54 protein-coding genes, 1 tRNA gene and 1 other RNA gene (1 of these 56 running past the window's edge) are annotated in these 56,589 nt (G+C 59.3%); 24 read left to right on the top strand and 32 right to left on the bottom strand.

The genetic code is table 11. The features are described 5' to 3' along the window. Window positions 1–24: 24 nt before the first annotated feature. Window positions 25–480: a PRC-barrel domain-containing protein gene (locus tag FB593_RS14820; protein WP_003513045.1), complete on the top strand. Its 456-nt coding sequence runs from the start codon at window positions 25–27 to the stop codon at window positions 478–480. Window positions 481–637: 157 nt separating this feature from the next. After that, window positions 638–1,249, top strand: coding sequence for a DUF922 domain-containing Zn-dependent protease (locus FB593_RS14815; RefSeq protein ID WP_026330788.1), 612 nt, complete (start codon window positions 638–640; stop codon window positions 1,247–1,249). 19 nt (window positions 1,250–1,268) lie between these two features. On the opposite strand, the gene FB593_RS14810 is transcribed toward FB593_RS14815, so the two are convergent. Continuing rightward, on the bottom strand, window positions 1,269–1,871 hold the full coding sequence (locus tag FB593_RS14810; protein ID WP_013636453.1) for a J domain-containing protein: 603 nt from the start codon (window positions 1,869–1,871) through the stop codon (window positions 1,269–1,271). Between the two features lie 317 nt (window positions 1,872–2,188). Between FB593_RS14810 and FB593_RS14805 the strand changes: the two genes are divergently transcribed. Next, window positions 2,189–2,542, top strand: coding sequence for a nuclear transport factor 2 family protein (locus FB593_RS14805; protein ID WP_025593977.1), 354 nt, complete (start codon window positions 2,189–2,191; stop codon window positions 2,540–2,542). Window positions 2,543–2,598: 56 nt separating this feature from the next. Here FB593_RS14805 and FB593_RS14800 read toward each other — a convergent pair. Then, window positions 2,599–2,674, bottom strand: a tRNA-Thr gene (locus FB593_RS14800). A 207-nt stretch (window positions 2,675–2,881) separates the two neighbouring features. Here FB593_RS14800 and FB593_RS14795 point away from each other — a divergent pair. Continuing rightward, window positions 2,882–4,621 (top strand): sensor domain-containing diguanylate cyclase, encoded by a 1,740-nt coding sequence (locus FB593_RS14795; RefSeq protein ID WP_112154004.1) that lies wholly within the window; start codon window positions 2,882–2,884, stop codon window positions 4,619–4,621. A gap of 18 nt (window positions 4,622–4,639) precedes the next feature. Here the strand turns inward: FB593_RS14795 and FB593_RS14790 are convergent, their stop codons facing one another. The 5 genes from FB593_RS14790 to FB593_RS14765 all read right to left on the bottom strand — a co-directional run bounded on the left by FB593_RS14790 (window position 4,640) and on the right by FB593_RS14765 (window position 11,172). Then, the gene (locus tag FB593_RS14790; RefSeq protein ID WP_145166710.1) at window positions 4,640–5,749 is read right to left on the bottom strand and encodes an endonuclease/exonuclease/phosphatase family protein; all 1,110 of its coding nucleotides are present in this window, start codon (window positions 5,747–5,749) and stop codon (window positions 4,640–4,642) included. A 167-nt stretch (window positions 5,750–5,916) separates the two neighbouring features. Beyond that, window positions 5,917–6,945 (bottom strand): ABC transporter ATP-binding protein, encoded by a 1,029-nt coding sequence (locus FB593_RS14785; protein WP_013636457.1) that lies wholly within the window; start codon window positions 6,943–6,945, stop codon window positions 5,917–5,919. Continuing rightward, entirely contained in the window at window positions 6,933–8,627 is a 1,695-nt protein-coding gene (locus FB593_RS14780; protein WP_019565334.1) for an ABC transporter permease, read from the bottom strand. The genes FB593_RS14785 and FB593_RS14780 overlap by 13 nt, the downstream gene beginning before the upstream one ends. Window positions 8,628–8,636: 9 nt before the next feature. Then, on the bottom strand, window positions 8,637–9,620 hold the full coding sequence (locus FB593_RS14775) for an ABC transporter substrate-binding protein (RefSeq protein ID WP_013636459.1): 984 nt from the start codon (window positions 9,618–9,620) through the stop codon (window positions 8,637–8,639). Between the two features lie 307 nt (window positions 9,621–9,927). Next, the gene (locus tag FB593_RS14765; RefSeq protein ID WP_025593984.1) at window positions 9,928–11,172 is read right to left on the bottom strand and encodes a PLP-dependent aminotransferase family protein; all 1,245 of its coding nucleotides are present in this window, start codon (window positions 11,170–11,172) and stop codon (window positions 9,928–9,930) included. A 265-nt stretch (window positions 11,173–11,437) separates the two neighbouring features. Between FB593_RS14765 and FB593_RS14760 the strand changes: the two genes are divergently transcribed. Together FB593_RS14760 and FB593_RS14755 are read left to right on the top strand one after the other, a co-directional pair. After that, entirely contained in the window at window positions 11,438–11,890 is a 453-nt protein-coding gene (locus FB593_RS14760) for an RbsD/FucU family protein (RefSeq protein ID WP_003513061.1), read from the top strand. 109 nt (window positions 11,891–11,999) lie between these two features. Further along, window positions 12,000–13,031 (top strand): endonuclease/exonuclease/phosphatase family protein, encoded by a 1,032-nt coding sequence (locus FB593_RS14755; protein WP_145166709.1) that lies wholly within the window; start codon window positions 12,000–12,002, stop codon window positions 13,029–13,031. A gap of 73 nt (window positions 13,032–13,104) precedes the next feature. On the opposite strand, the gene ilvC is transcribed toward FB593_RS14755, so the two are convergent. The 3 genes from ilvC to FB593_RS14740 all read right to left on the bottom strand — a co-directional run bounded on the left by ilvC (window position 13,105) and on the right by FB593_RS14740 (window position 15,883). Then, entirely contained in the window at window positions 13,105–14,124 is a 1,020-nt protein-coding gene (ilvC, locus tag FB593_RS14750; protein WP_113472965.1) for a ketol-acid reductoisomerase, read from the bottom strand. 44 nt (window positions 14,125–14,168) lie between these two features. Beyond that, window positions 14,169–14,822: a TetR/AcrR family transcriptional regulator gene (locus FB593_RS14745; protein WP_003513063.1), complete on the bottom strand. Its 654-nt coding sequence runs from the start codon at window positions 14,820–14,822 to the stop codon at window positions 14,169–14,171. Between the two features lie 152 nt (window positions 14,823–14,974). Then, window positions 14,975–15,883 carry an AraC family transcriptional regulator gene (locus FB593_RS14740; protein ID WP_038491507.1) on the bottom strand — a complete coding sequence of 303 codons (909 nt, stop codon included), beginning with the start codon at window positions 15,881–15,883 and terminating at the stop codon, window positions 14,975–14,977. A gap of 187 nt (window positions 15,884–16,070) precedes the next feature. Here FB593_RS14740 and FB593_RS14735 point away from each other — a divergent pair, with 187 nt between their 5' ends. Next, window positions 16,071–17,117 (top strand): NAD(P)-dependent alcohol dehydrogenase, encoded by a 1,047-nt coding sequence (locus tag FB593_RS14735; RefSeq protein WP_003513067.1) that lies wholly within the window; start codon window positions 16,071–16,073, stop codon window positions 17,115–17,117. A 144-nt stretch (window positions 17,118–17,261) separates the two neighbouring features. On the opposite strand, the gene FB593_RS14730 is transcribed toward FB593_RS14735, so the two are convergent. Further along, window positions 17,262–18,527, bottom strand: a complete 1,266-nt coding sequence (locus tag FB593_RS14730; RefSeq protein WP_080798232.1) for an NAD(P)/FAD-dependent oxidoreductase — start codon at window positions 18,525–18,527, stop codon at window positions 17,262–17,264. A 71-nt stretch (window positions 18,528–18,598) separates the two neighbouring features. Continuing rightward, the gene (locus FB593_RS14725) at window positions 18,599–19,354 is read right to left on the bottom strand and encodes a pyridoxine 5'-phosphate synthase (RefSeq protein ID WP_003513071.1); all 756 of its coding nucleotides are present in this window, start codon (window positions 19,352–19,354) and stop codon (window positions 18,599–18,601) included. 233 nt (window positions 19,355–19,587) lie between these two features. Between FB593_RS14725 and FB593_RS14720 the strand changes: the two genes are divergently transcribed. Then, window positions 19,588–20,283, top strand: coding sequence for a MerR family transcriptional regulator (locus tag FB593_RS14720; RefSeq protein ID WP_003513073.1), 696 nt, complete (start codon window positions 19,588–19,590; stop codon window positions 20,281–20,283). 107 nt (window positions 20,284–20,390) lie between these two features. Here the strand turns inward: FB593_RS14720 and FB593_RS14715 are convergent, their stop codons facing one another. Continuing rightward, window positions 20,391–21,518, bottom strand: a complete 1,128-nt coding sequence (locus FB593_RS14715) for an ATP-dependent DNA helicase (protein ID WP_003513075.1) — start codon at window positions 21,516–21,518, stop codon at window positions 20,391–20,393. Between the two features lie 124 nt (window positions 21,519–21,642). On the opposite strand from FB593_RS14715, the gene FB593_RS14710 reads away from it, so the two are divergent. Further along, window positions 21,643–22,929, top strand: coding sequence for an SDR family oxidoreductase (locus FB593_RS14710; protein WP_186447922.1), 1,287 nt, complete (start codon window positions 21,643–21,645; stop codon window positions 22,927–22,929). Continuing rightward, the gene (locus FB593_RS14705; protein WP_065702377.1) at window positions 22,929–23,411 is read left to right on the top strand and encodes a DUF2269 family protein; all 483 of its coding nucleotides are present in this window, start codon (window positions 22,929–22,931) and stop codon (window positions 23,409–23,411) included. The genes FB593_RS14710 and FB593_RS14705 overlap by 1 nt, the downstream gene beginning before the upstream one ends. A 6-nt stretch (window positions 23,412–23,417) precedes the next feature. On the opposite strand, the gene FB593_RS14700 is transcribed toward FB593_RS14705, so the two are convergent. Beyond that, window positions 23,418–23,900 (bottom strand): SRPBCC family protein, encoded by a 483-nt coding sequence (locus FB593_RS14700; protein WP_111798721.1) that lies wholly within the window; start codon window positions 23,898–23,900, stop codon window positions 23,418–23,420. Continuing rightward, the gene (locus tag FB593_RS14695) at window positions 23,897–24,256 is read right to left on the bottom strand and encodes an ArsR/SmtB family transcription factor (protein ID WP_025593992.1); all 360 of its coding nucleotides are present in this window, start codon (window positions 24,254–24,256) and stop codon (window positions 23,897–23,899) included. The genes FB593_RS14700 and FB593_RS14695 overlap by 4 nt, the downstream gene beginning before the upstream one ends. Window positions 24,257–24,389: 133 nt before the next feature. Here FB593_RS14695 and FB593_RS14690 point away from each other — a divergent pair, with 133 nt between their 5' ends. The 3 genes from FB593_RS14690 to FB593_RS14680 are packed head-to-tail and all read left to right on the top strand — an operon-like array spanning window position 24,390 to window position 26,096. Then, entirely contained in the window at window positions 24,390–24,770 is a 381-nt protein-coding gene (locus FB593_RS14690; protein ID WP_075807749.1) for a hypothetical protein, read from the top strand. Next, window positions 24,754–25,311: an RNA polymerase sigma factor gene (locus FB593_RS14685; protein ID WP_013636468.1), complete on the top strand. Its 558-nt coding sequence runs from the start codon at window positions 24,754–24,756 to the stop codon at window positions 25,309–25,311. The genes FB593_RS14690 and FB593_RS14685 overlap by 17 nt, the downstream gene beginning before the upstream one ends. After that, window positions 25,308–26,096 (top strand): anti-sigma factor family protein, encoded by a 789-nt coding sequence (locus FB593_RS14680; RefSeq protein WP_013636469.1) that lies wholly within the window; start codon window positions 25,308–25,310, stop codon window positions 26,094–26,096. Before FB593_RS14685 ends, FB593_RS14680 begins: the two co-directional genes overlap by 4 nt. A 62-nt stretch (window positions 26,097–26,158) precedes the next feature. On the opposite strand, the gene FB593_RS14675 is transcribed toward FB593_RS14680, so the two are convergent. Continuing rightward, the gene (locus tag FB593_RS14675; protein ID WP_013636470.1) at window positions 26,159–26,752 is read right to left on the bottom strand and encodes a LysE family translocator; all 594 of its coding nucleotides are present in this window, start codon (window positions 26,750–26,752) and stop codon (window positions 26,159–26,161) included. Window positions 26,753–26,914: 162 nt separating this feature from the next. Between FB593_RS14675 and FB593_RS14670 the strand changes: the two genes are divergently transcribed. Further along, complete coding sequence (locus FB593_RS14670; protein WP_013636471.1) at window positions 26,915–27,760, top strand: aldo/keto reductase; 846 nt, start codon at window positions 26,915–26,917, stop codon at window positions 27,758–27,760. Window positions 27,761–27,914: 154 nt separating this feature from the next. Here FB593_RS14670 and FB593_RS14665 read toward each other — a convergent pair whose 3' ends face one another. From FB593_RS14665 to FB593_RS14650, 4 genes are all read right to left on the bottom strand, one after another. Beyond that, on the bottom strand, window positions 27,915–28,445 hold the full coding sequence (locus FB593_RS14665) for an SRPBCC family protein (protein WP_112290548.1): 531 nt from the start codon (window positions 28,443–28,445) through the stop codon (window positions 27,915–27,917). After that, a complete protein-coding gene (locus tag FB593_RS14660) occupies window positions 28,438–28,806 on the bottom strand; it encodes an ArsR/SmtB family transcription factor (protein WP_003513097.1) in 369 nt (122 codons plus the stop codon). Before FB593_RS14660 ends, FB593_RS14665 begins: the two co-directional genes overlap by 8 nt. Window positions 28,807–28,938: 132 nt before the next feature. Next, on the bottom strand, window positions 28,939–29,511 hold the full coding sequence (gene ilvN, locus FB593_RS14655) for an acetolactate synthase small subunit (RefSeq protein ID WP_003513099.1): 573 nt from the start codon (window positions 29,509–29,511) through the stop codon (window positions 28,939–28,941). Window positions 29,512–29,530: 19 nt separating this feature from the next. Next, complete coding sequence (locus FB593_RS14650; RefSeq protein WP_013636474.1) at window positions 29,531–31,324, bottom strand: acetolactate synthase 3 large subunit; 1,794 nt, start codon at window positions 31,322–31,324, stop codon at window positions 29,531–29,533. A 381-nt stretch (window positions 31,325–31,705) separates the two neighbouring features. Here FB593_RS14650 and FB593_RS14645 point away from each other — a divergent pair, with 381 nt between their 5' ends. Continuing rightward, window positions 31,706–33,712: an ATP-binding protein gene (locus tag FB593_RS14645; RefSeq protein ID WP_080580898.1), complete on the top strand. Its 2,007-nt coding sequence runs from the start codon at window positions 31,706–31,708 to the stop codon at window positions 33,710–33,712. A 9-nt stretch (window positions 33,713–33,721) separates the two neighbouring features. On the opposite strand, the gene miaA is transcribed toward FB593_RS14645, so the two are convergent. Next, window positions 33,722–34,618 (bottom strand): tRNA (adenosine(37)-N6)-dimethylallyltransferase MiaA, encoded by an 897-nt coding sequence (miaA, locus tag FB593_RS14640; RefSeq protein WP_013636476.1) that lies wholly within the window; start codon window positions 34,616–34,618, stop codon window positions 33,722–33,724. On the opposite strand from miaA, the gene serB reads away from it, so the two are divergent. Next, window positions 34,617–35,507 carry a phosphoserine phosphatase SerB gene (serB, locus tag FB593_RS14635; protein ID WP_003513107.1) on the top strand — a complete coding sequence of 297 codons (891 nt, stop codon included), beginning with the start codon at window positions 34,617–34,619 and terminating at the stop codon, window positions 35,505–35,507. The genes miaA and serB overlap by 2 nt on opposite strands. Further along, window positions 35,504–36,076, top strand: a complete 573-nt coding sequence (locus FB593_RS14630; RefSeq protein ID WP_003513109.1) for a GNAT family N-acetyltransferase — start codon at window positions 35,504–35,506, stop codon at window positions 36,074–36,076. The genes serB and FB593_RS14630 overlap by 4 nt, the downstream gene beginning before the upstream one ends. 24 nt (window positions 36,077–36,100) lie before the next feature. On the opposite strand, the gene FB593_RS14625 is transcribed toward FB593_RS14630, so the two are convergent. The 7 genes from FB593_RS14625 to FB593_RS14595 form a co-directional block, all read right to left on the bottom strand. Further along, the gene (locus FB593_RS14625; RefSeq protein WP_145166707.1) at window positions 36,101–36,850 is read right to left on the bottom strand and encodes an SDR family oxidoreductase; all 750 of its coding nucleotides are present in this window, start codon (window positions 36,848–36,850) and stop codon (window positions 36,101–36,103) included. A gap of 89 nt (window positions 36,851–36,939) precedes the next feature. Next, the gene (locus FB593_RS14620; protein ID WP_065687200.1) at window positions 36,940–38,484 is read right to left on the bottom strand and encodes a Do family serine endopeptidase; all 1,545 of its coding nucleotides are present in this window, start codon (window positions 38,482–38,484) and stop codon (window positions 36,940–36,942) included. A 261-nt stretch (window positions 38,485–38,745) separates the two neighbouring features. Further along, on the bottom strand, window positions 38,746–39,669 hold the full coding sequence (gene hflC / locus FB593_RS14615; RefSeq protein WP_003513118.1) for a protease modulator HflC: 924 nt from the start codon (window positions 39,667–39,669) through the stop codon (window positions 38,746–38,748). A 1-nt stretch (window position 39,670) separates the two neighbouring features. Next, complete coding sequence (hflK, locus tag FB593_RS14610) at window positions 39,671–40,792, bottom strand: FtsH protease activity modulator HflK (protein WP_003513120.1); 1,122 nt, start codon at window positions 40,790–40,792, stop codon at window positions 39,671–39,673. 143 nt (window positions 40,793–40,935) lie between these two features. Beyond that, window positions 40,936–41,463 (bottom strand): dihydrofolate reductase, encoded by a 528-nt coding sequence (locus tag FB593_RS14605; RefSeq protein WP_019565314.1) that lies wholly within the window; start codon window positions 41,461–41,463, stop codon window positions 40,936–40,938. Further along, a complete protein-coding gene (locus tag FB593_RS14600; RefSeq protein ID WP_111790717.1) occupies window positions 41,460–42,254 on the bottom strand; it encodes a thymidylate synthase in 795 nt (264 codons plus the stop codon). Before FB593_RS14600 ends, FB593_RS14605 begins: the two co-directional genes overlap by 4 nt. A gap of 93 nt (window positions 42,255–42,347) precedes the next feature. After that, entirely contained in the window at window positions 42,348–42,656 is a 309-nt protein-coding gene (locus FB593_RS14595) for a DUF2853 family protein (RefSeq protein WP_003513125.1), read from the bottom strand. 141 nt (window positions 42,657–42,797) lie between these two features. Here FB593_RS14595 and ssrA point away from each other — a divergent pair. The 5 genes from ssrA (at window position 42,798) to FB593_RS14570 (ending at window position 45,052) form a co-directional block, all read left to right on the top strand. Then, window positions 42,798–43,170, top strand: a transfer-messenger RNA (tmRNA) gene (gene ssrA, locus FB593_RS14590). 229 nt (window positions 43,171–43,399) lie between these two features. Further along, a complete protein-coding gene (locus FB593_RS14585) occupies window positions 43,400–43,912 on the top strand; it encodes an SspB family protein (RefSeq protein ID WP_003513127.1) in 513 nt (170 codons plus the stop codon). Between the two features lie 44 nt (window positions 43,913–43,956). Next, a complete protein-coding gene (locus FB593_RS14580; RefSeq protein WP_113556370.1) occupies window positions 43,957–44,160 on the top strand; it encodes a DUF4169 family protein in 204 nt (67 codons plus the stop codon). Between the two features lie 116 nt (window positions 44,161–44,276). Next, on the top strand, window positions 44,277–44,486 hold the full coding sequence (locus FB593_RS14575; RefSeq protein WP_013636481.1) for a ribbon-helix-helix domain-containing protein: 210 nt from the start codon (window positions 44,277–44,279) through the stop codon (window positions 44,484–44,486). A 236-nt stretch (window positions 44,487–44,722) separates the two neighbouring features. Beyond that, window positions 44,723–45,052 carry a hypothetical protein gene (locus FB593_RS14570; RefSeq protein WP_019565311.1) on the top strand — a complete coding sequence of 110 codons (330 nt, stop codon included), beginning with the start codon at window positions 44,723–44,725 and terminating at the stop codon, window positions 45,050–45,052. Window positions 45,053–45,171: 119 nt separating this feature from the next. Here the strand turns inward: FB593_RS14570 and FB593_RS14565 are convergent, their stop codons facing one another. The 4 genes from FB593_RS14565 to FB593_RS14550 all read right to left on the bottom strand — a co-directional run bounded on the left by FB593_RS14565 (window position 45,172) and on the right by FB593_RS14550 (window position 54,844). Continuing rightward, window positions 45,172–48,897, bottom strand: a complete 3,726-nt coding sequence (locus tag FB593_RS14565; RefSeq protein ID WP_145166706.1) for an AsmA-like C-terminal region-containing protein — start codon at window positions 48,895–48,897, stop codon at window positions 45,172–45,174. A gap of 91 nt (window positions 48,898–48,988) precedes the next feature. After that, on the bottom strand, window positions 48,989–50,401 hold the full coding sequence (locus FB593_RS14560) for an FAD-binding oxidoreductase (RefSeq protein WP_145166705.1): 1,413 nt from the start codon (window positions 50,399–50,401) through the stop codon (window positions 48,989–48,991). Between the two features lie 130 nt (window positions 50,402–50,531). Further along, the gene (locus FB593_RS14555; protein WP_003513144.1) at window positions 50,532–53,681 is read right to left on the bottom strand and encodes an efflux RND transporter permease subunit; all 3,150 of its coding nucleotides are present in this window, start codon (window positions 53,679–53,681) and stop codon (window positions 50,532–50,534) included. Beyond that, entirely contained in the window at window positions 53,678–54,844 is a 1,167-nt protein-coding gene (locus tag FB593_RS14550) for an efflux RND transporter periplasmic adaptor subunit (RefSeq protein ID WP_065659206.1), read from the bottom strand. Before FB593_RS14550 ends, FB593_RS14555 begins: the two co-directional genes overlap by 4 nt. 225 nt (window positions 54,845–55,069) lie before the next feature. Here FB593_RS14550 and FB593_RS14545 point away from each other — a divergent pair, with 225 nt between their 5' ends. Both FB593_RS14545 and FB593_RS14540 read left to right on the top strand, forming a co-directional pair. After that, entirely contained in the window at window positions 55,070–55,480 is a 411-nt protein-coding gene (locus tag FB593_RS14545; RefSeq protein WP_112290531.1) for a carboxymuconolactone decarboxylase family protein, read from the top strand. Window positions 55,481–55,582: 102 nt separating this feature from the next. Continuing rightward, window positions 55,583–56,589: the beginning of an ATP-dependent helicase gene (locus FB593_RS14540; RefSeq protein WP_025594016.1), read on the top strand. The gene runs 1,468 nt beyond the window's last position; only the first 1,007 of its 2,475 coding nucleotides appear in the window; the start codon lies at window positions 55,583–55,585; the stop codon falls past the right edge of the window.

Here is a 56,589-nt window from a genome sequence, read left to right as displayed (position 1 = left end):
CAGCATACAAAGGGAAGAAACATCATGAAAATCAACGTCATCGCTCTCGCTGCCGCAGCAGCCCTCTCCTCTTCCGTGGCTTTTGCCCAGACGGCTGCGACTGCGCCTGCTGTTGGCGCCGATGCGACTTTGTCCGGTCCCGGCATCACCATGGGCACCAAGGCTAACGGCCCGCTGAAGTTCGTCAATGTCCAGAAAACCGACCTCACCGCCTCCCAGCTCGACGGTCTGGATATCTATAACGCCCAGAACGAAAACATCGGCGAAATCGAGGATGTCGTCATCGGCGATGGCAAATCGGTGATCGGCCTCGTTGCCAGCGTCGGCGGTTTTCTCGGCATCGACAAGAGCTATGTGGTGCTCGACCCGGCCTCGGTTGCAGTCCACAACGACAACGGCACCTGGAAGGCCTATGTCGATACCACCAAGGAAGCGCTGCAGAACGCACCGAAGCTCGACTACGACAAGCTGGACGACTGATTCCCCTGCAGTCGCAAGCTTGACCCCCGCGATCCGTCGCGGGGGTTTTTCGTGTGTGGAATTTCGGCGCAGTATCCTACAATCCCTCTCTCACGGCGCTTGCCTAGCAGCCCAGCTCTCGCCTATCTTCGGCGCGCAAGACACCAAGGATCGATGCGTGCCCGCCAAAACTCTCTCTTCCCTCACCATCAGCGCTATGACGATATTGCTGAGCACCCTTCCGCTGTCAGCACAGTCAGCCGGCTGGAAACCAGCCGAGCAGATAAAAACCTATGCGATCAGCGGTGATACGGGCGGAGCGCTCTACCAGTCCATAGGCGAACGCGGCCCGACCGCCGGTGTGCAGGCCATCGCCCACACCACCTTCAAGCTGACATGGCGGCGCGATTATCGTCCGCAACCGGACGGTGCCTGCGTACTGGCCACCGCCAAGCCCAATCTCACAATCATCTATACCTGGCCGAAAGCGCCGGCCAGATTGCCGCCCGCGGTCGCCGCCAGCTGGAAAACCTTCATTTCCGGTGTGGAAACCCATGAGCGCGTTCATGGCGAGCACATTCTCGACATGGTGCAGAAGATCGAGACATTCAGCACCGGTCTGAGAGCGGAAAACGATCCGAAATGCCAGAAAGTGCGCGTTGTCCTGCAACAGCGGCTTGGTGAGCTATCCAACGAGCAACGCCAGCGCGGACGCGATTTCGACCGGGACGAGCTTTCGCCCGGTGGCCGCGTGCATCAGCTCATCCTGGCGCTCGTCAACGGTCCCTGAGAACTCTAGGGGGAAACGGCTATTCCGCCGCCTCGCCTTTCAGCAGCGGTTCGGAGAGCGGTATGCTCTCCAGCTCGTAGGAATAGCCTTCCAGCATCGTATAGGCCTGCTCGATCGCCTCTATCTGCGCTTCCGCATTGCGGATGGCTTCGGCGATGGACTGGCTGCGCGCACGCAACATGGAACTCAAAACATCGGTCTCCGGCTTTCTGCCCAGCCGGTCCATATGTTTGCGCACCCGCGTGCGGTGACGCTCCAGTTCCAGAATGTGAAAGCGGCTTTTCAGGATATCGTCGGTCAGCTTGCGGCGCATGGCGGCCACTGGGTCGAAGCTGCCTGGCTCACGCTCGTCCAGAATGAATTCGTTGACCAGAGTTTCCAGCATCAGCAGGCCTTTGAGGTCCTTGGCATCGGCAAGCTGCGGATCGTAACCGGTATCGTCGAACACCTTGCGGCGCACCGGATCCTTCAAAAGCTCGTAAGCGGTTTGCAGGCGTGCGAATTGGTCGGTATCGCCCCCGCTGTCGGGATGGGCGGCTTTCGCCACCTTCCGGTAAGCGGACTTGATCGCCGCCTCGTCGGCATCACGCTCCACGCCAAGCAAAACATAGGGATCGATCACTAAAACACCTTCAAACGCAAACTGTTACCGCATGCCATACGACACCCCCGTGCGGCTCGCGCACAGATCATAAGCGAATTCCGCCCGCGCGGCACCCCCGCGCCGGCGCAAAAGCCCTTGATCCTCAAATTTGTCGGACCCATGGCGACTATAATCACGGGCGGGACAAAATTGTGGAAAGTCATGGCAAAACACGCCGGGCCAAGCTGCCTACCCATGCGGAAAACCGTGCAACCCGCAGGTTTTACGGTGCTTATGGTGGAACGGCTCCAACGGGTGTAAGCTTGGCTTTTGGATCTGAAGGGAGGGACGATCCGATGCCCCAAACCATTACCCAGACAGTGACGGATTATGTGCACGCCATGGCCTATGCGGATGAGGGCCTGATGCGTGATGTTTTCGATCCGCGCGCCAGCATCGTCGGGACGTTTCAGGGTGAAACGGAATGGCTCTCACTGGAGGACTTCGCCGAGCAGATACGGAAAAGCGAACGCGGCCTGCCCGATCACGACCCCGTCTTCGAAATCCTCGGCATCGACAAGGAAGGCGACAGCGCGTCCGTGAAGCTGACGACCCGTTTCGACGGCATGGATTTTAGCGAATACCTGTCCTTGCTGGAGCGCGACGGCAACTGGGCAATCGTGCACAAGCTATATCACATCAAGCCATAGGCGTTGTGCGAATGCAGGAATAATATCGGTGGAAATGGCCAAGCCATTGAAAATACTGGTGCCCCCGACAAGGTTCGAACTCGTGACCCCCTGATTACAAATCAGGTGCTCTACCAACTGAGCTACAAGGGCAATCCAGTGCCTTGCCAACTATCAGATTCTCACTTCGTGTAAAGCAAAAATTGATTGCGCGCCGTTGGGAGACCTCTTTTCCACACCGTACCTGTGGGTTTCAATCACCAGGTCGCGGCAAAAGGCCTGCAAAATAAGCGAAGTATTTACGCGATGTAGCTAAAATGGCGATAATTCATAACCATCCCACCGGGAATAACGCATCGCATGCGCGCAAGCATACAGAAAATCCAACTAACCGGTACGATCGTCATAGCGGTAAGTTCCATCTTGTTGGCAACCCTTGCCGCCCTGCCGAGCGTTTCCAGTTACTTACGCTACCGGACCAATGCGCAGCAACTCAGCCGCTTCGAAACGGCCCTCCAGTCCGCATGGCTGGTATCGGCCGAGCGTGGTCCTGCCAATAATTTGATGGGCGCGTCTTCCCCCGATGCAAAACTGGTCCAGGAGCTTGCCGCAGCGCGCAAGGCGACGGACGACAAGCTGGTGGAACTCGAAAACTCTTTTGCCGCGGAAATCAGGGCGCAGCCAGAATTGGCAAAATCGCTGGTCGATACACGCCGAAAACTGGCGCAATCCCGAGAAGCGGTCGATCAGGTTGCTGCACTTCCCGAATCCGCGCGCAGCTACACGGCAATGTCCAACGCAATTTTTGCGATGTTCAAGGCGGCGGACAGCGTCAACATGCTGCGCGGCAAGACCGCTCGCGCGATCATCAAGGTAACGCCCAATGTAGCGATCGACATCGCTATGACCGGCACGGCCGGAGTGATGCGGGACCGGATCGGTCGCCTCGGTTCCTACGTGGTCATGAGCCTGCGGGCGAACAGGCAGGACAAGCTGAGCCTCCGCGCCAAATTCGACACGGAAATACAGAGCCTCACACTGCTGAAATCGTCGCTGACGAACTACACCGCCGCTTACCTGTCCACACCACGCGTCGATGCAGCGTTTCGCGATATTGAAATCTTCTATTTCGGCCAGGCACTTCCCTATGCGCAGAATACGATTGCGATGGTGGTGCCGTCCGCGCAGCCAAGCGTTCGCGAATTCTCCGAAAACTACATCAAGGGCATGCGTTCCTCGAGCACGTTGCGCGACCTTATTCTCGCCGAAACACGGGCAAGGATAGAAAGGAACAAGGAACAGGCGTTGATCTATGGTGGAACGTCTCTCCTCCTCGCTCTCATCGCGGTTCTGGTATTGCTGCGGCTTGCATCGGTTTACAGAACGGCACTGTTCCGCCCCATGCAATCCGTCCAGACGCAGATCGCCGCAATCGCTGCTGGTGATCTTTCAGGAGCCCTGTATCAGGACAAGGCTGCTCCGGAAGTGAAGAAAATGTTCGAGGAACTGGATTTCCTGCGCGAGCAGCTTCGCCAGAAGGAAGAAATGGAAAAGCAGCAGTCCGCGCTGGCCGAACAATTACGCACGCTTTCAGAAACAGATGCCTTGACCGGTGTGTCCAATCGCCGTGCGCTGGAAAAGACCGTTCGTGCCATATTGAGCGGCGAGGAGCAGTTGCAGGCGCTTGGCGTGATGATTGTCGACATCGACCACTTCAAATCCATCAACGACCGTTATGGCCATGCCATGGGCGACCTCGCGCTACAGAAGACAGCGACTCTTTTAAGAGGCGCCCTCCGTAAAAACGATATTCTGGCGCGCTATGGCGGCGAGGAATTCGTGGTCGTGTTGCAGGATGTCAGCCACGCGACGGCGACCGCCACCGCCGACCGCCTGCGCCGGCTGATTGAAGCCCAGGTCATTGATGAACAAAGCGGGCTGTCACTGACGGCAAGTTTCGGCGTGGTCTGGCAGGAGGCACGGGCGATCAACAGTTGGGACGAGCTGATCGCAATTGCCGACGACCGGCTTTATGAGGCGAAGCGTGCGGGCCGCAACCGGGTGTGGGCGACCTATTTCCCCAAGGTAGCCAACGGCTAGGCGGCCCGGAGCAGCAGATCAGATCAGATCGAGCGTCATAACGACAGGGCAATGGTCGGAAGCCTTGGGGCGGTCCCAGCCGGTGCGCGGATAACGATCCACCTCCTGCCCCGGCGGAAAGACCGTCCGGTAAGGCTGGCCAGCGCGGATGATTTCGGGAACCCTTGTCGCATTGATCTGCGCAAGATGCGGGGAAAGCCAGATATAATCGAGCTGGCAGAGATGCTGTTCCTGTGGCCCGCGCGAATGATAGAGCGTCCAGCGATCCATGACGTCACGGCGCGACATCGGATTGGTCACAAAATCATCCGCCGTGAAGATATCTAGCGCGCTCCGCTCCTCTTCGACCGGCGTAAAGCTGTAGCCGCTGCGCCGGTCGCCGGAAATCGAAATGCGTTCCTGATAATCATTCATGTCGCCGCAGATGGCAAAATTCTTGTTGCGGGTATTGTTTGCGCCCCAGCGGTTCTCGATGATGCGGCGAACGGCCATGGCTTCCGCCTCGCGAATCGGCATGGTGGCGAGCCGGGCATCTATGGCGTCACGGGCATTGGTCATGGATTTGAAATGCGTGACGTAAAGCGTCAGCGGTTTGCCGCCGATCCTCAGATCGATTTCCAGACAATCGCGTTTGAAAATCTTGTCGTCTATCTGGTTGGTCGCGGCAAGTGCGGGATTGAAGAGGTCGAGATTGCGGTAGGTTAGCGCGACGTGGCTCTTGATGTCGATGACCTCGATCTTGTCGCCGTCTCGGGTCTGCTCGCGCATGACGACGGCGACATCGATGCCGCGGCTGTCATTGCCCTCCACCAGATATTTCTGCAGATAGCCGTTGCCGACCATGCGGTAGAGATAGCCATATTCGAAAGCCTGCAGGGCCGCCATGTTGTCGACTTCCTGCAGGCAGAGAATGTCGGCATCCGCATCCGCAATGGCCAGCGCCGAAAGTTGCCGCGTATCGTCTGTGGAAGAGACTGCCCGCGCACTTTCCAGCGCCTGATAGGTCGCCTCGTCCCTGATATCGAAAAGCTGGATCGCCCTGTCGCGCCGCGTCTGGTTGCGAAAACCGGTAAAGTCGAAACGGGTGAGAAGATTTTCGATATTGAAGGTGGCGAGCCGAAGCGACATGTTTCATTCCTGTTGCTGGAATGGGAGCTTAGCCGCTCCCGTTCGGTCTCGCCAGTGGCCAGTCGCGTCGATCAGATTTCCCTATTCACGATGTCGGATTTTATGTGCGGGGATATTCCCCACCCTCATTCCTGTGACGAGCCCAGCGATGAGGGAGCAAGCAAATGCTAAAGACGCCACGCTGCACGAATCGCAACCGGCAACCGGTCACCGACCGCAACCGATTCTCGAGAATAAGCCCGAAGCGCCTGCCCGTCCGGCAGGTCGAGACGCAAGGCATAACGCTCGCCCTCGTAGAGAACCGAGGTCACGGTGCAGGTGATTCCATCCGCATCCCGCACCACGTCCTGCGGCCGCACGAGAATATCCGCCCGTGGTAATTGCCCACCGTTATCCATCGCTGTGCGGAGCGCGTCCCAGTCAATATCCCGCGAAGAACCTTCCGGCATCGGCACGGAGAGAATGGCGCCCTGCCCCACCAGCGAGCCGACAAGACGCCCCTCGGGTCGTGCATAAAGCTCGGCGGGCGGCGCGACCTGAAGCAGCTTGCCCTGAGACATCACGGCGACATCGGTTGCCAGCGCCATGGCTTCCGCCTGATCGTGGGTGACATAGATCATCGTCGCGCCGGAGCGGATGTGGAACTCGCGAAAGGTCTCCTCCATCTCTTGCCGCAAATGCCGGTCGAGATTGGCGAGTGGCTCGTCGAGCAGCACCACATCGGGTTCGGTGACGAGGCAGCGGGCCAAAGCGACGCGCTGCCGCTGGCCACCGGAAAGCTCGGCGGGACGGCGGTCCGCAAAGCCTTCAAGGCGTACGGCTGCCAGCGCTTGGGCCACCTTCTCGCGATATTTCTCTCCGGAAATGCCGCGAACTTTCAGGGGATAGCCGGCATTGTCGGCAACCGACATGTGCGGCCAGAGCGCATAGGACTGGAACACCATCGCCATGTTGCGCCGCTCCGGCGGCACCATGCTGCCTGCATCGGCCAGCACCCGCTCGCCGAGCAGGATGGAGCCATCAGTCGGTTGCTCGAAACCGGCGATCATGCGCAGCACCGTCGTCTTGCCGCAGCCGGAAGGCCCAAGCAACGCGAGGAAACCTCCCTCACGCACCGTGAGCGAGACGTCGTCAACGGCGGGTTTCGACCCGGCCCCAAAGCTTTTCGTCAGACGATTGAGGATCAGTTTCGCCAAGGGACCACTCCTTTCGGCAGATAGCGCCCCAGAATTTCGAGCAGCAGCATGAGGAAAATCACCATGATGACGACAAGCACCGAAAGTGCGGAGGCAAGATCGAAGCTGCCGCTGTCATCGAGGTTATAGATGAGCACACCGAGCGTCTGCGTGCCGGCGGACCAAAGGAGCGCCGAAACCGTCAGCTCATTGCAGGCGATCAGGAAAACGAGGATGACGGAAGCGCCAGCCGCAGGCCCGACCAGTGGCAGGATGATGTCCTTCAACCGCCGCCAGAAACCGGCGCCCGAAAGCCTTGCCGCCTCTTCCAGCGACGGATCGAATTGCAGGAAGGCGCTGACCATCGGTTTGAGGCTGACGGCGAAAAAGGAGGAAAAATAGGCGAGCAGAATGATCCAGATCGTGCCGTAAAGCGTGATGCCGAGCAGCGGGATGGGGGCCGCGAACAAGAGGACGAAGGATACGGAAATCACCACACCCGGCAGCGCATAGGGAATATCCACCAGCGCCGACAGCAGGAACATGAAGCGGCTTTTGCCGCGCACCAGGAAATAGGCGGTCAACACCGTCACCGCAAGCAGGCAAAGGGATGTGACCGTCGCCAGAAACAGCGAGTTGCGGAAGGCTGTGCGGGTCACGCTCTGCCGGTAGAGCAGCTCCTCATAGGCGTGCATCGTAGCGGTCTTGAGACTTAGCGGCACGCCATAGGCGGGGGCAAGCGAGCTTGCCACCAGCGCAGCAAGTGGTGCGACCAGCATGAAGAACAGCACGAGCCAAAGGACAAGCTCAGCAACTACACGCCAGCGCGACAGCTTGAAAGTCGCGGCCTTGCCGGAAAGACCGATGATGCGATAGTCCCTGCCCTTCATTGCCCGCTCTTGCAGCGCAAGACCGGCCACGGAGATGATGGCGATCATGGTCGAGAGAATGGCGATATCGCCGAAGGTGCTCGCACCAAAACTGGCGAAGCGGCTGTAGATCAGCGTCGGCAGGGTGAAGATCGAGGCCGGAATACCGAGGATCGCCGGAATACCGAAATTGCCGACATTGGACACAAACGAGATCGCCGCCCCGGCGATCAATCCCGGCGTCGAAAGCGGCAGGATGATATCGAACAGCACGCGGCGAGGCGAGGCACCGGAAAGCTTGGCCGCCTCGATGCCATCCTGCGGCAAGGCCAGCAAACCAGCGCGCAGCGACAGATAGACAAGCGGCGCATGCTGCACGCCGAGCAAAAGCGCGATACCGGCAATGGAATAGAGCGGCTGCGGCGAGCCCATGGGCGGCGCAAGGCCGATGGCCTTTAAAAGCGTGCTCGACGGGCCGGTCATGCCGATCCACGACAGCGCCGTCACCTGCGGCGGGATCATCATCGGCAGCATGAAGAGGAAGCTTAAGATCGACTTGCCGCGTATGTCGCAGAGCGTCAGCGCCAGCGCGAAGCCCCCGCCGATCATGAGTGAAATCAGCATGCCGAAAAAAGAGGTGGACAGCGTGTTCAGCGCCGCATCCCAAAGGGCGGGATCAGCCAGCAATCGCCATATGTCACCGTTGAGTGACGAAACAATGCCGGTATAGGCGAGCCGCCCGAGCGGCAGGGCGCTGAGCGCAAAAACGACGCTCACCACAAAAGGAAACAGCCAGCGCGGCTGGCTGTTTCCATAGGCACTTGATCGGGACATGCCGCTATATCAGCCCTTGGAGCCGAAAATATCGGAGAAGGTCTTCAGATCCTGCTCGGAATTCTTCAGCGCGTCCGCGGCGTTGAGCGGCAGGACTTTGAGCTTGTCGCGGGCGGGGAAACCTTCCGGCATGCCAGCGTCAGCGCGCGCGGGGATGTAGCCGAGCTTGACGAAGCCCTGCTGGCCTTTTTCCGAAAGCACGTAGTCGACGAACTTCTTAGCGGCTTCCTCATGCTTGGTACCCTTGAGGATCGCGACCGGTTCGGTCACGGCCGAAACGCCCTCTTCCGGGAAGACGAACTCCACCGGGGCGCCCTTGGCCTTTTCGCGGATCGGCATGTAGTCGACGACAACGCCGTAAGCCTTCTCACCTGATGCAACCGACTTCAGCACCGCGCCGTTACCGCCGCCGGAAATGGCTTCATTGGCCTTCAGCTGCTTGTAATAGTCCCAGCCGAGGCCGTTGGCAGCGGCCAGCGTCTGCGCGTGGATCAACGCTGCACCAGAGGTCAGCGGGCTCGGCATGGTCACGAGACCCTTGGCTTCCGCCTTGGCAAGATCCTTCCAGCTCGTCGGCTTCATCGCAGCGGCAGTGTTATACATGATGCCGGTGGTGATGAGCTTGGTGGAATAATAATAGCCGTCCGCATCGTAGAGCGAGGCGTCGATGTTCTTCGCTTCCGGGGACTTGTGGGCCATAAGCTGGCCAGCCTGCTTCATACGCTCGAGTGTGACGGTGTCGGCGATCAAGAGCACGTCGGCAACCGGATTGCCGGCGCTGATCTCAGCCATCAGCTTGGCCATGATCTTCGGCGTTCCATCACGCACCCATTCGACTTCGATACCGGGATTGGCGGCCTTGAAACCATCAACGGTCGCCTGCGCATCCTCGTTCGGCTGGCTGGTATAAAGCACCAGATCGGCAGCATTGGCAGCGGTGGCGATGAAGCCGAGCGATACTATGGCGGTAAAAGCGGAAAGCAGCGTTTTCATAGGTCCAGTCCCTGTTGTTTCGTGGGACCGCTAAAACATGATTGCATAACATGTATGTGACAGGCAGGATTTTAGGGGTGTGATCTCGGTAGCCAAGGTGGAGACCGGGGCCTACCCCCCCTCTGCCCTGCCGGGCATCTCCCCCACAAGGAGGGAGATCGGCAAGACGCTCTTTCGTCACTTAATTTTCGAACGTTGAGATGGGCGAAACCTCACCACGGGTCGATCTCCCCACCTGTGGGGGAGATGTCCGGCAGGACAGAGGGGGTAAGCCGCACCCCCGTCGCTGCCGAAAACCTCGCAACCCTCAAATCGCCGGAACCACTTCGGTCGTCTCCGCCTGGGCCGTCGCGATCAACCGGCCAAGCCGCTTCATGCCTTCCTCGATCATCGCCTCATTGGCGCAGGAGAAGCTGATGCGCAGCGTGTTCGTGCCCGAGCCATCCGCAAAGAAGGCGCGACCCGGAACGAAGGCGACCTTCTCCGTTGCGATGGATTTTGCCAGCAGTGCGGCGCCATCCATGCCTTCCGGCAGGGTGACCCAGATGAACATGCCGCCTTCCGGCTTGGTCCAGCGCGTGCCCTTCGGCATGTATCTGTCGAGCGCAGCCAGCATCGCATCACGGCGGGCGCTGTAGGCAGCCTTGATCTTGGCGACCTGTTTGTCGAAGCCGCGCGAAGCGACACGTTCGATGGCGATCTGGTTGATCGTCGAGGAATGCAGGTCTGCGGCCTGCTTCATCAGCACCAGCTTGCGGATAACAGGCGCAGACGCGACGATGTAACCGACACGAAGGCCGGGTGCGAGCGTCTTGGAGAAGCTGCCGCAATAGATGGTGCGGGTGTTCTCGATGCCGCCCGAGCGGGCAATGTCGAGCGCCATGATCGGCGGAACCGCTTCGCCGTCGTAACGCAGCGACTGATAGGCGGCGTCTTCGATGACGGCGATATCCAGCTCGTCAGCCAGCGCCAGAACCTTTTCGCGGCCGGCAAGATCAACGGTTTCCCCGGTCGGATTGGAGAAATCGGCAGAGAGATAAGCGAACTTAACCGCGCCGCCGAGCTTGGCCGCGGTTTCGCGGTAAGCTTCGGGCGTGCGGTTGCCGCCGGGATTGAGCTGGTCGTAATTCGGCTCATAGGCGTTGAAGGCGGAAAGTGCGCCGAGATAGGTCGGCCAGGTTACCAGCGCGGTATCCTTCGGCGACAGGAACAGCTTGCCGAGGTAGTCGAGACCCTGCTGCGAACCGGAAACGATGAAGACGTTGTCGGCAGTGCATTCAATGCCGATCTCGGCCATTTCGCCCGCCAGCCATTCGCGCAGCGGCTTGTAACCTTCGCTCACCGAATATTGCAGCGCCGAGTTAACCTGCGAACCCGAAAAAATTTCCGCATAAGCCTGCTGGAACTCCTCTGCGGGGAAAAGAGCCGGGTCCGGAATACCGCCGGCAAAGGAAATGATATCGGGCTGCTCGAGCAGCTTCAGCAGCTCGCGGATTTCAGACGCTTTCATGCGCGACGAGCGCGTGGCGAAAATTTGTTCCCAATCAAGCATGGGTACGTTTCCTCTTGTGTCGTTTTTATGCGTGCATCTTTACAGAAATGTCGATACGTCAGCAATACTGACTTATCAGTTTTTCGAATTATTTCTGCCTCCCTGCACGTTACCCGCATTTGGGCCCGCCCTTGGCGGACAAAGCCAAATACACCCTTGCGCAAAGCTTCACAATCTTCCGTTTGCGATTGACGCGGCAAGGTTTTCCGGCTGGATTGCGGCCACGCGCCGCGACACGGCGAAAGCATCATGGGAGTTTGACGACATGCTGAAAAATATCGACCCGGCGCTGAATGCCGATGTTCTTCACGCCCTACGCGCCATGGGTCACGGCGATACGCTGGTGATTTCCGACACCAACTTCCCTTCCGATTCGGTGGCTCGCCAGACAACGGTCGGCAAGGTGCTGCGCATGGACAACATTTCCGCCGCCCGCGCCATGCAGGCGATTCTCTCGGTGCTGCCACTCGACACGCCGCTGCAGCCTTCGGTCGGACGCATGGAAGTGATGGGCGCACCGGACCAGCTGGAACCCGTACAGGTCGAAGTGCAGAAGGAAATAGACGCGGCGGAGGGAAAATCCGCCCCCATGTACGGTATCGAACGCTTCGCCTTCTATGAACAGGCTAAAAAAGCATATTGCGTCATCACAACAGGCGAGACCCGTTTTTACGGCTGCTTCCTGCTGACGAAGGGCGTCATCCCTCCGGGCAAATAAGATCGAACGGCAAATTGGGTCGCGTGCTAAACCCGTCATGACAATTTCAAGTTGTTGTGGCAAAAACTTCCACTAGGTTTTGTAAAACCAACCGGAGGTGTGAGGTATCATGACCCAATATGTCCTGGCGTTCTGGAATGTCGAAAACCTGTTTGCGCCGGAAGGTTATCCGGCGCGCGAACCTTGGATTGCCGAGCGGCTGAAGAACGATCTGAAAGGCTGGACCGAAGGTCTGTTCAAGACCAAGCTCAGGCAACTCGGTTTGATCATAAGACAGATCGGCGGCGCCGGGCCGGATCTGCTCGGCGTGTGCGAAGTCGAGAACCGTTTCGTTCTGGAGACGCTTGCGGAACATCTGAACGACCTCATGCCTGAGCGCGCCTACCGTGTGGTGCATGCAGATTCCAGCAAGGACCAGCGCGGCATCGATACGGCCTTCATCTATGACAGCAAGAAGCTACTGATCAACGAAACCGAGATTTTCAGCCATTTCGTGATGCGCCGCACCGGTACCCGCGACATTACCCAATGCACCTTCATCACCAAGGGCGGACGCCAGCTTATCGCCCTTTCCAATCACTGGCCGTCGCGCTCCGGCGGCGCGGTGGAAAGCGCTGGTTTTCGCATGACCGCCGGTGAGACGCTTGGCTACTGGCACCAGCGGATCAGGGAAGAAAAAGGAAACGACATCGCCGTCGTCGCCTTCGGCGATTTCAACGACGACCCTTCCGATGCATCGCTGCGCTATCACGCCAATTCCACCCGCGAGCGCGACGATGTCGAAAGCTCGCAATCGGCAATGTTCTACAATCTCACCTGGAACTACCTGCGCCAGCAGGTAGTAGATTCAGTCGGTACGGCAAGAACGATCTATGGCACGCTCTATTTCAACGGCGACGCCAATATCTTCGACCAGATACTCGTCTCAAGATCGCTTCTGACCGGGAGCAGCGGCTTCGCGGTGCGCGAGGAAACCGCGAAAATTGAAGCCATTGCCGCCATGGTCAGCCACAGCAAGAATGAGGGGCCGATCCGCTTCGGCCTGTCGAAAGGCGATGCAGTCAAAAACGTCAATCTCGGTGGTTTCTCCGATCACTTTCCCGTATCGGTCATTATCGAGGAAGCCGACGCCATCGTGTGATCCTAGCCAGGCGCAATGCAGAAAGGCCGGAGCTCTCGCCCCGGCCTTCCAATATTCTGTCAAGCAATGAAGCTTAGTTGACGGACTTGTCGACCAGCTTGTTCTTGCCGATCCAGGGCATCATTCCGCGCAGCTTTGCGCCGACTTCTTCGATCTGGTGGGCGTCGTTGTTGCGACGGATGCCCTTGAAGCGTGCGCCGCCAGCCTTCCATTCCTGCATCCACTCGGTCGTGAACTTGCCGGTCTGGATGTCGTGAAGAACGCGCTTCATTTCAGCCTTGGTGTCAGCGGTGATGATGCGAGGACCGGTGACGTATTCGCCCCACTCGGCCGTGTTGGAGATCGAGTAGTTCATGTTGGCGATGCCGCCTTCATAGATCAGGTCAACGATCAGCTTCACTTCGTGCAGGCATTCGAAATAGGCCATTTCCGGTGCGTAACCGGCTTCGACCAGGGTTTCGAAACCGGCGCGGATGAGTTCTACGAGACCGCCGCACAGAACGACCTGTTCGCCGAAGAGGTCGGTTTCGCACTCTTCCTTGAAGTTGGTTTCGATGATGCCCGAACGGCCGCCGCCAACGCCGCAGGCGTAGGAGAGAGCGAGTTCAAGTGCGTTGCCGGAAGCGTTCTGGTGAACGGCAACGAGGCAGGGCACGCCGCCGCCCTTCTGGTATTCGCCGCGAACCGTGTGGCCGGGGCCCTTCGGTGCGATCATGACGACGTCGAGCGAAGCCTTCGGCTCGATGAGGCCGAAGTGAACGTTGAGGCCGTGTGCGAAAGCAATCGCCGCACCGTCACGGATGTTGCCGGCAATGTCGGCCTTGTAGATGTCGGCCTGCAATTCGTCAGGCGTCGCCATCATCAAAAGGTCGCCCCACTTGGCGGCTTCGGCAACGGTCATGACCTTGAAGCCGTCGGCTTCCGCCTTCTTGACGGTCGGCGAACCGGCCTTCAGAGCAATGACGACGTTCTTGGCGCCGGAATCCTTGAGGTTCAGCGCATGGGCGCGGCCCTGGGAACCGTAGCCGACGATGACGACATTCTTGGACTTGATGAGATTGAGATCCGCATCACGATCATAATAAACGCGCATTTTATGGTCCTTCCCTAATGCTTGTCTCTGTGTGAACCGGAACCTCAGGCGACCTTGCCGCCCAGTTCCGAATGTACCTTTTCCGTGCCGTAGAGTGTTAGAAAGGCGACCACCGCCTTCTTTGCCCGGGCGGAAAAATCCTTGTCAGGCGCCTCGCCCAGCAGCATGCGCACATGCAGATCCGAAACGATGAGGCCGTAAAAACTGCGATACGCCTCTTCGGCGTCATCGAAACGCAGGTAACCCGAACGGCGACCCGCCTCGATCAACCCGCGGGCGCGGCGGTCGATCTGGCGACGGCCACGTTCCAGAAGAAGATCGCCAAGCTTGGAACCATCACGGCTCGCCTGCCCTATCGCCAGACGGTTGAGCGCCAACGACACATCGCCCGCCAGCACATCAAGCAGATCATGTGCGAAAACCTCGAGATGATCGGCAAGCTGCGGCGCAGACACGCGGTCGCCCGCCTTCTCGAAGGTGCGAACCTTGCTCTGCTGGAAGGTGATCATCGCAGCCAGCAGGCCGTCCCGGTCGCCAAACCATTTGTAGAGGCTTTCCTTGGAACAGTTGGCCGCGCGCGCAAGACCAGAGGTCGTCAGCGCTTTCTCGCCACCCTCGACCAGAAGACGCAATGCCTGATCCAGAACGGCGTTCTGGCGCGGCGAAAATTCCTGCGCTGTGATCGGGTCGGAGGCCACTTATTTCCACTCCAGAGGCTCGATTAATGTACCGTACGGTACGGTTCGAGCGCCATTTAAGCGGAGGCAGCTTGCCCGTCAAGCGCTTTCTTCACAGTGATGTACGAATTGACGCGATGCGGCAGCAGGATGCGCCGCACCATAATGCCGCTTTATCCGGACGCGCTTATCTCACGCGAGGCGTCGACGTCGCGTGAGGGCGACATCCCGTAAAAGCGGCTGTATTCCCGGCTGAACTGCGAAGGGCTCTGGTAACCGACACGATGGCCGGCCGTGCCTGCATCCAAGCGCTCCAGCAGCATCAGCCGGCGCGCCTCATGCAGCCGCAGCTGCTTCTGGTACTGAATGGGGGTCATGGCCGTGATCGTCTTGAAATGGTGATGGAAAGACGACACGCTCATGCCGATATGCTCCGCAAGTTCCTCGATACGCAGCTGGCGCGCGAAATTCTCGCGCAGCCAGGCGATGGCGCGGGCAATCCGATTGCCGTGGCTTCCGGCAGCGACGATGTTCATCAGCTGCCCACCCGCTGGTCCCGTCAGGATTCGATAGAGGATTTCCTGCTCGATCAGCGGAGCCATGGCCGCAATATCCGCCGGGCGGTCAAGCAGGCGCATCAGCCGGATGGCCGCATCAAGCAGCTCCGGTGTGGCGGCGTTCACCACGATGCCGCGCTGGCCGCTTACCGGCTCCTGAGGCCGCTCGATCGGCATGCGGCTCATAAGGTCGAGCAGCTTTTCGCTGTCGATCGCAAGCCCGATGCAAAAATGCGGTACTTCCTCGCTCGCTTCCACCACACGCCAGGCAACCGGCAGGTCGAGCGAGGTCAGAAGATAGTCGCCGGCCCCGTAATTGATGGTGTCCGTTCCCAGCTGAACGCTTTTCGACCCCTGGATCACCATTGCCAAACAGGGACGATAGCTGCCGTGGCACGGCGCGCTGGGTGTGGACCGGCGGCTGATGCCGAGGGTTTCGATTGCCGTCTGGACCTCGCCATCGCGGGTGGCATGCCGTGCGGCGATGGAGGCGATCTCCTGATAGAGATTGAACGGCATGGTCATCTGGGAAACCCTTTAGGGAAGGAAGCAGCGTGTCTGTTTGCATTATCTAGAAAGCCGGGCCAGTTTCCGCAAATAGCCCACCGCAATTTTTTGCAGGATCGTGCAAAAAGCTCGGAGGATCGCTCTAACGCCGCGGCACCCTTCCATTGCATATTCCGCCGTCCCCAACTCCCGAAAGGATATTCAGATGGCCATTGCAAGAGGTTATGCTGCGACCGATGCGTCGAAGCCGCTTACCCCGTTCACCTTCGAACGCCGCGAGCCTAACGATGACGACGTTGTCATCGATATCAAATATGCCGGCATCTGCCACTCGGACATCCACACCGTCCGCAACGAATGGAAGAATGCCGTCTTCCCGATCGTTCCCGGCCATGAGATTGCCGGTGTCGTGAAGGCCGTCGGCTCCAAGGTCACGAAATTCAAGGTCGGCGATCATGTCGGCGTTGGCTGTTTCGTCGATTCCTGCGTCGGCTGCGCCACCCGCGACCTCGACAACGAACACTACATGCCCGGCCTCGTCCAGACCTATAACGATGTTGATCCAAATACGAAGACAGCCACCCATGGCGGTTATTCCGACTCGATCGTAGTCAAGGAAGGTTATGTCCTGTCGATCCCGGACAACCTGCCGCTCGACGCTTCCGCGCCGCTTCTATGCGCAGGCATCACGCTCTACTCGCCGCTGCGCCGCTGGAACGCCGGTCCCGGTCAGAAGGTCGCAATCGTCGGCATGGGTGGTCTTGGCCACATGGGCGTCAAGCTCGGCGCTGCCATGGGCGCGGATGTCACAGTTCTTTCCCAGACCCTGTCGAAGAAGGAAGACGGACTGAAGCTCGGCGCGAAGGAATATTACGCCACCAGCGACGCCTCGACCTTCGAAAAGCTGGCCGGCACCTTCGACCTGATCATCTGCACGGCAGGTGTCGCAATCGACTGGAACGCCTATCTCGGCCTCCTGAAGCCCAAGGGCAGCATGGTCGTGGTCGGTGCACCGGAACATGCGATCCCGGTCCACGCCTTCTCGCTCATCATCGGTGCGAAGAGCCTCTCCGGCTCGATGATCGGCTCGATCAAGGAAACCCAGGAAATGCTGGATTTCTGCGGCGAGCATGACATCGTCTCGGAGATCGAAACGATCAACATCCAGGATGTCAACGAAGCCTATGAGCGCGTGCTGAAGAGCGACGTTCGCTACCGCTTCGTCATCGACATGGCATCGCTCGACGCTTGAGCCCTGGATTGGCACAAGCTCGCCACATCCGCACTCCGTCACCCCGCACTTAATACGGCGTAACGGAGGAATGGTTTGGCGCACTGACCATAAGCAAGCGCGGGAAGCCAATGCTTCCCGCGCTTTCCTTTATCCGCCCTGCCCTCAGGCCTCGTCCTTCAACGTCTCTTTCTGGGTGATCAGCCGCGCGCTGTGCTGGCCGCTGAGGTAAATCCACAGCCAGCTCCACGCCACGGCCAGCCGCGAGCGCGTTCCGATCAGGAAATAGATATGGGCAAGCCCCCAGATCCACCATGCAAGCACGCCCTTGAGCTTGAACTTGCCGAAATCGATCACCGCCGCGCGTTTGCCGATGGTCGCCAGATTACCCTGATGGCTGTAGCGGAACGGCGCGGGCTCCGGCTCTCCGGATAGCCGCGCCTTGATGACCTTTGCCACATGGGCGCCCTGCTGCTTGGCTGCAGGCGCAATGCCCGGCACCGGTTTGCCGTTTTCCTGATTGACGGCGGCCGTATCGCCGATGACGAAGATATTGGGGTCGTCTTCCAGATTGAGATGCGGCCCGACGAGAGCGCGTCCCGCCCTGTCGGCAGCGGCATTCAGCCACTTTGCAGCGGGAGACGCCTGCACGCCGGCGGCCCAGACCACTGTGCGGCACGGATAAAAGGTCTCACCCACCGTCACGCCCTCATCGGTGCAGGCCGTCACCGGTGTGCCGAGCAGAACCTCGACGCCGAGCTTTTCAAGCGCCTGCTTGGCATAGGCCGAAAGATCGTCCGTAAAAACCGGCAGAACGCGCGGACCTGCCTCGACAAGCAGCACGCGGCTCTTTCTGGTATCCACATTGCGGAATTCCGGCGGCAGCGCCTTGTGGGCAAGCTCGGCGATCATGCCCGCCATTTCCACGCCCGTCGGGCCTGCCCCGATGATGACGAAGGTCAGTTGCGCCTGCCGTTCCTCTTCGCTGCTGGCAAGTTCCGCGCGCTCGAAAGCCAGAAGCAGGCGGCGGCGGATCGTCGTTGCATCCTCGAGCGTCTTGAGGCCGGGAGCGGCACGCTCCCATTCGTCACGGCCGAAATAGGCATGACGGGCGCCGGTGGCCAGCACCAGCGTATCGAAGCCGATGACCTGACCGGAACTCAGATGCACGGTGCGCGCGTCACGGTCTACGCCGTTCACTTCCGCAAGCAGCGTCGTCACTTCCTTGCGGTCTCGGTAAAGATGGCGGATCGGCCAGGCGATTTCGGATGTCGCAAGAGCCGTCGTCGCAACCTGATAAAGCAATGGCTGAAATAGATGATGGTTGCGGCGGTCAATCAATGTGATGCGGACAGGGGCCCCCTCCAGCCCGTGTACCATTTGTAAGCCGCCGAAGCCTCCACCCACGACGACAACGTGATGTTCTTGCATGTGTCTCTGCCTTTAAAAGCTCGCGCACGGAGCATGCGCAAGCAGATTATAGGCAAAAAAAATGACTTTGGTTATGAAATAGCCTGACCGCAGGCGCGACAAAAACGCCGGACTGTTTCAGCCATACCATATTCCAGCGCATCCGCCGTCAACCCGTGACCGATGGAGACCTCTGCGAGATAAGGTATGCGTTTCATAAGCTTGGGCAGGTTTGCTACAGTCAGGTCGTGCCCGGCATTGACGGCAAGCCCGAGCGCTGCGGCGTAATCCGCCGTCTGTCCGAGTTTTTCCAGAAGCGCGTCACCCTTTTGCGGATCGTCAAAACAGCCGCCATAGGGACCGGTATAGAGCTCGATGCGGGCAGCACCCGTCTCAGCCGCCAGCTCCACCGCTTCGCGCTCGCCGTCACCATCGGCAAAAAGCGAAACCCGCATACCGCCAGCCTTAAGGCGCCCAACGGCTTCTCTCAGGAAAACCGCGTGCTTGCGGAAATCCCAGCCATGGTCTGATGTCGCCTGCGACGGATCGTCGGGCACCAGCGTCACCTGCTCAGGCTGGGTCTGTTCGCACAGAACGAGAAAATCCTCGGTCGGATAACCTTCGATGTTGAATTCCGCGCTTGGGAAACTGTCATCGATGAGCGCACGCAGCACCGGCAAGTCCGAAAAGCGGATATGGCGCTGGTCCGGCCGAGGGTGTACAGTCAGCCCGCTAGCACCCGCAGCGAGTGCAATATGCCCGAAATGCGCGACATCCGGCCATGGGAGATCGCGACGGTTGCGCAGCATGGCAATTGCGTTCAGATTGACGGAAAGTTTTGCGGGCATGACATCGAGGCTCCGGTTCGGAATTGACATCCTGTTTCACGCAGGTTGACGCCGACCGCAAGGAGGCCGATAAAATTTTTTAAGGATACGGGAACGAAAGCAGGCAATACAGGTTACGGTTCTCATGCAGCATCGGCAAAATGTCTTGATCAGAAGACAGGTCTGCGGTGGGGAACAAGTAACGAATGCCATAAAAAGCAGGCACACTGTCAAAACGCGCGAAGGGGGAAACGATGCAGAATGGCAGGATGCCGTTTGAACACGGCGACGAGGACAAACCCAATCTAAGGATCAGCAGCTTTTTACCGGATATAAGCCTGCCCTCCTCCCTGCCCGCCGAACCGGTTCCCATCGCCGACATGGCCAACATTTTCGGCGTAACGCACCGGACCCTGCATTTCTACGAAGAAAAGGCGCTGCTGACCTCGAAACGCATTGGCCAGATGCGGGTTTATTCCCACCGCAACGTGCAACGCATGGCGGTGATAAATGTCTGTCGCGAAGTCGGCATTTCCGTCGCAGCCATTACAGACATCATGGAAAAACTTGCCCGCTCTCTCTCGCAGGAAGAAGCGGACGAGATATTCCACTCCGCGCTGCGGCAGCGAAAAAGAGAACTGACCGCGGAACGCTCCACGCTTCAGCGCCAGGCCCAGCAGATCGAGGAACTGCTCGCCACCGATAACGATACTGATGGCCTCGACGCCGCTGAGCGGGGACCGGGCAAGGATATCGCGCTGACAGACAACGAGCGAAAATGCCTGGAACTGATGGCGGAGGGGTACGCCCCGGTAAGGCTCGCGCGCGCTCTCGGCCTTTCAGGTAACGACCTCAACGAACTGGAGGCGAAGATTATCGGCAAGTTCAGTGCCAGCAACCGCTTTCAGGCGGTTGCCAAAGCGGTTCTGCTCGGTGTCATCCGCGCCTGACAAAGCATTTCCACGAAAACTGCACAGCGGTTTTCCGTCCGGACAATGCGCAGACAAAAGAATTGGAGCATTGAAGGTGTACCGCTATTCACCGGAAATGCTCTATCTCAGCGAACGATTGTGAGTGTTTCTGCGGCGCGGGTGATGGCGGTGTAAAGCCACCGTTCGCGCGAATCGCGGAAGGCATAGCTCTCGTCAAAGAGAACCACATTGTTCCACTGCGAACCCTGCGCCTTGTGCACGGTCAGCGCATAGCCGAAATCGAACTCGTCATAACGCTTGCGGGTGGTCCACGGAATTTCCGTTTCCACATCCTCGAAAGCCGCCTTCAGCAATTTGATCTTGGCCGCGCCGCGATCCATGTCGTCGTCTTCAGGCCGGATCATCAGGTTGATGCCGGGTTTCACCGTCTCGCGCGACGAACTCATGACCTGCCAGAGAGAGCCGTTCAGCAGGCCCTTGGCCGGATCGTTCCTCAAGCAAACCAGCTTGTCGCCGGATTGCGGATAATCGGCCGTAAATCCCTTCAGCTCGCGAAGCCGCTGGTTATAACGACGGCGCGTGCGATTTGTGCCGACGAGCACCTGATCGGCATCGAGCACGAGCGACTGTGTCACCTCAGACTTGGAAATCACCTGCGCGGCACCGTAATCGCCACGCATGATCTCGCGGCCTTCCCGCACATCCATGGCAAGGTGTATGATGGGATTGTCCTTGGCCTGCCGATGAATTTCGGAGAGCAGGTAATCAGGCTCCTGCTCCGTGAAGAAGCCACCGCCTGAAACCGGCGGCAACTGCCCGGGATCGCCGAGCACGAGAATCGGCGTGCCGAAGCTCATCAGATCCTTGCCGAGCTGCTCATCCACCATCGAACATTCATCGATGATGATGAGTGCCGCCTTGGCGAGCGGGCTCTGGCGGTTGATGGAAAACATCGGTGCGACCGAGGTCTTGCCGGTTTCCTCGTCTTCCACGGTCTCTTCGCCGCGCGGGCGGTAGATCAGCGAATGGATGGTGCGGGCATTGGTCGCCCCGCGCGAGCGCAGCACCTGCGCCGCCTTGCCGGTGAAGGCCGCAAACAGCACTTCGCCATCGACATTTTCCGCGAAATGTTTGGCAAGCGTTGTCTTTCCGGTTCCGGCATAACCGAACAACCGAAAAACCGGCGTCCGGCCTTCCTTCAGCCAGCGGGAAACAGCCTTGAGCGCTTCGTCCTGTTGCGGTGAAAATAACATGCGCCCTCATCGCAGGATTCGAGCTCCGTGCGCAACAGAAAAAGAACGAAAGATGAATCACACCATCAGAATGCGGCAATAAAACACGGCTGGTTTTTAAACCATGGCGGGTATCATGCCGCGTATGAAGATATTGATTCTGGGCGCAACGGGTTTCATCGGTTCCGAAGTGATCCGCAGCCTTCACGGCAAAGGTCACACCGTTACTGGGCTGGCTCGCACCATTGCGCGAGCTAAAGATAAATGGCCTTTCGCCAGCTGGGTTCCGGCCGATCTCTCGCTTATGACCAGTGCAGCCAACTGGGCGGCACTCGTTAGCGACCATGACGCCATCGTCAATTGCGCAGGTGCGCTTCAGGACGGCCTGTCGGATGATCTTGCCGCGACGCAGGAAAAGGCGACGCTGGCGCTCTACCAGGCAGCGGTAAATGCGGGTGGCAAGCTGGTGATCCAGATATCGGCTCGCACTTCCGGAGCCGCTTCCCAACTGCCCTTCCTCGCCACCAAACGCCGCGCCGATGTGGCACTTGCCGCAAGCGGTCTGCGCTTTGTCATTCTCCGCCCCGCACTGGTTGTCGGCCGCAACGCCCATGGCGGCACAGCACTCGTGCGCGCGCTTGCAAGCTTCCCTTTCGCTGTGCCGCTCGTAAACGGCAAGATGCCTGTACAGACCGTCGCAGTCGAAGATGTCGCGTTGGCAGTCAGCGCGGCAATAGATGGCGAAATCCCGTCAGGTAGCGATATCGAGCTGGCAGCAAACGAAACGCTGAAATTGCAAGGCGTGGTCGCTGCGCACCGGCAATGGCTCGGCCTCACCCCTGCTCCCGCGCTAAATCTTCCGGCTGCCTTCATGCGCCCCGTCGCCCTCACGGCGGATATTGCGGGAAAGCTCGGCTGGCGGTCGCCGTTGCGCTCAACCGCCATGATGGTGATGTCGGAAGGTATCGTGACGGAGAACAGCGCGCCAAAAGCGACGACGTCGCTCAAGAGCTTGAGGGACACGCTGGCAGCTCACCCTTCCGGCGTGCAGGACCTGTGGTTTGCCAGATCATATCTGCTCAAACCCGTCCTCATTCTCTGCCTGTCGCTGTTCTGGTTATTGTCCGGCCTCGTACCGCTGCTTGATATCGACAGCTCGGCGGCGCATTTCCTGCCCTTCATGCCGCAAGTGCCGGCCGTCACCCTCACACTCGCCACCTGCCTCATCGATATCGCCCTGGGTGTCACCGTCCTGATAAGACCACTTGCCAGAAAAGCGCTCGTCGCCATGCTCTTGGTCACCGCCGCCTATCTGACTGGTGGCAGTCTGCTGGAGCCGGGTCTGTGGCTCGATCCGCTCGGCCCCCTCGTCAAGGTCCTGCCCTCCATCGCCCTTACACTTGTCGCCCTTGCCACATTGGATGAACGCTGATGACACCTGAAGACCTTCTGCGGCTCGCCCATGTCATCGGCGCAACCGTGCTGTTCGGCACCGGGGCTGGCATAGCGTTTTTCATGGTGATGGCGCGGCGGACGGCAAACCCAGCGCTGATCGCCCATGTTTCGGGCACGGTCGTCATCGCCGACACCATCTTCACCGCCACGGCGGCGATCATCCAGCCGGTCACCGGCTACTTCCTCGCCCGCATCATCGGCTGGCCGCTGAGCGAAGGCTGGATCGCCCTTTCGCTCTGCCTTTATGTCTTCACCGGCATTTTCTGGCTGCCGGTGGTGTGGATCCAGATCAAGCTACGCGATATCGCCCGCGATTGCGCCGCAACCGGAGAGGCCCTGCCGCAGCAATGGTTCCGTCTCTACCGCATCTGGTTTGCCTGCGGTTTTCCGGCTTTCTTCGCGGTTCTCGGCATCATCTGGCTGATGCTGACCAAGCCGGATATTGCCCTGTTCGGTTGATGCGCCTCAATTGATCGCCTGTCTTTCGACAAGCTGCGCAAGTTGTTCGGCAACCGTGTTCCAGCCGTCGAAAAAGCCCATCTCCGCGTGCCTGTCGCGATCTTCAGGGTTTCTGTGCATGGCATAGGCCACATATTCCATGCCTTCGGGATGGTCGCGAAACGTCATGACGGCGGTGAGGAATGGGCGGGCGGACGGGCGAAAGCCTGCCGTCAACGCGTCGGTGAAGATCAGCCGCTCCTCATGATCCACCGCCAGGAAACATCCGCTTATGTGATCGCCAAATGCCTTACCGTCTTCGCTGTAGCGGGTCTCGAAAGCGCCGCCGGGGAAAAGCTCCATTTTCTCGACACGGCATTTGCCGGGATGCGGCACCCACCACTGTTCGAGGCTGTTTTTGTCGACCCAGGCGTTCCAGACCAGCTGGCGCGGCGCCCTGATGATCCTTGAAATCTTCAGATCGAGATCGGGATTGAAAGTGTCGGTCATTTGTCATTCTCCCCTTTATCGGAGGTCCTGTCCTGTTGCGCCATGACGAACTGTTCAAGCCGGTCCGTCCGGCCTTCCCAGATGGCATGCTGTTGCGAAAGCCAGCCCTCGATCATTGAAAACCGTTGTTTCTCCAGCGAGCAGAACCGCACCCGGCCCTGCTTGCGCGTCACGATCAACCCCGCTCCTTCCAGCTGGCGGATATGTTTCATGAACGACGGCAGGGCCATGGCGAAAGGTTCGGCAAGCGTGCCGACGCTCGCATCCCCGCTGCCCAACCGCAAAAGCACGGCCCGTCGTGTCGGATCGGCAAGGGACTGGAAGATATCGTCAAGTGGCACTGAATAGTTATCCATAAGACTAACTATCACGGCGAAACACTTAGCTCAACGGATAAGTTTAAAAATCGCACCGGCGGAGGGAATAAAGCAGTGACCTGCGGTGTCTTTTGATGTGCTGGCGGCAGAAGCCGCCCGAACCAAGGAGGATATGTCCATGAAAATCCGCTTTATCGTTCCCGCCCTCGTTTTGGCATTTGCCGGAACGGCCTATGCGGCACCCGCGGTCGAAACGGTCAAGACCGCCAAAGGCAATGTGCTCGCGGGCGAAAAAGGCATGACGCTCTACACTTTCAAGAACGACAAGAAGGGCGTATCCAATTGTTATGACAAGTGCGCCACCAACTGGCCGCCGTTCTTCGCGGCTACTGGCGACAAGGCCGAAGGCGCCTATTCTCTCGTGACGCGCAAGGACGGCAAGATGCAGTGGGCAAAGGACGGCATGCCGCTCTACTACTGGGCCAAGGACATGAAAAAAGGCGATGCAACCGGCGACGGTATGAACGGTGTATGGGATGCCGCAAAACCATGATGGCATGAATGGCAATACGCGGGGGAGCCTCTCCCCCGCAGCCGGCTCCTTCGAGGCGGAGATGCTGGCGCTGATACCCATGCTGCGGCGTTATTCTCGCAGCCTTTCCCGCTCCGACGCCGATGGCGAGGACCTATTGCAGGACTGCGTGGAAAAGGCGCTGACCAACAAGAGGCAATGGCACGGAACGGCTTTGAAATCATGGGCTTACGCGATAATGACGAATCTTTATCGCAACCGCCACCGCGCCGCGAAACGTCACCCGTCCGAAAGTCTCGACGGCCATGAAAGCCTGGCCGTTGCCGACACACTCGGCGACACGCTGGAAAACGATAGGCTGCACGTCGCGCTCGGGCTGCTTTCGCCAGAGATGCGGGCGGTGCTGATGCTGGTGACGGTGGAAGGCTACAGCTATCAGGAGGCAGCCGAGACATTGTCGATCCCCGTGGGTACCGTCATGTCCAGACTTTCCCGCGCCCGCGAAACCCTGCGCCAGCACCTGGCGGCGGACAATATCATTCCCCTGCGGAGACCACGATGAAAAGGCCCGATGCCATTACCGAAGACGATCTGCACGCGTATGTCGATGGGCTTTTGTCCGAAGACGACCGCGCGGCTGTCGAGGCCTGGCTGACCGAAAGGCCGCAGGAGCGGGAGCGTGTGGAAGACTGGAAAAAACAGGCTGAAACCCTGCGAGCCGCATTCGCCGCCTATGCCGCCGAACATCCGCACGACACCGCGATGCTTGCCGAAAGAAAACAGGCGCCCGCGTGGCGGCTGAAACCGGTTCTTCTGCGAACGGCAGCTGTGTTGCTGATCTTCGCGGCGGGTGCGGCAGCCGGCAGGCTTGTGCCGTCGCCGCTCGCCACGCCGCAGGACGTGGTTCTGGCGTCGTTGACGACTGACATTCCCGCGCAGGCGAAATCGGCCTATCTCATCTATGCAAGCGAGGTGCGCCACCCCGTTGAAGTTGGAGCCGAACAGCAGCAGCACCTTGCAACATGGCTCGGCAAAAGGCTCGGTTATCCCTTCGCCATCCCCGATCTTTCCAAGATCGGATATGATCTCGTCGGCGGGCGCCTGATCCCCGTCAGCGGCAAGCCAGGGGCGATGCTGATGTATCAGGACAAGACCGGCCGCCGGGTAACGGTGCTGGTCGGCCACAACGAGGAAAACCGCACCACCAGCTTCCGCATGGCGAGCGCCGATGGCGTCGAGACCTTTTACTGGATCGACAACGAACTGGGCTATGCCGTTTCTGCCGAGCTGACGCGCGCCGAGGTGCAGAAGATCGCCGAGGAATGTTACCGCCAGTTCCCTGCGTAGAATAACCTATACCCCCACCCCACATCCATGCGACAGGCACAGGGATGACGAAGGGAGAACACCTATTTCAACATCGGCCAGAGGCTGACGACGAGAAGGACGGCCATGGTGATGTTGAACCATTTGAGCCGCACGGGAACGGAAAGCCAGTCACGCAGGGCCGAACCGAAGCCCGCCCAGGTCGAAACGCTGGGAAGATTGACGGCGGCGAAAACCACGCCGACGATCAAAACGGTGACGAGATATTGCCGCTCATCCGTATAGGTCGCCATCGCGGTCACGGCCATTACCCAAGCCTTGGGATTGACCCACTGAAAGGCTGCGGCGGCAAGAAAGCTCATCGGCACCGATGCGGCAGCACCCTCGTTCAGGCTGCGGGACGTGCCGATCTTCCACGCGATCCAGACGAGATAAAGTCCGCCCGCGAATTTCAGCACGGTATAGAGCAAGGGCACAGAGTGCAGCAGCGCGCCAAGCCCAAATCCGACGCCGATCAGCAATGACAGGAACCCCGCCCCGATGCCCAGCATATGCGGGATCGTGCGGCGGAAACCGAAATTCACGCCGGAGGCAAAAAGCATCATATTGTTCGGGCCGGGCGTGATGGAGGTTGTGAAGGCAAACAGCACCAGCGCAACGAGGGTTTCGACAGTCATGATCTCTCCTGTGAAAAGACCCTATCCGCCGAACCACCATCAAACCAGTCCGATCAACCGATAGGCGTAGTCAAATTTTTTGATGGATCGATCCTTTCCATGCCGGGTTTGAGAAGTCGAAACAAAGGGCTATTCTCCGTCAACAACCGCTGGAGCGAACCGATGTATGACGACATTCCTTCCGTCACCCTGCCATCCGGAAAAGAGATACCAGCCCTTGGCCTCGGCACCTGGAACATGGGCGAGATGAGATCATCGGCTCCGCAGGAAGTCGAGAGCATTCGCAAGGCGATCGATCTCGGCATGACGCTGATCGACACGGCCGAAATGTATGCAGACGGCCGATCCGAAGAAGTGGTGGGCACGGCGATTGCCGGCCGGCGCGACGAGGTGTTTCTGGTCAGCAAGGTCTATCCCTGGAACGCCAGCGCCCGAGGCACGATTGAGGCCTGCGAGCGCAGCCTCGCAAGGCTTGGCACCGACCGCCTCGATCTCTATCTGCTGCATTGGCGTGGTGATCACCCGCTGGAAGAAACGGTGGCCGCTTTCGAAAAGCTGAAAAAAGCCGGCAAGATCGGCGACTGGGGCGTCTCGAATTTCGACACCGACGACATGGAGGAGCTTTTCGCTGTTCCCGACGGTAAGAATTGCGCCGCAAATCAGGTGCTCTACAATCTCTCCCGGCGCGGACCGGAATTTTCGCTTCTGCCCTGGTGTCAGTGGCACAGCGTGCCGCTGATGGCCTATTCACCAATCGAACAGGGGCGCATCCTCAACAACCACGAACTCATCCGCATCGCCAAGGCCTATCAGGCTACGCCTGCGCAACTGGCACTGGCCTTTCTTCTGGAAAGAGAAGGCGTCATCGCCATTCCAAAATCCGCCAGCGCCGCACGCGTGGAGGAGAACCGAGGTGCCACCGATCTCGAAATCACCGATGAGGACTGGGCCGCGCTGGATGCCGCCTTCCCTCCACCGACACGCAAGACGGCGCTGGAAATGCTGTGATTAAACAAAGCATTAAGATGTTTTTCGGAATCACGCACTCAAGCAATTGAATCGAAGTGTGAGCCCTGCGAACTGATGCTTTGGGCCGCAACATTTCAATTCAATAACGGCGCAGCGAACCGCGCCGTCAGTCTACCAGACAAGCTACACCCAGTTACGGTATGCGGCGCTCATATTCCTCTTTCAGCCCCAGCCAGCTATCCCAGAAAGGCCCCGGTTCCTTTTCCTGAAGACGGGCGGCGAGAATGTCGAGATGCGCATGCCAGCCAGCGCTGACATTGAGCTTGGTCGTGCGATCCGCAAGCCGGCGGTGAACCAGTGTCAGAAGCACTTCCTTACCCAGAGCCTGAAGCTCGATCGACACCTCTGCGCTCTCACCCCAGGTGAAGACGAGGCGGTGCGGCGCAACGACAGTGATGATGCGTGAGGTCATCCTGTTCTCTTCGGAAAAACCTTCCGGGCGGCTGCCCGGCGGGTCGGAAAGCTCGTCGTTGCGCCAGACGAGTTCAAATGGTGCGTCGGGCGCAAGCCGCATCTCGCCGGACGCCAGCCACCGGCGACGAAGTTCGCTCTGTGTCAGATAGGCCCAGACCCGCTCGATTGGTCCCGGCAGGAGCCGTTCTATCTTCAGCGTTGTAGGCTCGACGAGCCGGCCATAAGCGTCAGGCGTTGCAATATCAGCCATTGTCATTTCCTCCATCTGCAGGGGATTTTCCCTGATCATCCTCCCTGAGCATCTGCTCAAGAATATCGAGGCGGCTGTTCCAGAACTGCCGGTAGAAATCCAGCCATTCATGCGCCTCTGCCAACCGTTCCGGCGCAAGGCGGCAGACATGGGTACGCCCCCTCACCTCACGGCGAATAAGCCCGGCGTTTTCCAGCGCCTTGATGTGCTTGGATGCCGCAGCCAGCGATATGTCGAACGGCTCGGCCAGCTGGCTCACCGTTCGCTCGCCACGGGATAGATCGCGCAGCATCGTGCGCCGCGTCGCATCGCCAAGGGCATGAAAGACAGTGTCGAGATGTGGAACAGATAATTCAACCATGTTGTTGAATATAGGCCACCAGACTAAAAAGTCAACCATATGGTTGAATATCAATTCACCGGAGCGCAGCCCATAAAAAACCCGCGGCGAACCGCGGGCTTGGTATTACAAGGATATTCGAAAGGCGGAGGATCACATCCCCTGCGAACCGCGGTTCATGGCTGCAATACCCGTGCGGCAGATCTCGATCAGGCCGAGCGGTTTGATGATGGCCACGAACTGGTCGATCTTGGACGACTTGCCGGTGATTTCGAAGATGAAATGCTCGACTGTCGCGTCCACCACCTTGGCCTGAAACGCATCCGCAAGACGCAGCGTCTCGGCGCGGGCTTCACCCGAACCGGCGACCTTGATCAGCGCTACTTCACGCTCGATCGGCCGTTCCTGCCCGAGTTCGCGGGCGCGAACGGTGAGATCGAGCACCCGGTGCACAGGAACGATGCGTTCCAGCTGCGCCTTGATCTGCTCCAGCACGATCGGCGTGCCGCGCGTTACGATCGTGATGCGCGACAGATGCGCCTCATGCTCGGTTTCCGAAACCGTCAGGCTTTCGATGTTGTAACCCCGGCCGGAAAACAGGCCGATGACCCGGGCGAGAACGCCCGGCTCGTTGCTGACGAGAACCGACAGCGTGTGATTTTCGACGGCAGCCGTTTCCTTCTGGATGAAATAGGCGGAGCCGGTGGGTTGTAGGTGTGCGTTCATGTCCTTTTCCTCTCCCGGCTCAGACTAGCTGACGGCCCTTGGCATCAATGGCGTTGGCAACAGCTTCATCCGTCGCCTCATCCGGCAACAGCATCTCGTTATGGGCTTTACCAGATGGGATCATCGGGAAGCAATTGGCGAGATTGGCAACGCGGCAATCGAAGATGACCGGCCTGTTGACCGCAATCATCTCGGCGATCTTGTCGTCCAGTTCCTTCGGATCGTCGCAATACATGCCAACCGCGCCATAGGCTTCCGCCAGTTTGACGAAGTCAGGCATGGCTTCGGTATAGGAGTTGGACAGGCGGTTGCCGTGCAGCAACTGCTGCCATTGCCGCACCATGCCCATATACTGGTTGTTGAGGATGAAAATCTTCACCGGCAGACCGTACTGGATGGCGCAGGACATTTCCTGAATGCACATCTGGATCGAGGCATCACCGGCAATGTCGATAACCAGCGCTTCCGGATGCGCGACCTGCACGCCGATAGCTGCCGGCAGGCCGTATCCCATGGTACCGAGACCGCCCGAGGTCATCCAGTGGTTCGGCTCCTCGAAGCCGAAGAACTGCGCCGCCCACATCTGGTGCTGGCCAACTTCGGTGGTGATGAAGGTCTCGCGCCCCTTCGATGCCTCGTAAAGACGCTGCAATGCATATTGCGGCATGATGACATCGTTGGAATTCTTGTAGGCAAAGGAGTTGCGGGCGCGCCAGCGCTCGATCTGCAGCCACCAGTCCGCGGTCTGCGCTTTTTCCGGCTTCTTCGGCAAAGCGCGCCACAGGCGAACCATATCTTCCAGAACATGGCTGACGTCGCCAATGATCGGAACGTCGACGCGTACGGTCTTGTTGATCGAGGACGGATCGATATCGACGTGAATCTTCTTGGAATTCGGCGAAAACGCATTCAGGCGCCCGGTGATACGGTCGTCGAAACGCGCGCCGATGCAGACCAGCACGTCGCAATCATGCATTGTCATATTGGCTTCGTATGAACCGTGCATGCCCAGCATGCCGAGCCAGTTCTTGCCGGAAGCCGGATAGGCGCCGAGACCCATCAGCGTCGAGGTGATCGGGAAACCGGTCAGCTCTACCAGTTCGCGCAGCAGCCGTGTCGCTTCCGGGCCGGAGTTGATGACGCCACCACCGGTGTAGAAAACCGGCTTCTTTGCCTTAGACATCAATTCGATGGCCGCGTGAATGGCGTTGAGATCGCCCTGAACCTTCGGCTTGTAGCTCTTCTGCTGAATGGCGGCGGAAGGCGGCGTATAGGTGCCGGTGGCGAACTGGATGTCTTTCGGAATATCGACGACGACGGGGCCGGGACGACCAGTCTGTGCGATGCGGAAGGCCTCATGGATGATGCCCGCCAGTTCGTTGACGTCCTTTACCAGCCAGTTGTGCTTGGTGCAGGGGCGCGTAATGCCGACGGTATCGCATTCCTGAAATGCGTCGGAGCCGATCAGCGATGTCGGAACCTGGCCGGAGAGGCAGACGAGCGGAATGGAATCCATCAGCGCATCCTGCAGCGGGGTGACCGCATTGGTGGCGCCGGGACCGGAGGTAACGAGCATGACACCGACCTTGCCGGTGGAGCGGGCATAACCTTCGGCAGCATGGCCGGCACCCTGCTCGTGACGTACGAGAATATGCTGAATGTCTTCCTGCTGGAAAATCTCGTCGTAGATCGGAAGCACGGCACCACCGGGATAACCGAAGATGTGCTCGACGCCGTTGTCCTTCAGCGCCTTCAGAACAATCTCCGCACCTGTCATGCTATTGCTGTTTTCCGTATTATCCTTATCCGTCATTGCCTGTTTCCATCCCGCTTTGGCTTTGGATATCGAGGAGCCCGAGGGCCTGTTTGAAGACATAAAAAAAGGCCCCTAGAGGAGCCTCGTTCAGCGCATGGGTGCTTTCGCCGGATGGTTACACCATCCTGCCCATGCGCCGTCCCACCACGATAAGTACGTTAAGATTTTTCATGGGCCGGAGTGTTAGCCAGAAAAGCGCCAGTCGTCAACGCACATTGCGGAAAAAATCGGCGTCGGCTTCTTTTATTACCCGTAAGGCGCCATGGACGAAATTTTCGAACGCAACAGATACACAGGTTGTTAAATATAATCTTTTACAATCAAAGATGCAGATAATGCCCGAACCACCGCGATCATCCGCATGTACCGGGATAAGACGTGAATAGTGACGAGTTTCATAGAGCGTCCCGCATGGACGAAAACGAACGGCGATCCGGCCAGCAGCCGGCTAACCGCATGCTCGGCCGCGTCATCGCCTGTGATGGCGCCCATGCGACAATCGCCGCAGAAACGGAAATCGGCTCAACCGATGTCGCGCAGCTCTGGTCCGTCGGACGCCTGATCTCGATCGAAATGGGAACGAGCCGTGTCGCCGCACTGGTATATGCCATGCGCACGGGCGAAGAACACTGGTCGTCGGACAAGCCGAACCGGCTGCTGATCGACGTGGAACTCGTTGGCGAAGTCTACCGCACCGAAGATGGCAGCGAACGTTTTTCCACCGGCATTTCCCGTTACCCCTACCTGGGCGCGGTCGCGCATCGCATCCGCACGGGAGACCTTTCCAAGATCTATGACAGCGGCAAGCGAGACACATGCGTCATTGGTAAGCTGACGCAGGACGACACGATTGGCGCGGCCATCAACATCCAGCAGATGCTGGCGAAACATTTCGCCGTCGTCGGCTCGACGGGCGTGGGCAAAACCACCGCCGTCTCCCTTCTTCTGAACAAGGCGATCGAGACTGACCCGAAGCTGCGTGTCCTCATTCTCGATCCGCACAATGAATTTGCGGCCGCCTTTCCCGATCATTCTGTCGTCATCGACACCGACACGCTCGACCTTCCCTTCTGGCTGATGCGCCTTGAAGAATTCGCGGAAGTGATTTTCCGCGGACGCAAGCCCGTACCGGAAGAGATGGATGTCCTTCGCGACATCATTCCGGAAGCGAAAAAGGCATTTCGCGGCACAGATGGCTCCGCCGTTCGCCGCACGTCCGACAAGAGCGCGATCACGCCGGATACGCCGGTACCTTACCGCATGGCCGATATTCTCGCCCTCATCGACGAGCGCATCGGGCGGCTGGAAGGGCGCGGCGAAAAGCCGACCCTGCGCTCCCTCAAGGGCCGCATCCTCTCGGCCATCAACGATACGCGCTATAACTTCATGTTCTCCAGCAATACGATCAGCGACACCATTCTGGAAACGGTGGCGCATATCTTCCGTATTCCAGGAGAAGGCAAGCCGATTTCGGTTTTCCAGCTGTCCGGCATCCCCTCGGAAGTGGTGAACTCGGTCGTCTCCGTCCTTTGCCGTATGTCCTTCGAACTCGCGGTGCTGGCGCGCGGCTCGCTTCATATGCTTGTCGTCTGCGAAGAAGCGCACCGTTATGTTCCCGCCGACCCTGAGCGCGGATTTTTCCCGACCCGGCAGGCGATCGCGCAGATCGCCAAGGAAGGCCGCAAATACGGTATTTCGCTTGGCGTCATCAGCCAGCGTCCGAGTGAGCTGGACCAGACCATCCTGTCGCAGTGCTCGACCGTTTTTGCCATGCGGCTGACGAACGAGATCGACCAGAAGATCATTCTGTCCGCCGTACCGAACGCCTCAACCTCGACCACCAGTTTCCTCTCGTCCATCGGCAATGGCGAGGCAATCGCCTTTGGCGAGGCGGTGGGCGTACCGATGCGCATGCGCTTCGACCGCGTCTCCACGGCAAAATTGCCGAAGGCAAACGGCGCAGTCAGCCATACGCCCCACGAAACGCCCGATACAGTCGATCTGAACACCATCGTCAGCCGCATGCGCGCGGTAGCCAAGCCGGTCATCACCGGCTTCCAGCAAAGCGTCGAAGCGGCCTTCTCCGATATGCAGGAACCGATGTCAGCTCCCAGGGAAGCGGACGACGTCGATCGCTGGAAACGCGAACTGGGGACGGCGGCGACAGAAGGATACGAACCCTACCGCCCCGACATGCTGCCCGGACGCACAACCCTCGCGCCACAGTCGCCCGCAACGGCAACGGATACCAGCGCTGTCAACGAATTGCGTAAGGTCGGCTTCCAGATGCAGGCACAGAGTGGCCCGCCTCCATCAGAGACACGCCCTTCGCTGCGGGAGAGCCTGATGAAAAAGCCGCTAGGCAGCCTTTACCGCAAGGATTGAGCGCGGCCCTTACGGCTGGATACGTGCCCAGTCCGGCCCCATCTGGTTGCGGAACCAGGTCATCTGCCGCTTGGCATATTGGCGGGTCGCGGCCGCCGATTTTTCGATGACCTCTGCCTCACTCATACCGCCAGCCAGCATATCGGCGATCTGGGAAACGCCGATCGCCTTCATCGCTGTGGCATCAGGCGCAAGGTTCAGGGCGAGAAGAGCTTTCACCTCTTCCACAGCACCACTCTCCATCATGGTTTCGAACCGCCGATTGATGCGGTCGTGCAGCACGGGCCGTTCCGGCAGGACCACGAATTTCTCCGCTCGGTCCGGATCAACTATCATCGGACCACTGGCTTTTTGGAACTCCATGATCGACTTTCCGGTCGCCTCCATGACCTCCAGCGCCCGGACGATCCGCTGGCCGTCCCCCGGCTGAAGCCCCTGTGCCATCAAGGGATCGCACCGCGACAGCTCCGCGTGCAGGACCGTTGACCCCTCTTCGATCAGCCGGGCGCGCAGCCTCTCGCGTATGTCGTCAGGAATGGCGGGCATATCGGACAAGCCGCCCGTCAGTGCCTTGAAATAAAGCCCCGTACCGCCAACGATGACCGGAAAACGCTGCTGCCTGCGCAAATCCACAAGCAGGGCGGAAATGTCCCGCAGCCATTCACCCGTTGAGTAGGAACTGCTTGCCGGCACATGGCCGTATAGCAGATGTGGCACGCCTGCCATTTCTTCCTCGGATGGCCGGGCGGTCAGCACCCGCAGCGTGTCATAAACCTGCATGCTGTCGGCATTGATCACGATACCGTTCCGCTCCCGCGCCATACGAAGCGCAAGCGCGGACTTGCCGCTTGCCGTCGGGCCGGTTATCAGGATCGCATCAAAATTCTCATCAAGGTTTTTCATCATGGCTTTCGTTGCCACGCTTATCGCCAATCCGTCAAATCCTGTTCTGACACCGGCCCTCGGCGAAGCGGCCGCCAATGCCGTAAACGCATCCGGTCTCTACTGGCTGGCCGATGGCATCGCCTGCGATATTGCCCTGCCCTCTGGCACCGATGCCGAACAGGCACGTGACGCGATTGCCGACGTGCTTTCGGGCCAGCCGATCGATATCGTCGTTCAGGAACAGGACAAGCGCCGCAAGAAGCTTCTGATCGCCGATATGGATTCGACCATGATCGGTCAGGAATGCATCGACGAGCTGGCCGCCGAAGTGGGATTGAAGGACAAGGTTTCCACGATTACCGCCCGCGCCATGAATGGCGAAATCGCTTTTGAGCCGGCGCTCCGCGAGCGCGTGGCGCTGCTGAAGGGCCTGCCGGTCTCCGTCATCGATGACGTCATCGAAAAGCGCATCACGCTGACATCAGGCGGCAAGGAGCTGATCGCCACCATGAAGGCGAAAGGCTACTATACCGCCCTCGTTTCCGGCGGTTTCACGGTCTTCACCGGCCGGGTGGCTGCGATGCTGGGGTTTGATGAGAACCGCGCGAATCTTCTCGGCGAGGCCGATGGCCAATTGGATGGCACCGTTGCCGAACCGATCCTTGGCAAACAGGCCAAGGTGGATGCGTTGAACGATATCGCCGCAAAGCTCGGCATCTCGCCGGACGAGGCAATGGCGGTCGGCGATGGCGCCAACGATCTCGGCATGCTGCATCTGGCCGGCGCGGGCGTTGCCCTGCACGCCAAGCCCGCCGTCGCCGCCGAGGCGCAGATGCGCATCGACCATGGCGACCTGACCGCACTCCTTTACATTCAGGGTTACCGCAAGACGGATTTTGTCGTTCCATGATCATCCGCGAAACATCAAGGCTCATTCTGCGCGAGTGGAAGGAGAGCGACCGCAATCTGTTCCGCGAAATCAACGCCGACGAAAAGGTCATGGAATTTTTTCCCTTCCGCCGCAGCCATGCGGAAGCGGATGCGGTTCTCGAAACCATCAACGGCATGATCCGCGGCAGCGGTTACGGCTTCTACGCCATGGAACTGCGCGAAACCGGCGAGGTTATGGGATTTTGCGGCATATCGCCGGTCATGAACCTCGATCCGCCCTTCCCGCTCGGAACCATGGAAATCGGCTGGCGGCTCGCCACCCGTTTCTGGGGTCACGGCTATGTCACCGAGGCCGCGCAATCGCTGCTCGTCATGGCTTTTGACGAAAAGGAAACGCCGGAAATCGTCTCCTTTGCCGTCCATGACAACCAGCGTTCGACGCGGGTGATGGAACGTATCGGCCTCAAGCGTGACCCGTCACGAGACTTCGACCACCCGCGTGTCCCGGAAGACACCCATCCGCATCTGCGCCCGCATGTGACCTATGCGCTGACGCTCGCGGAGTGGCGGGAACGACGGGCGCAGTAGCGCCCTCGCCCGCCAGTTCGGCAATTATTTCACAGCCGCATTTCCGCCGTCGGCAAACAGGGCCGATCCGGCAACAAAGCTCGACATCGGGCTGGAGAGGAAAAGGGCGGCCTGCGCCAGTTCCTCCGGTTCCGCAATGCGCTTCATCGCATGTAGCCCTGCAGCCCACTCCTTCTGGGCCGCATCTCCCGCCATCGGCGTATCGACTCCGCCGGGAAGCAGCGCATTGGCGCGAATTCCCTTGAAGGCGTAGTCGGCAGTAATGCCCTTCACCAGCCCCATCAGCGCCGCCTTGGCGGTGCCATAGGCTGCCATGCCGGGTATGCCGGCGCTGGTGCCGACGAAGCTGGAGATGAAGACGACCGAACCTCCTCCCCGCTTCAACATCGCAGGGATCTGGCTGCGCACGCCGAGAAATGCGGAAGTGAGGTTGGCGGTGATCACGTGATCCCATTCCTCTACCGAAATCTCCGCAAGCGGTTTTGGTGCCCCAACGGCACCGGCATTGTTGACGGCGATATCGAGACCGCCAAAGACGGTCATGGCCGCATCCGTCAGACGGGCATGGGTTTCCGCAACTGTGACGTCACCCACCACGGGGTGAACACGACCGCCGGCCTGGCGAATGGCGGAAGCCACGTCCTCGAGTGCCTCGGCACCACGCGCGTTGATAATGACGGCCGCGCCCTGTTCGGCAAACAGGCTTGCCATCGCCCGGCCGATGCCGGATGACGCGCCAGTGATGATCGCAACCTTGTTTTCCAATAATTTCATATCCTTGGCCTCCTTTGCCGGAGACCGAGGAATAGAGAGCAAGCCGAACCACAGCCACCCGATTCCTGCCGAACCGGGCGAAGGAAGCTTTACTCCAGCGGCAGCGCCACGACGCGCAGATTGCCCTGTGCATCGGCAACCATCATATGCGCATTCTTGCGACCCTCGGATTTCAGGCCGTTGACACGCACAAGCACGTCGCCCGGAACCTCCATGAAGTCCTGTCCAACCTCGACGATGACATCACCCGCCTTCATGCCCTTCTGTTCGGCCGGCGAACCCTGATCGACGCTGGCGACAAGCACGCCTTCGACGCTTTCGGCTATGCCCTTCTCGGTCCGCAACTCGTTGCTCAGCACTACGAGGTCCATGCCGAGCACGCGCTGCGGCGCTTCGCGCACCTCCGGCGTCTGGTCCTGCGCCTGATCGTCGGAACCGCCCTTGTCATCAGGCACGACCATGCCACCGTCACCGTCCTCGGCCTGCGGATCGTCGGTTGCGGCCTTTTCATCGGGCGCATCCTGCAACTGGCCAAGCTTTACCTTGACGGTCTCTTCCTTGCCGTCACGGAAGACCACGACATCGACTTCCTTGCCGACCGGGCTTTCCGCCACGATCCTCAAGAGGTCACGCATCTCGTGAATATCCTTGCCGTCGAATTTCAGCACAATATCACCGGCCTGGATCGGGCCGTTTTCCACCGGGCCACCCTTGGCCACGCCGGAAATCAAGGCACCCTTTGCCGCTTCCATGCCAAGGCTTGCGGCCACGTCGTCGGTAACCGGCTGGACGCGCACGCCGAGCCAGCCACGGCGGGTTTCGCCGAATTGGATGAGCTGCTCGACGATATTCTGGGCGAGTTCCGTCGGAACCGCGAAACCGATGCCAATCGAACCCCCGCTCGGCGAAATGATCGCCGTATTGATGCCGATCACCTCACCCTTCATGTTGAAGAGCGGACCGCCGGAATTACCCTTGTTGATTGCAGCATCCGTCTGGATGAAGTTGTCATAGGGACCGGCATTGATGTTGCGCCCGCGCGCGGAAACGACGCCGACGGTCAGCGATCCGCCGAGGCCGAAGGGATTGCCAACGGCCATGACCCAGTCACCGATGCGCATGCTGCGCGAATCGCCGAACTTGACTGCCTTCAGCGGAGCCTTCGGCTCTACCTTCAAAACGGAAAGATCGGTCTTGGTATCAGTGCCGACCAGCGTTGCCTTCAGCTTCGAACCATTCGGGAAAATCACCTCGATGGCGTCTGCGCCCTCAATGACGTGATTGTTGGTGACGATGTAGCCAGCCGGATCGATAACGAAGCCGGATCCCAGCGAACTGACCTTGTCGCCGCCTTCCGGTTTCTGGTTGTCGAAATAATCCTTGAAGAACTCCTGGAAAGGCGAACCTTCCGGCAGTTTCGGCGGCACAGGCCCTTTGCCCTCGGTCTTGACGTTCTGCGACGTCGAAATATTCACCACCGCATCAAGAAGCGGTGCGGCAAGATCGGCGACCGATGCCGGCCCATGGCTCTGCGCCCATGCCGCAACCGGTGCCGAAAGGCTACCCGCCACAAGTGCGAAGCCCGCGACTGCGGCAATGCTGCTGCGAAAAGGCGAAAGAAGGGTCACGGCCATAAGCGTCCTCGCGTTTCAAATCGTCATTCCCTGCATATATCGTCAAAGCATAAGGCGGAATGATGAAGTGTAAAAATACCTTTTCGTGAACAGCACCGGCTGCCTTGCTCACTGCCTACAGCATCGGCGCGAAAACGGATATCCCTTTCCGGGCGCGAGACAACAGGATTTTGCCCCTTTTCGTTTTGCTGCCACTCAGCCATTCGCTCAAAAAGAAAGGGCCGGTTAAAACCGGCCCCTCCAAAATCATTCGATCCGTTATCAATTTGCCGGCGGTGCGGCAGGTGCGGCCGGAGCCGTGGATGGAGCACCGTTGATGTCGTTGAAATAACGGAAGAAGGTCGAGTCGGGAGACAGGACCAGCGTAGTGCCGGTTCCAGACAGCGCGCTGGAATAGGCCGCCATGGAACGATAGAACTCGAAGAAGCTCGGGTCGCGCTGGAAAGCTTCGCCGAAGACCCGGTTACGCTCCGCATCGCCTTCACCGCGCAGGACTTCGGACTGACGCTGGGCGTCGGATTCGAATTCCACGACCTGACGGTCGGCAATAGCGCGACGACGCTGTGCCGCCTCGTTACCGCGGGCGCGGATCAGCTCGGCTTCGGCCAGACGTTCCGACTTCATACGCTCGAAGGTCTGCTGCGAGACTTCCTGCGTGAGATCGGTGCGGCGGATACGCACATCCACGATGCTGACGCCAAGCGATTCCGCATCGGGACGCAGATCGTCACGTACTTCCTGCATCATCGATGCACGCGCATCCGAAAGCGCCGATTCGAAGCCGCGAAGACCGTAGACCCGGCGCAACGACGCGTCGAGACGAGTGCGTAGACGCGATTCCGCCGACATCTGGTCACCGGAGACCGTCTGCCGGAAGCGGCGGGCATCCGTGATGCGATAGACCACAAAGGCATCAACCTCGTAGAACTTGCCGCCGGAAACCTGAACACGGATGTTGTCGTGATCGAAGCGCAGCGCCCGGTTCTCGATATATTGCACCCGATCGGCATCCATGAAGGCGAAGGGCAGCTTGAAGTAGAGGCCCGGCGCCGTTTTCACGTCCTGGATCTGACCGAAGCGCACAACGATGGCCTGCTGGCGCTCGGTGACGACGAAGATCGACGAATAGGCCAGGAAAAGCACGGCGGCGAGACCGACGAGAACGGCCGTAAGACGGTTGCTCATATCAGTTGCCTCCCTGCTGTGCCGCGCCCGGATTGCCGCGCATAATCTCGTTCAGAGGCAGATAAGGCACCACACCCTGTTTTTCGTCGATGATGACCTTGTTGGAACCCTTGAGGACCTGTTCCATCGTTTCCAGGAACATGCGCTGGCGGGTCACGTCAGGTGCCGTGCGATATTGATCGTAGATGGAAATGAAGCGCTGTGCCTCACCCTCTGCCTCGTTGACGACACGAGATTTGTAGGCGTTCGCCTCTTCGATGATCTGCGCTGCCTGACCACGTGCGGCACCCAGCTTCTGGTTGGCGTACTGGTTGGCTTCCTGCACGAAGCGGTCCTCGTCCTGCTCGGCACGCTGCACTTCGTCGAAGGCGTCGGCCACTTCGCGCGGCGGCGCCGCGTCTTCGATGGCGACAGCATTGATGGAGATGCCGGCCCCGTATCCGTCCATGGTGGACTGGATGATGGTGCGCACATCCGCCGCGATCGCCTGACGGTTATCACGGAAAATGTCCTGTGCGGGACGACGGCCGACGATTTCGCGCATCGCGCTTTCGGAAACCTGCTGCAAGGTCTCAGCCGGGCTATCGACGTTGAACAGGTAGGATTTCGGATCGGAAACCGTATAGAGCACCGAGAACTGCACGTTGACGATGTTCTGGTCACCGGTCAGCATCACGCCGTTCGCGGAGGAAGACGAAGCGCGCGAACCGATATTCTGCTGCTGTTCGGTCACCTTGACGATTTCAACCGTCTCGATCGGCCACAGATGGAAATGCAGGCCGGGCATCGAAATCTCATCCTTCGGACGCCCGAAACGCAGCTCCACGCCGCGCTCGTCCGGCTGGACGGTGTAGATGGACTGAATGCCGAGGAAAACCAGAACGACGAGAGCGACGATCGCAATCGCGCCGCCATTGAACCCGCCCGGCAGGACATTCTTGAAGCGGTCCTGGCTGCGCCGGATGATCTCTTCCAGATCGGGCGGGCCGCCATTGCCGCCGCCACCGCCGCGAGGCCGGTTAGGTCCCTGCCCCCATGGGCCGCCACCGCCGCCCTGGTTGTTTCCGCCACCACCGCCGCCGCCCCAAGGGCCGCCGCCGCCATTCTGATTGCTCCAGGGCATCAATACCTCTTTATAAAAGCCTCTCCCGATCCCGTTCGAAAGCGATTGCTCGCGTGCGGCGGGAATATGGACCCGTTATAAGAAGGAGAAGCGTGCGTTTCAACGCAGAGGTGGTAACTAAATACCCAATCAGGGTAAATAGTTCACTTTGACGCGGCTCTGCGCAAATAAGTGGTGAACAGAACCGGATAATTGTCCTTTTCCCCGGCGGGAACGGCATTTTCCTCGATTTTTTCAAACACGGCGGGATCGATTTCCGGAAAAAAAGTGTCGCCATCAAGCTTTACGGCCACATGGGTGACGGAAAGTTGATCGGCAAACGGCATGGCCTGACGGTAGATTTCCCCGCCACCGGCCACGAAAACCTCGTCCACACCCAGTTCCGCAGCCTTGCTTTTGCCAAGCGCGAGGGCGTCTTCAAGCGACGACACGACATCCACGCCATCGGGCCTGTAATCGGCATTTCGGCTGACGATGATGTGCGGCCGGCCCGGCAAGGGACGCTCGCCCACCGAGAGAAATGTCTTCCTGCCCATGATGAGCGGTTTGCCCATCGTCATCGCCTTGAAGCGCTTGAGGTCAGTGGAAAGCTTCCAAGGCATATCGAGGTCGCGGCCGATAACGCCGTTTTCCGACACCGCGACGATGATGGTGATGCGCGGCTCGCTCATACCGCGATCGGTGCCTTGATGGTTGAATCCGCTTCGTAGTTCTCAAGCTTAAAGTCTTCGAACTTAAAGGAGAAGAGGTCTCGCACATCCGGGTTGAGGCGCATCGTCGGCAGGGCCTTGGGGGTCCGCGTCATCTGCAATTTCGCCTGCTCGAAATGGTTGGCGTAGATATGCGCGTCACCAAGCGTATGGACGAAATCGCCGGGCTTCAGCCCCGTGACCTGCGCCACCATCAACGTCAGAAGTGCGTAGGAAGCAATATTGAAAGGCACGCCGAGGAAAATATCGGCCGAGCGCTGGTAAAGCTGGCAGGAAAGCTTTCCATCCGAAACATAGAACTGGAACAGGCAATGGCAGGGCGGCAGCGCCATCTCGTCCACCAGCGCCGGGTTCCAGGCCGAAACGATGTGGCGGCGGGAATTGGGATTGGTTTTGAGGGCCTCGATCAAAAGCGCGATCTGGTCGATGTGGCGACCGTCGGGCGCCGGCCAGGAACGCCACTGTGCACCGTAAACCGGACCCAGATCACCATTTTCATCGGCCCATTCGTCCCATATGGAAACGCCGTTTTCCTTGAGATAGGCGATATTGGTATCGCCCTTCAGGAACCACAGGAGTTCATGGATGATCGAGCGCAGATGCAGCTTCTTGGTGGTAAGAACCGGAAAACCTTCCGCAAGATCGAAGCGCATCTGGTAACCGAAGACCGAACGCGTACCCGTGCCGGTGCGATCTCCGCGGTCGGAGCCGGTATCCATCACATGCCGGAGAAGATCGAGATATTGTTTCATGTGTTCTGCCGCCGATTCCCTGATATCAAGGGAATATAATAACACAGGGCGACAGAACCAATCACCAGCGGGTCGCTTATCCCCGCGAAAAAATCAGAGCGACTGGAGTTTGCCCAGTTCCTTGGCCACCAGATAATAAAAGGTCACACGCGACTTGGAGCGGTCTGCGGCCATGGCCTTGGCGGTTGCATCGATCGCCTTGTCGGCGCTGTCATCGGTCACGCCGAGCTTCTTGCCGCACCAGTTCGCCTTCACACGTGCAAGCTCTTCCGGATCGGAAGCGGACACCAGCGATGAATCCCGGTTGCGCAGGGCAATGCCGAGATGTTTGACGATCTTGCCGACAATCGCTTCGTCGGCTGCTGCGTCGTATTTCTTCACATCTGCGAGATAGTCAGTCATGTCCACTCCTTCGTGTGTCCCCGGCCCGGTGTTGCTTGTGGTGACCGGTTGTAGGGAGAATGTGTCAGCAATCCCTCGTCGTCAAGAATTGTCTAAATTGTGGGCGGCAAACACGAAATCTTTTCATGGAATTGTCATCGGCCCCTTTTCTCGGCCAAGGGAAACGCCTATATGAACCTTGCCGGGGCAACCCGGCTATGGCGATAAACGGTCGGTGTAATAAACCTATTGGACCCGGGGGCGGTACCCGGCGCCTCCACCAAAAACCGGCGGCTTTTGAAGATGAAGGCCGGCTTTTGATGGGGGCGAAATAGGATCGACAAGGGCGTAAAGATCGAACTTTTGCTCGGCATGATACCGCCGTTATCGGGTCACAAGTGTAGTTGCAAATGACAACAACGCTAAGGAATACGCTCTCGCTGCCTAATGGCGGTGCGGGAATTCCGCTCTAAAGTCCTCACGGTTAGCCCCGTGAGGCGGGGTTCGGAGGTACCTGGCAACAGAAACCTCCACCTTCTCCATTTTGCCTGAATTGGTTATATGATAGCTGACTTGCACACAGCATCGGCTTTTCCGTTGCTGCCGTTCAGGACATTGCGTATACTTGGGTAATGCGTAGCCGCCAGGATCGAAATTGATCCCGGCTTGCGGATTACGCAAAGATTCAAAGTGTTACAGCGTCCTTGGCGCACTTGGTGCGCAGCGCTTTAAAAGACGTTCGAATAAGGGAAAGACAGGACCGCATGGGGCAGGATCATATCCGTTACGACATTCTCGCACAGGATGCCCTTCGCGGCGTTATTCGCAAAGTTTTGGGTGAAGTGGCCGCAACCGGCCGCCTGCCCGGCGACCACCATTTCTTCATAACATTTCTGACCGGCGCGCCCGGTGTGCGGATTTCGCAGCACCTCAAGTCCAAATATGCCGAGCAGATGACCATCGTCATCCAGCATCAGTTCTGGGACCTGAAGGTGACGGAGATCGGCTTTGAAATCGGCCTCTCCTTCTCGGATACGCCGGAAAAGCTGGTTGTTCCCTATAACGCCATCAGAGGTTTCTACGATCCCTCCGTCAATTTCGAGCTTGAGTTCGATGTGCCCCTGGCAGACGAGGAAGAGCTGGAAGAGGCCGAAATCACCGCCTATCCCGTTTCCCATGAGGCAAAGCCGGCTACAACGTCCGAGACGCCCAAGTCCGGTGAGGAAAAGAAGGAAGGCTCTGTCGTTTCTCTGGATGCCTTCCGCAAGAAGCAATAACGGCTTTTTGCCCGACCGCGCGAAGCTCAAGGAGACATATCCGCATGGCCGCCGATATCGTCAATCTGCGTCAGTTCCGGAAGCAGAAAGCCCGTAGCGAAAAAGAAATTCAGGCGGATCAGAACCGCCTGTATTTCGGTCGCACCAAGGCGGAAAAAAACCTCACATCGGCCCTAAACGAAAAAGCCGAAAAGGCGCTCGATCAGGGGCGGCTTGAAAAGGACGACGACAGGACCGACAGGGATTGAAGAGCCGGCCTGCCCGGGCAAGCTTTCGGAAGACCGGAAAAAACACCGCTAAACAGAGGCTTGCAGGCACGACATGATTCAGATTCCCAACCGGACCAGCCGGAGAGATTGATCTGATGATCCGCAAGCACTCCACGACATTGCACGGCCACCGCACCAGCATTTCACTCGAGGATGCCTTCTGGGACGAGCTTAAAATCATCGCCGAAAAGCGCAAGATCAGTTTCGCCGCCCTGCTTGCGGAAATAGACGACAACCGGCCAGCCGACAGCAATCTGTCCTCATCCCTTCGGGTCCATGTACTGAATTGGCTGAAGAGCAAGTGAGCTTGCTGCAAGGTGGCATCGAAAGATGACACTGCAGCGGCGCGCATATGCGCCGGCTCATATCCAGCCATTCTCCGACTACAAACATTCTTGCCGAAAACTCATAATGTCGTGAAAGCATTCATTAAACATTAGCGCGCTAATTTGTACTGCAAGGCGCTTCAGTACTGCGTAGCCTTGCTTCCAGATTTGTATTTCAAGCTTTTCCTTTCCATCCGCACGCCACGAGGCGACCCATGGTTTCCGCCGTTTCGGGAACGAGCATCGCTGTTTCCGTCCTCTCCTCTTCATCCACCTCGTCTTCAAGCGTTGCCGAACTGAAATCGCAGATTGCCGAAAAGCAGTCAGAACTCGCCCAGACCTCCGAAGCGAAAGCACAGGAAGAACTGAAGAGTACTATTGCATCGCTGCAAGCGCAGCTCGAGGCACTCGAAAACAGCTCCGACAAATCGGCTTCCTCAAGCAACAGCGCGGACAAGCCCAGCCTGTCGGGGGAAAGCAGCAGGATCGGTACCAAGAATTTTGATGCCGACACGCCCTTCGGCGAGCGTGAAGCCTGGATTTAACAGGCTAACGGATAATTTTGGCAAAGTGGTCGAAGCGGCAGCTGTCCGGACCGCGTCAAAATTCGCCCTGAGACACGGGCTCTAACCTCTCCCCAAAACGCGCCGTCGTCGCGGCAAACTTACGGATTGGCCGGAGCGTTTTCGGGCGCCAGTTGCCTGATCGCATCTTCCGTTGGAGGCACCGTCAGAGCCGGCGTTGATTGCCGCTCGGGAACAGGTTGCTGCTGCTGTTGCTGTTGCTGCTGTTGCTGCTGTTGCTGCAACCGCTCCTGCTGTTCCTTTTCCTGCCGCAGACGCTCCTCTGCCGCCGCCTTAAGGCGCGCCTCCTCTTCGGCCTTGGCCTTGGCTTCCGCCTCCACCCGTTCCTTTTCAGCCTGACGTTCAGCCGCCTGAGAACGATAAAGCGCCGTTTCACGACGCAGGCGCTGCTTTTCAAGAACGCTGGCCTGCATGGCCTCGACGCGACGGCGTTCCTTTTCAAAAGCCCGGAGTGACAGATAATTGCCGAGCGCCGAAACATCAGTCGTCAAAGCCGGTGCGGCGAGCGGACCGTTATAGTTGAGACGCAGCGACGGTTCGGCGCCAGCAACCACTTCGGTGCCGGGATTGAAGATAAGATCGAGATCGCCATTCACGGTCGATGCTGCAATATCGACCGTCGCTTCTCCGGTAAGCGTCACCGGATCGATCCCGGCGCGCAAATTCTGGAAGTGCAGCGCGCCGCCATTCAGGGTGAATGGCAGGGCTACGTTGCCGAGCGGTATTTCGCCCTGCCACAGGCTCTGATCCACCAGCGGCCGAACCTTTGGCGCGTCGATCGGCTGCTGCAAGCCTTCCGCCGCCTGCAGGATCGGCGGAAAGGCGCCGGGATTAAGCCCTTTTAGCACAAGCCCGCTGGCGCGCACTTCCCCCGAGCCACCTGCCGATTTCAAAATTTCACCAACGCTTTTGCCCGTCGATTCGGCGGTCAGATCGATCGCCACCCGGCCCGTCGCGACCGGGCCGTTGGCATTCGCCCACAATATCGACTCGGGATTGGCGTCGTTCACCGCAATCTTGGTGCGGAAAATGCCCGCTCCCTCGCCTGTGGACATGGCAAGCCGCCCGGTCAGCTTTCCGCCCATGAAGGTGCCGGCGATATCATCAAGCGCGAGATTGCCATCATCATGCGTGACCTTGGTCGACAGACCCGTGACCGTACCGAAGGGACCGGCCTCGAAACTTTCCGCTTTCAGCGACAGCGAGGCCTTGAGTTGCGGGAAAGCCGGCATGGCCAGCGGCTTGGCGTTGAGCGTGCCCGTCTCCGGGTCGATCACCGGTCCGTAGATCGCATCTCCGAGCCAGGCAAGATCGACGGTTCGAAGGGCAAGATCACCGGTGACGGAATGGGGAGCCGCGCGCTGGAACGCCAGACTGCCCGAGAAGGGGTTGCCGCCCGCCTGCCCGCCGAGGGCGGAAAACGCAATCTTCTGCGCATCCACCGCCATTTTTCCGTTCGCCTTCAGCGCCATGCCACCACCAAGCTGCGGCAGGCCAACCGCGTTCATGATGAGATAGGGCTCTATATCAGCGCTTTCGAGCGCCAGATCCGCACTACCCTCGCCGAAATTGGCGGCGGCAACGGCAAAGGATCCGATCATCGAGAAATGCGTGCGCTCCGTCGAGAAACGGATATCGGTCTGGACGGGAGAACCGAGCGTGCCGTTGAGCTTGACGGAAAGCAGCCCTTCCCCGTCGGCATCGAACGGCAGAGGATCAAGCCCTGCCTGCCCGAACAGGATCGCCGTCGACTGGTTTTTCAAAACCCCTTCCAGCGACATCGCTGTATCATCGGTGATGGACAGGAAATCCGGCATCTTGGCCACGGCCGACAGACGGCTGCCGTTGACTGTGCCGGAAACGGCGACATTGGCGCCGCCATTTTCGCTGTTGACCGAAACATCCATGGCAAGGTCGGAATTGGCGTACCACGGCGAACTCGCCGCCAGACGGCTGAGGAACGGATGACCAGGCAATTTCTGCTGCAGCATAGCGAAGAACGGCTGCATGTCCGTCGCATGCAGGTTCACCGTGCCCTTGCCCGCATATTTCAGCAACGACCCCTGCAACTGCCCTTTCGCCTTGACTTCGGCACCGGCGATATCGCCAGCCGTCATCTTTTCAAGCGAGAGAACGCCGCCCGCCATGGTGAAGGCGGTTTCCACATGATTTGCAGTCACACCGGCCATGTTGAACCGGTCGGCCTTGAACTTGGCGTCGATGCGATGGTCGAGAACAGAACTTCCGACCTGATCGCCGAGCGCCAGGCTGCCAAGCGCCTTCAGGGCGTCGAGATCGATCTCGTTACCGGCAAGATCGATCGAAAGATTGGAGGCCTTGCCGTCAGAGCGCCGTTCCAGCTTCCCCTTCAGAGAGGCATCGCCAATGGCAAGCTCGAGATTGTCGAAACGCTGGTTCAGCGTCGTCAACGAGACGTCGGCGGAAAAACCGGCGGCATTGAGCTGGCGGATCGCCGGATCGACAGAACCGGAAAGCCAGTTTGCCAGCCCGGATGGCTGGTTGGAGGCAACGAGCAGATTGCCGTTGAAAGCGGGACCATCCAGCAGCGTCAGGGAACCTTTGGCTTCCAGCTGCGTCCTGCCGGGCAGCGTTGCCACGGCGTTAACCACCTGCCAGCCGCTGCCATCAGGGCGCACGTCCAGCCGGATGTCACGAATGGTCGTGTCGTCGGAAACCAGCGCCGGTAGGCTGATGCTGGCCTTGCCCGGCACCGGCGGAACCGGAATGCGGGCGACCATGGCGGCAAATGCCTCGATGCGCTGGCGCACGGAGGCGGTGGGCTGGCGCGAGGTCTTGCCGGTCTGCACGACGGGCGGTGCGAAACGATTGACGTCAATCTGCTGGCCATCCGCCGTCAGCAGGAATTCCGGCTTGGCCCCGGTATCCAGCGTTGCCTCGCCGGTCACGACGTAAGGATTTTCGTTGCCGCCGAGCTCCATGCGGTAGCTCGGTATGCGCACGCTTTCATTCGTCAGTTCGAAGCTGCCGCGGGTGCGCGGCGACGAGAACAGCGATTGCCCGGCCTGCTGCTTCTGTTTTTGGTCTTCACGGAAACTGAAGGCGAAGGAACCGCTATAGGCGGGCTTTCCCGCAGTCGCGGCAATCGCACCGTCCAGATCGACCTCGACCGGATGTTCATCCGGCACCACGCGAATCCGCAGGCCCATGCGCCCATTGGCGTAATCCGGCTCACTGCTGGACAGCGAGAACGAGCCTGGATGCCCGTCAACGGCAGCGCGCCCTTCCGCCTTCCATGGTCCGGCCAGCGAATTGGCGGACATGTCGGCGTTAAGACCCGTCACAACACGGTTGCGGCCGGATTGCTCGTCGATGAATTCGATCTGCCCGCCTTCGATCTGCACACTTTCCAGAACCACGGTGCGGGCTGGAATTTCCGCCCGGCTGCCGCGCATCCAGTCCAGAGTGCCGTCTTTCAAAAGCCGGATCTTGGCCTTGGGTTCCTCGATGCGCATGTCGAAGATACGCGCTTCACCGGAAAGGAAAGGCGCCAGCTCGGCATCCATGGAAAAACGCGCCACCTGAATGAGCGGCGATCCGTCCGCATCCGTTCCGGCGCGCACGTCATGCAGCGTCACCGAAGGGAAAGGGAGAAGCCGGGCTTCGACGCGACCGTGCACCACCACCTTCTTGCCCAGAATGCGGCTTGCCTGATCTTCGAAATCGCGGCGGAAATCGGTCCAGTCAACGAAATAGGGAATGAGCAGCGCTGAAAACAGCACCACGGCCAGCAGTCCGCCCAGAAAAACCAGAATACGCCCGAGCACTGAACTGCTTCTCCCTTCGCGAACGCTGCAAACCTATTCTTATTTGCCTTAACGGCAAGCAGCGTTTTGTACCAATCAATTGTGAGAATGATCAGACAAGACGGAACAGTTTGCCTGGATTGAAGATGTTATCGGGGTCGAGCGACGTTTTGATGGCGCGCATAACATCCAGCGCATTTCCCGCCTCTTCGGCCAGAAAACTCATCTTGCCCTGGCCGATGCCGTGTTCTCCGGTGCAGGTGCCGTCCATGGCGATGGCCCGGCGATTGAGACGCGCAACGAAAGCTTCGGTTTTGGCGACACTTTCGGCATCCTTGCCATCGAACAGGATGAGTACATGGAAATTGCCGTCGCCGGCATGACCGACGATCGGCGCCAGAAAGCCGTTTTCCTTGATATCCAGCTGCGTTTCCACCACGCAGTCCGCCAGCCGCGAAATCGGCACGCAGACATCGGTGGACAAACCGTCGAGATGCGGCGCGAGCGCCCGCGAGGCCCAATAAGCGTCATGCCGGGCCTTCCACAGCTTGTTGCGCTCGGCCGCATCGCTGGTCCAGCGGAAATCGACGCTACCGCATTCCGCCGCGATCTCTGCAAATTGCTGCGATTGAAGGGCCGCCGTCTCTTCGGTGCCGTGGAACTCCACGAACAGCGTCGGTTTTTCCGCGTAGTTCAGGCCGGAATAGGCATTGCAGGCCCGCACCTGCACTTCATCAAGCAGTTCGATGCGCGCAACCGGAACACCCATCTGGATCGTCATGATAACGGCATCACAGGCCGCCTGAATACTGTCGAAGGTGCAGACGCCACCGGCGATCTTTTCCGGGATACCCTGCAACCGCAGCGTAACCGAGGTCAGAACCCCAAGCGTGCCCTCGGCGCCGACGAAAAGCCGCGTCAGATCGTAACCGGCCGACGACTTGCGGGCACGGCGAGCAGTGCGGATTTCCTCACCATTGGCAACAACGGCGGTAACGGCCAGCACATTGTCCTTCATCGTGCCGTAACGCACGGCATTGGTGCCGGAGGCTCGCGTGGAGGCCATGCCGCCGATAGAGGCATTGGCACCCGGATCGATCGGAAAGAACAGGCCGGTATCACGCAGATAGACGTTAAGGTCCTCGCGCGTCACACCCGGCTCCACCGTCACGTCAAGATCTTCGGCGTTTACCTCAATGATGCGATTCATCCGGCTGAAATCGATGCAGATTCCGCCATCAGGCGCATTGACCTGCCCTTCAAGCGACGACCCCGTACCGAAAGGAATGACCGGCACCTTATAGAGCGCGCAGGCTTTCACCACAGCTTTCACATCATCTGCGTTTTCGGCAAAGACGACACCATCAGGCGCCTGCAAGGTCAGATAGGTGGTGGTATGGCCATGCTGCTCGCGAAACGCCTGCCCAGTCTGGAGCTTGTCACCCAGCTGCCGCTTCAGCGCTGCAAGCACCGACGCGATGCCTTCCTCGTTGCGTTTTCCCGCGACTACATCTTTCAGCGCCATCGTCCATCTCCACCGCAAGATACCGCCGTAACGGACTCGATCCGTTACGAAATTCCGTTGGGTGGTATGGGATAAGGTTAAGGCTTTGTCCAGCATCGCGATTGCGCGGGACACATTTGGCGAGGACCGTTTATTCCGCCGCAAGCAGCTGCTTGTCCTCCTCAAGCGCCTTCCGACGCGCGGCAAGTTCCAGTTCGCGGTGGAGGCGGATTTCCTCATCGGCTTGCGGTTTGGCGAAACGGGCAATCAGCAGGTAGGAGACCGGGGTGATGTAAAGCGTCACCAGCGTCGCAAAACCCAGACCGCCAACGATAACCCAGCCCAGCGCGATGCGTGCTTCCGCCCCTGCTCCCTGCGCCAGCACCAGCGGCACGCCGCCCAAAATGGTCGCGATCATTGTCATCATCACCGGGCGCAGGCGGATGCTGGTGGCTTTTTCGATGGCTTCGCGCACGGTGGCGCCCTGGTCACGCAGATGGTTGGCGAATTCCACGATGAGAATGCCGTTCTTCGCCATCACGCCCACCAGAAGCACAAGCCCGATCTGGCTATAAACGTTGAGGCTCGATCCGGTGACGAGCAGCGCGATGACGGCGCAGGCAAGACCGAGCGGCACCGTCGACATGATGATGATCGAACTCAGGACACTTTCGAACTGCGCGGCCAGGACAAGGAAGATGATGGCGATGGCGAAACCGAAGGTCAGCAGCATGCCGCTCGAATTCTCCTCAAGCGTCGCCGCCTCGCCGAGCGGCAGAAGGCGGGCGCCGGGCGGCAGGAGGGATTGTGAGAGCTCGTTCACCTTTTCCAAAGCCTGACCGAGCGAAACGCCGTCCTTGAGATTGGCGGTAAAGCCGACGGAGGGAAGCTGCTGCTCGCGGTTCAGCTGCGGCGCCACCGCATTTTCCTTCAGGGTGGCAATGACCGACATCGGCACGATCTTGCCGTCACCCGTTTTCAGGAAGACGTTTTCGAGATCGGTCGGGTCGTTGATCGGCCGGGTGGAGGACAGCAGCCGGACCGGGATTGCATCCCCATCCACGAAGACGTCGACAACCGAACGTCCTTCCAGCAGCGATTGCATGGCGCGTGACAGGCCGGTGATATCAATGCCGAGATCGGAGGCGCGCTCACGGTCGATGGAAACGGATAGCTGCGCCTGGTTGGGCTCGTTGTCCAAACGCGGCGTTTCGAACAGGCCGCTTTCCTCCATGGAAAGCAGTAGTTTCTGCGTTGCAGCTGTCAGTGCCTGATAATTGCTGCCGACCATTGCCATCTGCAGGCCGTTGCCCGCACCGCGAATGCGCAGGCTGTTCGGCTGCATGGCGTTGCCGCGCAGCGCCGGCACCTTGTTGGCGGCAGCGGTAACGTCGGCGGCAATCTGGTTCTGCGTGCGGTCGCGATCAGCCCACGGCGCCAGCGTCAGCACCAGAAAACCGGTGTTGGAGGAACCGTTCATACCGGTGATGGAGTAAATATTGCGGATTTCGCCACTGTCGCGCAGCGGCTGGAGATTTTCTTCGATCCGCTGCAACTGGTCGCGCGTATAGTCGAGGCTGACACCCTGCGGCGCCGTCACACGCATCATCACCGAGGCGCGGTCCTCGCGCGGCGTCAGTTCGTTCTGGATCATGCCGAAGGCAATCCAAGACAGGCCCGAAAAGACGAGCGCAACGATGATGACGATGAGCGGGTTGTTGAGGCAGGCGGAAAGCGTCTTCTTGTAGGTGGAGGCAAAGACATTGCCGAACCACGCCAGCGGTCCCGTGGGTTCCTTCAATCCGTCTTTCAGCATCCGCGAAGCGAGCATCGGACAAAGCGTCAGGGCCACGATGGAGGAAAGACCGACAGCGAAGGCGAGAACGAAACCGAATTCACGGAAAAGGCCACCCAGCTGGCCCGGAAGGAAGGAGAGCGGAATGAACACTGCGGCAAGTGTCGCCGTCGTCGCAATCACCGCGAAGAACACTTCCTGCGTGCCGAGAACAGCGGCAGCGCGCGGCCCCATGCCCTCCGCACGGCGGCGTACGATATTTTCCAGCACCACGATCGCATCATCGACCACCAGACCCGTCGCCAGAACGATGGCGAGCAGCGTAAGGATGTTAATCGAGAATCCGACCATGTAGATGGCGATGATCGTGCCGATCAAAGCCACCGGCATGGTGATCGCCGGAATGAGGGTTGCCCGCCAGTCACGCAGGAACAGGTAGAGCACCACAACCACGATCAGCGCGGAAAGACCAAGCGCCAGTTCCACCTCGTGCAACGCGCCTTCGATGAAGACGGCGTCGTCACTGGTCACCACGATGCGCGTACCCTGCGGCAGGTTGGCCGACATGGCCTCGACGGCAGCCTTCACGCCGGTGGAGATATTGAGCGTATTGGACTGCGCCTGCCGGATGACGCCCAGACCCACGCCCTGCACACCATTGGACCGCAGCGAGGTGGATTCGTCATCCGCACCCAGCATCACGGTTGCCACATCGCGCAGGCGGATATTGTCCTTGATCAGAAGGTTGGAAAAATCCTCAGGCTTCGTGAGGCTCGCGGTCGCGCGCACGACGATGTCCTGCGTCGAACTTTTCAGCGATCCCGCCGGCACATCCAGCGCGGCACTGGCCAGCGCGGTCGAAATATCCGTCACCGTCAGACCACGGCTGGCAAGTGCGGCCTGATTGAGATCGACGCGGAAGACTTTTTCCTGATCGCCGTAAAGCTCCACATCCGCCACGCCGTCGACGGCGGCAAGGCGGTCGATGACCTCGTCATCCACCAGCTTGGTCAGATCTTCCATGCTGAGCGTGGACGAAGTGACGGCAAGACGCATGATCGGCTGGCTGTCGGAATCCGCCTTGATGATCTGCGGCTCGTCAGCATCATCAGGCAACTGGTTGGTTACGCGGCCAATGGCATCGCGCACATCGTTTGCGGCGACGGCCATATCGACATTGTCGCCGAATTCCATCGTTACGCGGCTGGTGCCGAATTGCGAATTGGAGGAGATGGATTTGACGCCGCTGACGCGCGCAACAGCCCCCTCGATGGTCTGCGTCACTTCCTGATCGATGGTTTCGGGCGCCGCACCTTCATAAGTCGTCCTGACGCTGATGGACGGCCGGTCCACATCCGGCAACTCGCGCACCTCAACGCCAACCAGCGCGGCAAGGCCGGCAACCACAAGCAACGTATTGAGAACCGCTGCCAGAATGGGCCGGCGAACGAACAGTGCGGTGAAGGCGAGCTTGGAATCCTGACCCGAAGGCGACTGAGTCGTCATTGGCTGGCAACCTCCTCGGGCTTCGGCTGGCTTGCGACACGGACGGCACCACCCTCCCGCACCCGCTGCAATCCTTCGGTCACGACCTGATCGCCTTCCGCCAGTTCCGCTTTCACGAGAACGGCGTCGGGGTTACGCTGCACGATCTGCACCCGCACCTTGGCCGATTTATTGTCGGTCACGCGCCAGACATAGGAACCTTCGGCATCCCACTGCACGGCCAGCGGATCGACGGATGCATAGGTCTCTCCGGCAAAACGCATGGTGACGCCGAAGGACATACCGGCCCGAAGCTCATCCTTGTCGTTAGCAAACCGTGCCCGGATGCGGATGGTACGGCTTGCGGCGTCGACACGGTTGTCGACGGCCTCGACCTCACCTTTGAACGTCTCGCCGGGGCGTGAAATCGAGGTGGCCTCTACAGGCATTCCGACGGTAATTGCAGTTACGAACCGTTCCGGCGCCCAGAAATTGACCAGAATTTGAGAACGGTCATCAATGCCGACGATCGTTGATTGCGTGGTGACATTGTCACCGATATTGGCGGCCACGATCCCGACAACACCCTCAATCGGTGCGACGATGTCGCGGCGCCTGAGGTTCAGCTCGGCGGTGCTCAGTGCAAGCTTGGCGGCTTCCTCGGCAATCTGCGCATCCAGCACATCAAGGCGGGATACGGATTTCAGGTTACTGTAGGAACTCGATTTTTCGACGGCGCTGCGTAGAGCAACCTGCGCCTTGTCCCGCTCGATCACCTGCTCCTCGTCATCGAGCCGCGCGAGCACCTGCCCCTTTACGACGCGGGCGCCGGATGAAATGCGGATTTCCGAAAGCGTGCCTGATGTCTGCGGCATGACGACAACCGACTGGATGGCCTCGCCACTGCCGATGGCGTTCAGCCTGTCATTGACCGTGCCCTGCTTGACCGGAGCCATCGCCACCAGGGTCGCATTGCCATCGCGGCGTGCGGCGCCGGCATTCTGTCCGGATGACGAACCGGGTGTTCTGGCACCGGATGCGGCAACCTCGACCGCGCCAACAGGTGTTTTGCCGATGCCGATACCCGCGAGCAGATTCCGCGCTTCGGGTGAATAAAACCCCCAAAGACAGAGTCCTGCTCCCGCCACAGCAAGACAGACACCCACCTGTTTCCACACCCGCATACAATTCTCCGATTATCCGCACAGCATAAACCCGCCCCGAAAAGAGCTTTTCGGAACGGTAGAAGTATTCCCGCATGCGTTAACGAAGGCAACGCACAAATCCGTTCCTTACATAATTGTAATTTGTGATGAATTGTCGTCGAAAGCGCACTGACGGCCATTTCTGTCGCAAACATTCACCAATCCGGTAATCTGCAGCTGAAATAGCCATGACCGGAGGAATGCATGAGCACCGTAACGAAAGCCGAAAATGCCGAAGCCAACCCGCGCGTCAAGGCTGTGTTCGACGATATCCGCACAACGCGGAAATCGGATTTCATCAACAATATGTGGCTCTACCTCGCCTTCGACCCCGATCTTCTGGAAAAGACCTGGGCCGAGGTCAAGGCGGTGATGGCCACACCTTCAGCGCTCGATCCGCTGGTGAAGGAAATGCTTTATATCGCCGTTTCCGTCACCAATGGCTGCTCCTACTGCGCCCACTCCCATACCGCGGCTGCAAAAGCCAAGGGCATGACGGGCGAACAGCATGCCGATCTCATGCGCGTCATCGCCCTTGCCGCCAAGACCAACCAACTGGCCGTGGCGCTGCAATTGCCGGTGGACGCGGCTTTTGATGCCGACAGGCGGGCCTGAGACGAAAAAAACGTCTTGGAATAGGCGTTTTGACGGATGATACCGGAATAAAAGCAGAACACGGTTCTAGCCTTTATATCCCGAATCACTACATTGGGCCGCATGAGCAACAGTTTTGACGATATGCCGTTCTTCGACGAAGAACCTGAGGCGCCGCGCAAGGCGACGAACAATGCCGATGCAGGCAACGCCGGCGGGCTTGGCATTGCCGCGCGCGCCATGGCGGCACGCGATCAGGCCCGGCCCACGCCCGACTATCTTTCCGGCCTCAACCCGGAGCAGCGCGAGGCCGTGGAGACACTGGACGGCGCTGTTCTGGTGCTTGCGGGCGCCGGCACCGGCAAGACCCGCGTTCTGACCACCCGCATCGCCCATATTCTGGCGACCGGACGCGCCTATCCCAGCCAGATTCTGGCCGTGACCTTCACCAACAAGGCCGCCCGCGAGATGAAGGAACGTATTGGCGTTCTGGTCGGCGGCGCGGTTGAGGGCATGCCCTGGCTCGGCACCTTCCACTCCATCGGTGTCAAGCTCTTGCGTCGCCATGCCGAACTCATCGGCCTGAAGTCTGATTTCACCATTCTCGACACCGACGATGTGGTGCGGCTGATCAAACAGCTTATCCAGGCCGAAGGTCTTGATGACAAGCGCTGGCCGGCCAAACAATTCGCCGGCATGATTGACGGCTGGAAGAACAAGGGACTGACACCGCCGGATATTCCCGAGGGCGATTCCCGTGCCTTTGCCAATGGCAAGGGCCGCGAACTTTACACGGCCTATCAGAACCGACTGAAAACGCTGAACGCCTGCGATTTCGGCGATCTTCTGCTGCACCCCATCAGCATCTTCCGCCGCAATCCCGATATTCTGAAGGAGTACCACCAGAAATTCCGCTACATTCTGGTGGACGAGTATCAGGACACCAATACGGCGCAATATATGTGGCTCAGGCTTCTTGCCCAGCGCCCCAAAGGCGAGCCGCAAAACGTCTGCTGCGTCGGCGACGATGACCAGTCGATCTATGGCTGGCGCGGCGCCGAAGTGGACAACATCCTGCGCTTCGACAAGGATTTTCCCGGTGCCAAGGTCATCAAGCTGGAGCGTAACTA

This window comes from Rhizobium sp. SJZ105 (genome assembly GCF_007828365.1).
GTDB lineage: Bacteria > Pseudomonadota > Alphaproteobacteria > Rhizobiales > Rhizobiaceae > Agrobacterium > Agrobacterium tumefaciens.
The sequence above is the reverse complement of the archived record's forward strand: the minus strand, read 5'-3'. Positions and strand labels throughout refer to the sequence as shown.

Coding starts and splice junctions, on each gene's coding strand:
- FB593_RS14820 (WP_003513045.1), top strand. CDS start 25: ATGAAAATCAACGTCATCGCTCTCGCTGCCGCAGCAGCCCTCTCCTCT.
- FB593_RS14805 (WP_025593977.1), top strand. CDS start 2,189: ATGCCCCAAACCATTACCCAGACAGTGACGGATTATGTGCACGCCATG.
- FB593_RS14795 (WP_112154004.1), top strand. CDS start 2,882: ATGCGCGCAAGCATACAGAAAATCCAACTAACCGGTACGATCGTCATA.
- FB593_RS14790 (WP_145166710.1), bottom strand. CDS start 5,749: ATGTCGCTTCGGCTCGCCACCTTCAATATCGAAAATCTTCTCACCCGT.
- FB593_RS14780 (WP_019565334.1), bottom strand. CDS start 8,627: ATGTCCCGATCAAGTGCCTATGGAAACAGCCAGCCGCGCTGGCTGTTT.
- FB593_RS14775 (WP_013636459.1), bottom strand. CDS start 9,620: ATGAAAACGCTGCTTTCCGCTTTTACCGCCATAGTATCGCTCGGCTTC.
- FB593_RS14765 (WP_025593984.1), bottom strand. CDS start 11,172: ATGCTTGATTGGGAACAAATTTTCGCCACGCGCTCGTCGCGCATGAAA.
- FB593_RS14760 (WP_003513061.1), top strand. CDS start 11,438: ATGCTGAAAAATATCGACCCGGCGCTGAATGCCGATGTTCTTCACGCC.
- FB593_RS14755 (WP_145166709.1), top strand. CDS start 12,000: ATGACCCAATATGTCCTGGCGTTCTGGAATGTCGAAAACCTGTTTGCG.
- ilvC (WP_113472965.1), bottom strand. CDS start 14,124: ATGCGCGTTTATTATGATCGTGATGCGGATCTCAATCTCATCAAGTCC.
- FB593_RS14740 (WP_038491507.1), bottom strand. CDS start 15,883: ATGACCATGCCGTTCAATCTCTATCAGGAGATCGCCTCCATCGCCGCA.
- FB593_RS14735 (WP_003513067.1), top strand. CDS start 16,071: ATGGCCATTGCAAGAGGTTATGCTGCGACCGATGCGTCGAAGCCGCTT.
- FB593_RS14730 (WP_080798232.1), bottom strand. CDS start 18,527: ATGCAAGAACATCACGTTGTCGTCGTGGGTGGAGGCTTCGGCGGCTTA.
- FB593_RS14725 (WP_003513071.1), bottom strand. CDS start 19,354: ATGCCCGCAAAACTTTCCGTCAATCTGAACGCAATTGCCATGCTGCGC.
- FB593_RS14720 (WP_003513073.1), top strand. CDS start 19,588: ATGCAGAATGGCAGGATGCCGTTTGAACACGGCGACGAGGACAAACCC.
- FB593_RS14715 (WP_003513075.1), bottom strand. CDS start 21,518: ATGTTATTTTCACCGCAACAGGACGAAGCGCTCAAGGCTGTTTCCCGC.
- FB593_RS14710 (WP_186447922.1), top strand. CDS start 21,643: ATGAAGATATTGATTCTGGGCGCAACGGGTTTCATCGGTTCCGAAGTG.
- FB593_RS14705 (WP_065702377.1), top strand. CDS start 22,929: ATGACACCTGAAGACCTTCTGCGGCTCGCCCATGTCATCGGCGCAACC.
- FB593_RS14700 (WP_111798721.1), bottom strand. CDS start 23,900: ATGACCGACACTTTCAATCCCGATCTCGATCTGAAGATTTCAAGGATC.
- FB593_RS14695 (WP_025593992.1), bottom strand. CDS start 24,256: ATGGATAACTATTCAGTGCCACTTGACGATATCTTCCAGTCCCTTGCC.
- FB593_RS14690 (WP_075807749.1), top strand. CDS start 24,390: ATGTCCATGAAAATCCGCTTTATCGTTCCCGCCCTCGTTTTGGCATTT.
- FB593_RS14685 (WP_013636468.1), top strand. CDS start 24,754: ATGCCGCAAAACCATGATGGCATGAATGGCAATACGCGGGGGAGCCTC.
- FB593_RS14680 (WP_013636469.1), top strand. CDS start 25,308: ATGAAAAGGCCCGATGCCATTACCGAAGACGATCTGCACGCGTATGTC.
- FB593_RS14675 (WP_013636470.1), bottom strand. CDS start 26,752: ATGACTGTCGAAACCCTCGTTGCGCTGGTGCTGTTTGCCTTCACAACC.
- FB593_RS14670 (WP_013636471.1), top strand. CDS start 26,915: ATGTATGACGACATTCCTTCCGTCACCCTGCCATCCGGAAAAGAGATA.
- FB593_RS14665 (WP_112290548.1), bottom strand. CDS start 28,445: ATGGCTGATATTGCAACGCCTGACGCTTATGGCCGGCTCGTCGAGCCT.
- FB593_RS14660 (WP_003513097.1), bottom strand. CDS start 28,806: ATGGTTGAATTATCTGTTCCACATCTCGACACTGTCTTTCATGCCCTT.
- ilvN (WP_003513099.1), bottom strand. CDS start 29,511: ATGAACGCACACCTACAACCCACCGGCTCCGCCTATTTCATCCAGAAG.
- FB593_RS14650 (WP_013636474.1), bottom strand. CDS start 31,324: ATGACGGATAAGGATAATACGGAAAACAGCAATAGCATGACAGGTGCG.
- serB (WP_003513107.1), top strand. CDS start 34,617: ATGGCTTTCGTTGCCACGCTTATCGCCAATCCGTCAAATCCTGTTCTG.
- miaA (WP_013636476.1), bottom strand. CDS start 34,618: ATGATGAAAAACCTTGATGAGAATTTTGATGCGATCCTGATAACCGGC.
- FB593_RS14630 (WP_003513109.1), top strand. CDS start 35,504: ATGATCATCCGCGAAACATCAAGGCTCATTCTGCGCGAGTGGAAGGAG.
- FB593_RS14625 (WP_145166707.1), bottom strand. CDS start 36,850: ATGAAATTATTGGAAAACAAGGTTGCGATCATCACTGGCGCGTCATCC.
- FB593_RS14620 (WP_065687200.1), bottom strand. CDS start 38,484: ATGGCCGTGACCCTTCTTTCGCCTTTTCGCAGCAGCATTGCCGCAGTC.
- hflC (WP_003513118.1), bottom strand. CDS start 39,669: ATGAGCAACCGTCTTACGGCCGTTCTCGTCGGTCTCGCCGCCGTGCTT.
- hflK (WP_003513120.1), bottom strand. CDS start 40,792: ATGCCCTGGAGCAATCAGAATGGCGGCGGCGGCCCTTGGGGCGGCGGC.
- FB593_RS14605 (WP_019565314.1), bottom strand. CDS start 41,463: ATGAGCGAGCCGCGCATCACCATCATCGTCGCGGTGTCGGAAAACGGC.
- FB593_RS14600 (WP_111790717.1), bottom strand. CDS start 42,254: ATGAAACAATATCTCGATCTTCTCCGGCATGTGATGGATACCGGCTCC.
- FB593_RS14595 (WP_003513125.1), bottom strand. CDS start 42,656: ATGACTGACTATCTCGCAGATGTGAAGAAATACGACGCAGCAGCCGAC.
- FB593_RS14585 (WP_003513127.1), top strand. CDS start 43,400: ATGGGGCAGGATCATATCCGTTACGACATTCTCGCACAGGATGCCCTT.
- FB593_RS14580 (WP_113556370.1), top strand. CDS start 43,957: ATGGCCGCCGATATCGTCAATCTGCGTCAGTTCCGGAAGCAGAAAGCC.
- FB593_RS14575 (WP_013636481.1), top strand. CDS start 44,277: ATGATCCGCAAGCACTCCACGACATTGCACGGCCACCGCACCAGCATT.
- FB593_RS14570 (WP_019565311.1), top strand. CDS start 44,723: ATGGTTTCCGCCGTTTCGGGAACGAGCATCGCTGTTTCCGTCCTCTCC.
- FB593_RS14560 (WP_145166705.1), bottom strand. CDS start 50,401: ATGGCGCTGAAAGATGTAGTCGCGGGAAAACGCAACGAGGAAGGCATC.
- FB593_RS14555 (WP_003513144.1), bottom strand. CDS start 53,681: ATGACGACTCAGTCGCCTTCGGGTCAGGATTCCAAGCTCGCCTTCACC.
- FB593_RS14550 (WP_065659206.1), bottom strand. CDS start 54,844: ATGCGGGTGTGGAAACAGGTGGGTGTCTGTCTTGCTGTGGCGGGAGCA.
- FB593_RS14545 (WP_112290531.1), top strand. CDS start 55,070: ATGAGCACCGTAACGAAAGCCGAAAATGCCGAAGCCAACCCGCGCGTC.